Source organism: Flavobacterium rakeshii (assembly GCF_009741375.1).
In the GTDB taxonomy this organism is placed as follows: domain Bacteria; phylum Bacteroidota; class Bacteroidia; order Flavobacteriales; family Flavobacteriaceae; genus Flavobacterium; species Flavobacterium rakeshii.
This window is the reverse complement of the sequence record NZ_WOWP01000001.1, coordinates 57,672-114,608: the sequence shown is the minus strand read 5'-3', so window position 1 is coordinate 114,608 and position 56,937 is coordinate 57,672. Positions and strand designations below refer to the sequence as shown.

The window sequence follows — 56,937 nt, the reverse complement described above, 5'->3', positions numbered from 1 at the left end:
ATTAGTATTTTTTATGAGCCTGTCATTGATAGGTATCATTTTAGTACAGCTATCCTGGATCAATTCATCATTTAGAAACGGAGAGATACGATTTAAATCTGATGTTCAGCAGGTGTTGAATATAGTTTCATTAAGGCTGGAAACTGCCGAAAAAGAAAATTTTTACAGGTTATATAGTCATATAAGAGATAGTGTTGGACATCCGCCAAATCAGGCTGATTTTGCCAATTATCTTTATAAGGGAAATATAAGAGAGCGAAACAATATAATATACTCAGACATAGTGGCTCAGAGCTACAAAGAAGAGTTGGAGTTTATTGAAGATGCATCGGTTTTAAATAATAATTCTTTAACAGAAAATTCGGGTGAAAATGGCATGACTATTGATGCTGTTAAGCAGTCAATGAATAATGTAAAAAAGGAGAATGAAAAAAAGGAAAACCTTAAAATTCAGCTGCTTTTTGAGTATTATAATGAGGGCAGGCCTATAGAAAGCCGTATCTCTGAAGAGACTTTGGTACGCACACTTAAAGCCGAGATGGAAGGCAGTGGTATTGATACCTATTTTGAATATGTTGTTTATAAAGATGGGCTTGCAACAAAAATGCATTCCAAAGGATTTAGTTTCAATCAGGATAACTATGGTATAACACTGTTTCCGGGTAGTAGTCGTATTGGAGATAAGCCCGTTTACAGGCTAATGATTTGCTTTCCTAATAAGCAAAAGTTTATTTTAACAGAGCTTTTAGGTATAACATCATTATCAATAGTATTTACGTTCATTATTATTATTGCCTATTTAAGTGCTATTAATCAGCTTATTAAACAAAAGCAGATATCGGAAATTAAAACCGATTTCATTAATAATATGACACACGAGTTCAAAACGCCTATTGCAACAATAAACCTTGCTCTGGATGCGATTAAGAACCCAAAAATTTTAGGCGATACCGAAAAGGTACAACGGTACCTGCAAATGATAAGGGAAGAGAACAAAAGGATGCACTCTCAGGTAGAAAATGTACTTCAAATCTCTAAACTGGACAGAAAAGAATTAGACCTGAGTAAAGATCAGGCCGATATACACGATATAATTGAAGATGCTATAGAGCACGTTCATTTAATTATTGAAGCAAGGGAAGGGCAGTTAACCCGCCATTTCCATGCAACCAGAACAACAGTGTTGTTAAACGATGTGCACTTTACTAATGTAATAGTGAATATTCTAGACAATGCTATTAAATATTCTGAAGGTGTACCCGAAATAGATGTTTACACTGAGAACGTAAAGGATTTTGTTTTAATCAAAATTACCGATAAAGGCTTGGGGATGTCTAAAACCACTCAAAAACGAATTTTTGAGAAGTTTTACAGGGAGCACACAGGAGATTTGCACAATGTGAAAGGACACGGATTAGGATTAGCCTACGTTAAGAGGATAATAGATGATCACAACTGTCACATTTACGTAGAAAGTGAAAAAGGTAAAGGCAGTACTTTTATTATAAAGATGCCGCTAATAAATTAAAAAAAGAGATATGGAAGAAACACACAAAAAAATTCTTTTAGTAGAAGACGACCCAAATTTTGGGGCGGTTTTAAAAGATTATCTGTCAATTAATGATTTTGAAGTTACACTAGCCAAAAACGGTATGGAAGGCTTCGAAAAATTTAAAAAGGACAATTTCGACCTTTGTATCCTTGATGTGATGATGCCTTATAAGGACGGATATACACTTGCCAGAGAAATTAGAGAAAAAAATAAAGAAGTGCCTATTATTTTCCTTACAGCTAAGTCTATGAAGGAAGATGTATTAAAAGGTTACAAAGTTGGGGCAGATGATTACCTTAACAAACCTTTTGACAGTGAGGTGCTTTTAATGAAAATTAAGGCTATCATTCAAAGAAAGGCATCTGAAACTAAAACAGATAATGCTAAGTTTGAGTTCCAGATAGGAAGGTTCCACCTTAACTCAAAACTACGTTTCCTAACGTTTGATAATGAAGAACCAATAAAACTTTCACCAAAAGAAAACGAGCTGCTTAAAATGCTTGCGCTTCATGAAAATGACCTGATGCCAAGAGAGCTTGCACTTACAAAAATTTGGAGAGACGATAACTACTTTACGTCTAGAAGTATGGACGTATATATCGCTAAACTTAGAAAATACCTTAAACCGGATGAGGATGTTGAAATTCTTAACATTCACGGAGAAGGTTTCCGTTTAGTGGTTAAAAACAAAGTAGAAGAAAAATAAAAGCTAAGTAATCCACTTTTGCAGACTGCCTGAAAAATTTATGAATTCGATCTCATACTTGTTTTTCAGGCAGTCTTTTTTTATGCTTTATTTCCAGTTAAGCTCCAGGGCAAAACTAGGTTTATCGTCTTTTTGTACGGTAAAATAAGTTTGATTATCGTGCTGTCCTTTTCTAATTGATATTTTATCTCCCAGCTTAAGTTCCCTCAGGTAGTTCATGTCAAAACTTTTAAGCTGTTGTTTTAGTAAAGGCTTAAAATCTACCGTGTCAAGACACCATTCCAAATATTTTACATTATTGGCATGGAAAACAATATCAAGGTCAGACAATAATACTGTTCTCTCAGTAGCCACTTCACTTTCTCTTGTAATTTCCACCTTTTTAAACGGCTCCTGTGTAGGCATCCTGTCGGGATACTTTTCAAAATGCTCATGGGGTAAAACCAAAGCTTCGGCCTTACGTAGTTTGGTATTTATAACCGCCCAGTAGGTTAGGGCTCCCGCTACTTTTTTATCCCCTATATACATTTCCAGTGCCCTTACAGATCGTGATCCCTGCAGGTCCAAAATCCATGTTTTTATAGTAACCGTATCACGCCATTTAGGTAGTTCATCCACTTCAACCCTCATACGGCTAAGTACCCATGCCTGGTCGTGTACCTGCATATCGGTAAAGCTCATACCACCCAGTTCGGCATGTGCACCGGCAGTAAGCTGCATAAGGTTGCACAGTTCGGTATGTTTTAAGTGTCCGCTGGGCAGGCACTGTAAAAAATTAATTTCCCAGTTTTGTGTAAAAACCGATGTGAATTGTGGTGATATTGGCATTATAGTGAGTTTTCTATGTAATTAATAATTTCTTGCGGATTAGTATTGAAATCAAACCAATGTACGCTTTCGGTACGCTTAAACCATGTCATTTGCCTTTTGGCAAAGCGTCGTGTATTCTTTTTTATTTCCTCTATGGCAAATTCTTTGGTAAAATCGCCGTCAAAGTAACTAAATAATTCGCGGTATCCCACAGTTTGTAAAGCATTTAACTTTTTGTGGGGATAGAGTGCTTTTGCCTCTTCAATAAGTCCGTTGTTTACCATGATGTCCACACGGCGGTTAATGCGGTCGTACATCACTTCTCTCTCGGCATCCAGTCCAATAACAATAGGAGTAAAGCGTCTTGAATTCTTTTTGATATTTAAGAAAGAGGAGTAGGGTTTCCCCGAACTGATACACACCTCAAGGGCGCGCATCATGCGTTGCGGATTCTCTTTGGCTACATTGGCATAATGTACAGGGTCTCTTTTTTCCAGTTCCTGCTGTAGCCATGTAATTCCGTTTTCCTCATAGCTGTTTATTATTTCCTGTCTCACAGCAGTGTCTACATCCGGGAAATCGTCAAAACCTTTTAAAACAGCATCTATGTACAGTCCTGAACCTCCTACCAATACAGCAAAATCATTTTGCGTGTACAGTTCGTCGAGTTTATTTATGGCATCGCGCTCAAAGTCGCCTACATTATATTCGTCGAAAACACTAATGTTCTGTATAAAATGGTGTGGTGCTGCGGCGAGTTCCTCTTCACTTGGAACAGCAGTACCAATATTCATTTCCTTAAAAAACTGTCTGCTGTCTGCCGAAAGTATCTCGCATTTAAAATACCTGGCAAGCTCAATAGCCATAGCTGTTTTGCCTATGGCTGTAGGACCTATAACGGTAATAAGATATTTTTTATCTGTACTATTCATGTATTAATTATGTAAATGATGCCCGCAGTTATAGCAATAGTTGGCATTATCCTTATGATGGTCTGCATTACAGTTAGGGCATACCTGTGTATTACTGTTTTCGCTACGTTCCTGTATAAACTGTGCGGTAACCAGCCCTGTAGGTACGGCTATAATACCATAACCCATAATCATGATTATAACCGATACAAACTGCCCCAAAGGAGTAACGGGTGTAATATCGCCAAAACCAACGGTAGTAAGGGTTACTATAGTCCAGTAAATACTAACTGGTATATTGGTAAAGCCACTCTCGGGGCCTTCAATTATAAACATAAGTGTACCTAAAATGATACAGAGTATAACGACCGTAAACAAAAATACGGCAATTTTTACACGGCTCTTTTGGAGTGCTGTTAATAATTGGTTTGATGCCCCTACAAACTGACTCAGTTTTAAAATCCTGAAAACCCTTAACAGTCTCAGTGCCCTTATAGATATTAGGAAGCCTAACCCAGGGAATAAAACATCAATGTATTTAGGCAGGGTAGAGAGTAAGTCGATTATACCATAAAAGCTAAAAATGTAGTTTAAAGGCTTTTTGAGTGCAACAATACGTGCAATATATTCAAGCGTAAAAAGTATGGTTATAATCCACTCGGTAACGGCAAGTTCCTTACCATGAAGCAGTCTTATAGATGTTACGCTTTCCAGCATTACAGCCACTATACTTATAATGATAACAAACAGCAGGGCAAGGTCAAAAAAACGACCCGCCGGAGTGTCGGCCTCGTAAATTATAACGTGTAGTTTTTTCCTGAAATCGTCGCTGATAATGCCTTTTTTCAATGCAGTAGGGTTTGATTCCTATCAAAATTACTAAAACTCTTATAGACGCACTATTTTTAAAGCCTTCTTTTTCCTTATGTAGCTTTTAATAATGTTTTTGGCATCCCTGTTATTATCCATAGGGATAAGGATGTTTTTTAAAATATCGGGTTTAGTAATCTGGTAGTTAAGGTTGTAAAAGGCATAGCCTTTGTATTCGCCTTTTTCAATAAGTACGGCACTGCGTTCCTCTACGGTACGCCCACGGTCTATAATAATCATGCTTTGATTATAAAAGCTGTTATTATCTACAAATTCCTGTACGCGTTTGTTGTACTCTTCGACAGATTCATTACCTACACAGGCACCGTTACAGGTATTGAGTTCAAGACCAAAGCAACTCGGTTTCGACGGACTCTCAAGTCCGTTTATTTTTTTACACAGGTTATACTGCTCCACAATTCTGTGCAGGGCATTTTTACCATCGGTAGCACTTGAAAACGAAATGATTTCCTTTTTACGTCCGTCGGTTTTTTGCAGGCTAAGGCACAGGTAACCCTCACTGTTTTTTTCAACGTACACAGACCACGGGAAAACTGTTTTCTTCTGGGCACGATTGTACACGGGTTTATTCACCTTAATTTCCTGGCACTCTTTAAGCAGGGCAATAAGTTCGCTTCCGGTTTCTTCATACTTAACAGCATAGGTATCTCGCTGAATACGTTTTGATTTGCCCGATGTTGCTGTAAAATGCTGGTGCAGCCTTTTCTTTATGTTTCGGCTCTTGCCGATGTATATCAGGTCGCCGTTTTCTTTATATATGTAATAAAGTCCTGTAACCGCAGGGATGCCTTCCAGTATATCAAACAACTTAGGCGGAATTCCTTTTTTCTGATCGGTTTTAATAAGGCTTTTTACAATTTCCTTAGTAGTGTCTTTAGACAGTAATAATTTGAACAAATGCACGGTTGCCATAGCATCTCCGGTTGCACGGTGCCTGTCGCTCATAGGGATTCCCAGTGCACGAACCAGCTTGCCCAGGCTGTGTGATTTTTGTTCGGGTAACAGTTTTTGTGAAAGCTCTACAGTACATAGTGACTGGCGCTCGTAGTTATATCCCAGTCGGTTAAACTCAGTGCGCAGTACCCTGTAATCAAACTGGGAGTTGTGTGCCACTATAATACAGCCTTCGGTAATTTCAATAATACGCTTGGCAACCTCATAAAACTTAGGCGCGCTGCGAAGCATGGCATTATTAATACCGGTAAGTTTTACCACAAAAGGCTGAATGGGTTTCTCGGGGTTTACAAGACTGATAAACTGGTCTACTACCTCATGCCCGTCGTATTTATATATGGCAATCTCGGTTATTCCTTCCTCATTATACTGACCTCCGGTCGTCTCTATGTCAAGTATTGCGTACAAAAAGTGTGTTTATCTATTTAAAGTTTTAAAGATGCAAATTTCGGATAAAATTCCCAAAATTTAATGTCTTGAGCCAAAAATACTACTACCCACGCGAATCATGGTACTTCCGCCGGAAATAGCCAGCTTATAGTCACCACTCATGCCCATGGAAAGTGTTTCGGGTTTGAAGTTAGATCTTTCAGGATGTTCCTGTAGCCTGTCGAATATACCTTTAAGGTAGCCAAACTCCTTTTCAATTTGGTGTTCGCTATCGGTAAAAGTAGCCATACCCATAAGCCCGGTAACTTTTATGTTTTCCATTTGCTGAAACTCGCCAGACTCCAGTATCTCGTTAAGCTCGGCTTCATACAGCCCGAATTTGGTATCCTCTTCGGCTATGTGCATTTGCAACAGGCAGTTTATAACTCGGTCGTTTTTTTTAGCCTGTTTGTTTATTTCTTTAAGCAGTTTAAGGCTGTCCACACCATGCACAAGGTTAACAAACGGAGCCATGTATTTTACCTTATTGGTTTGTACGTGGCCTATCATGTGCCATTCAATGTCCTTAGGCATTTGCTCATGCTTATCGGTCATTTCCTGTATTTTGTTTTCGCCAAAAATACGCTGTCCGGAATTATAAGCCTCCATAAGGTCGCTAACAGGCTTGGTTTTGCTTACTGCCACAAGGGTTACATGTGATGGCAGTGCCTCTTTTATGGAAAGTAAATTTTCTTTTATCGACATTTTTTCAATTGTGGTATTTAGGGCTGACTTTAGGCATCGTCCCGAATAACAAATTTAATACTATTTGCTAAGAAAAAGTACTGTTTGTGTTATATGAAGATATGAAATTTAAATTTCATACACTACAAGTCCGCTCCTGAATTTTGGTTCAATATACGTACTCTTAGGTGGCATAATAAGGTTGTTGTCTGCCAGCTCCTTAATCTCGTTTATAGAGGCAGGGTAGAGCATAAAGCCCACTTCAAAATCACCACCGTCTACCATTTCCTTAATGGCGGTAACAGGTTTACTGCCCGGTATGTAGGCAATGCGCTCATCGTTACGCAAATCACCAATTCCCAGTAAAGGGTTAAGTACTTTGGTGTAAAGAATTTGAGCATCCAGCGACTCCATAACCGAATTAAAGTTAGTGTTTTTTAATGTAAGCGCATAAAAATCACCGTCCAGATACATACCAAACTGATATTTTTGTTTTGGTTTCCATAACTCCTGGTCTTTGTTCACTATCGTGAAATCTTTTTCAAGAGCTTTAAGGAAAGCATGTTTTGTAAGTCCGTTAAGGTCGTTAACTATACGGTTGTATTCGTATATTTTTAAATTAGTTTCGCATATCAGGAAGCTCATAAAATGGTTCAGGTTTGCGTTACCCGAATCTTTGTCCTGATCGTACAGCATTTCTGCCGAAGCCGAACGGTGATGCCCGTCGGCAATGTACAGGTTACCCATTTTTTCAAACTGTTCCTGTACCCACTGTATTTCCTCATCTTCCTTAATACGCCAAATGGTATGCTTGTCTTTATTAAGGGAAGAGAACAGGTATAACGGCCTTTTCTGTTTACGTTTGTCTATCCATTGCTGGAGTTCGTTGTTTTGTGGATAGGTAATAAGCACCGGTTCGGTATTAAAGCCCGTTTGGTGTAGGTAATCCTTAAACAGTTCCACGCGGTAGGCAAGGGTGTCCTCGTGTTTTTTTATCACATTGTTCTTGTAATCTTCTATAGATGTACCTGCAATAATACCTGTAAAGGTGTTGTTTTTGCTGTGTATTTCATATAGGAAGAATATAGGATTAAGTTCCTTTTTAAAAACATCTTCTTCCTTAAATTCCTGATACTTTAACTGCACCCCCTTAAACCTTGTAGCGGTAGATATTTTGTGCAGGTTTACATAAGCAGGATTAAGTATATGTAAAAATGAAAAAGGGTTATAATCAAGCTGTGATGCCAGTTCGGCAGGAGTATACTCTTCGTATGAGCGCGATGTAACCAAACTCACCTTGTCGCGCGTAGGGCGCACAGCTTTAAATGGAACTATTTTTGCCAATTGTGTAAAGTTTAATTTTTACCAAAACGCTTTTTCAGTTCGCGTTCGGTTTTAATAAAAAATAATAATACTGAAAGCAGTAGGAGTGGGATGCTTAATAAGACATCAGTTTTGTGACTGATAGAAAGTAAAGATATGATAACTCCCAGCGGAACCAAAACAACTCCGCTTATAATAAGTAACACCGAAGAGTATTTTTGTGAAAAATCCCATCGCTCCTGTGATGCCATTGATCTTGGGGTACGGTAACCATAAAAATGGTTAATTTTTTTGGGAGGAAAAATATACATTATTGCTCCCACTAAAATGAATACAAGCCCCGACATGCCCAATACCAAAAGCGACTGGCTATCCCAATTAATTTCCATGACTTAAAGAGTTAAAAAAGACGGGCTGAAAAACCCGTCTTTTAATATATTACTTTGCAAACATTTTTGCCACTTTCTCGGCTTTTCTGCTTTCGGAATAATCGTAGAAACCTTCACCCGATTTAACGCCCAGTTTACCGGCGCGTACCATGTTAACCAATAATGGACATGGTGCATATTTAGGGTTTTTAAATCCGTCGTACATTACGTTAAGGATAGAAAGGCATACATCAAGACCAATAAAATCGGCTAGTTGTAACGGCCCCATTGGGTGAGCCATACCCAGTTTCATTACCGTGTCAATTTCATATACACCCGCAACACCGTTGTAAAGTGTTTCGATAGCTTCGTTAATCATTGGCATAAGTATACGGTTTGCCACAAAGCCAGGGTAATCGTTAACTTCTACAGGTACTTTACTTAGTTTAACCGAAAGGTCCATAATGGTTTTGGTAACTTCATCAGAAGTATTGTAACCACGAATAATTTCTACCAGTTTCATAATTGGCACCGGGTTCATAAAGTGCATACCAATTACTTTGTCCTGTCTTGTTGTAACAGCTGCAATTTGAGTAATAGAGATAGACGACGTATTTGTTGCCAAAATTGTGTTTTCCTCACAGTACTCGTTAAGCTGTTTGAATATGTTTAGTTTAAGGTCTACGTTTTCGGTAGCGGCTTCAACCACAAGGTCAACCCCTACAACACCGTCTTTAATATCGGTATAGGTAATAATGTTACCTATTGTTTTAGCTTTATCCTCTTCGGTAATAGTGCCTTTTGCAATCATCCTGTCCAGGTTACCGGCTATGGTAGCCATACCTTTATCCAGTGATTTTTCTGATATATCAATAAGTTTTACTGTAAATCCGCTTTGTGCAAAGGTGTGGGCAATACCGTTACCCATTGTTCCTGCACCTATTACTGCTATGTTTTTCATTATAAAGTCTGTTTGTTTAAAGTTTGCCGAATTTATGAAAATTTGACGGTAAAATTAGCAACAATAATGGCAAATTTGCAACAGAAAACGTTTTTGTAATGAATTTCTTTTCAAATTCGTAATAATAAATGGTTATACAGGCTAATATGATAGTTTTATAAGGTTAATACTCCAGTGAATCTATTATTTGCTGCTCCTTATCGGTTAGTGGTAATACATTGCCTGTTTCCCAGTATTTTTCGCTGTAGTTTTGCCCCATTTCATAAATAGATCTTTTATCCATTTTGATTCCGCTTTCAAAAACCGATTCATCTTTACCGGTTTTAGTTACCACAAGGTCGTTTTTAAATACATAGGTGTTATCATATCCGTTTTTCTTCCATATCCTAGCCGCAACGTGAAGTGAAGCATAATACAGTCGGTACTCGTTATCCTGTGTTGTAAATATGCTTTTGTAATAAAAATCAACCATTTGTATACGGGCTATTAGCATGTTGTAGGAGTGTGCTTCCTTGTCTGAAAGGAACCTCCTTGCTTCCATGCTTAGTATAAGGTTGGTTTCGGGGTTGTATACTATTGTCCCTTCCACATAGTCGTCGCCATCGTCTTCTTTCGGAGTGAACGATATGGTGTTTAAGGTTTGCCCTTCGCTATCCTGTTGTGTTTTGATACTGAAACTGTATTTTTTATAGGTATTGCCCTTAAGTAGTTCGGTAGTGATAAGGTCAAACTCACATCGGTTAGCTGCCGATTTCCTTACGTCTTCAGGGCGAAGGTACATCATCCCTTCCTTATAGTCTTTTAAATGTAATGCTCTGCTTTGTTTTATAAAAACATCGGTTTTTATCTTGTTTTTGTTCCCTTTTTTACGAAGCCTGTAGTCTACAATACCATCGGCAAACTGAACGTACTCATTATTAAAATTTACAAACTCCCTGTAGTAGGTATTGAGCACCAGTGGTGAAGTTAACCTGGCTTTAGATTCTTTTATTAACTGTTCCAGCAGTTCGTTAATAGGGGTATTGGTTATAACTACTTCCTCTAAATCAAAACTCTTTGGTTCAAGAAAATACACACCGTCTTTAGGGAGGTCGTTAAGGGGGATTTCATAATCAAAATACCCTAAATAGCTCAGTTTTATTTTTTTGGTTTGCGGCCCGTAATAGAGCCTAAAGTTACCTTCGCTATTGGATATTGTACCATACCTTCCGTCATCGGTAGTAATGTTTACAAGGGAGAGAGTGAGCCCGGTAGAGACATCTTTAATAATTCCTTTAACGGGAGTTTGGGCTAACGCTGCAGTAACGCCTGCTGCCATTAAAAAAAGAGTAAGGAGTTTTTTCATGGCATATAAACGGATTTGTTAATCTGTTTATTTTACATCCTTTAGCGAACTGATAATCTCTTCTTCTTCGGTAGTTAAAAGTATGGAGTTGTTTTTCTTCCAAAACTCCTCGGTATAATTTGTTCCCGCCTGATATAGATCTTTATCTCTGTATTTTTCTTTTTTGTTGAAAGAACTCAGGTCACTCGTGAAGTTGGTTACGATAAGGTCGCTTTTAAATATGATATTATCGTCAAACCTTTTTTTGTTTTTGATGTAAATATCACCATATACACAGGAGTAAGATAGCATGTAATTATCATTAGTAAGCTTAAACAGGCATTTATAGCCTACGTTTTCCAGTCTTGCTTTGATAATCAGAAAATTTCTCAGCTTAGAATACTGTCTGTGTGACGGAGCCATGTAAAGCTCCATGGCAAGTATAAGGTTCTTGGCAGGGTCATAAGTAACACTACCGGCATATAACGGTTCTTCTATCTCTGGTAATGGCTCGTAGTAAATGGTTTGAACATCATTACCGTTTGCATCTTTTTGTGACTTAACAATAAAAGAATATTTTTTAAATTCCTTTTTGCCAAAAACATGGTCCAGTACCCCAAAATTGCAGTCTCTTGAAACTGCTTTACGCAGGTCTAGTGGAGAGGTCATTTCGGCAGCAAGCATACTTTCCTCATCGGTATTAAGTTTAAAGGCACGGCTTTGTTTTACTACTACATTACTTTTAATCTCTTTACGGCTTTTGTCTACGTTGTAATCTATGAGTCCGTCTGAAAATTTACTGTAAGTATCGTTTATTTTTACAAACTCCCTGTAATAGGTACTTAACAGGAACGGAGCATTTAAATGGTTGTATGAGTTTTTAACCAACTGTTCTACAAACTCGTTAAGTGGTGTACTGATAACTACTATTTCCTCAAGTTCAAAATCTGTTGGTTCAAGATAAAAAATGTTATCCTGTGGCAGGTTTGTAAGATTCACCTCCAGTGGAGCATATCCCAAATAGGTAAGTACTATGGTTTGAGTACCATCGGGGTAACTTAACTGAAAGTTCCCTTCGGTGTTTGATATAGTGTTGTTTTGCTGATCCTTTGTACTAACCGTAACCAGTTCCATGTTTTCCTGTGTGGAGAGGTCTTTCACGGTGCCTTTTAAAAGGTTTTGTGCAATACCACTTGTAGTAACAACTAATAACAGAAGTAAAAACAGTTTTTTCATGGTTGGTAAGGGTTTGGTTAGAATTTTACTGCATCTTTTATCTCGGATAATAAACCGGGTTTTTTATGTCCCAAATGTAATAAGTGTTTTTGTGTGAAGTTAGCTATTTCTCTGTAATTTTTATGATACTGTTGAGATATTCGAGCAACAATTTTTCCGTTTTGTACAAGTAGTAGGTATTTGTATTCGTCTATTGTGTAAACAAACCCTTTTTTTCTCCTTACCTTTCTTGTATAATTATAAAAACCTTCAATATCCTTTAATCTATATTTTTTTTCTTTGAGCAGCCCCCAACCTTTCTTTACAAGTATTTCATGGTTGTTTATTTTTATTGAATTGATTTTAAGAATCCCTTCGAGGAAAAATATATTGAATCCCATTGTTAAGGAGAACAGAAACATAGGGAGTAATACTATAAGCTCATAAAATTGATTAAAGGAGTAGGTTGGGACTAATAGTAAAAGAATGAAAAATGAAATATAAAAAACATTTGCTATCAGAACAAAATATACCGAAATATAAAACTTAGATTTTACCGACATATATTAAAAACTTAGTGCATCTTTTATCTCTGAAAAAATGTTAGGCTTTTTATACCCAAGATAGGTTAAATGCTCTTTAGTAAACTCGGCCATTTCATTATAGTTACTGTGGTAGAGGTTAGAAATTCTTGCTACAATTCTCCCTTTATACATTAAATGGATAAAATCATATTCAATGATTTCACTTCTAAAACCATTCTTTTTTCTTGTTTTTCTGGTAAAGGTATGAAAGCCTTCCAGGTCTTTGAGTCGGTATTTTTTTTCTGCTCCTAATCCGAAAAATTTTCTAACAAGAACTTCCCTTGAATTAAGTTCTACTTTAATTATCCTTAAACGTACTTCATACAGTAAAGCAGAAAGTAATATCCATGCCGATGATATTATAAAAAATATTAGAGCCTCAATAGGGATGTTTTCCTTTCCTACAGTAACATTTATACTAATTATTAAACCTATTGGTAATAATACCAGAAACGGAAAATAAATGTAAGATGTGAACTTCGACCTGATTACCATAACTATTTATTTTCAAAACAGTCTATAATGCGGTAAGCTATCCTTAAGGCTTCGGTACCGTCTTCCAACGTTACTATTGGTGTAGTATTGTTGTTTATGGCATCGGCAAAAGTTTCCAGTTCATCCAGTATGGCATTGTTTGCCACAATTTCAGGATTCTCAAAGTAAATTTGCTTTTTAAGACCTTCGGCATTTTGCAGTATCATATCAAAATCGCCCGGTTCTTCGGGAGCATCTTTCATTTTTACCACTTCACACATCTTATCTAAAAAGTCAACCGATATATAAGCATCCTTTTGGAAGAAACGCGACTTACGCATGTTTTTAAGCGATATACGGCTTGCTGTAAGGTTTGCCACACATCCGTTTTCAAACTCAATACGGGCATTGGCAATATCGGGCGTATCACTAATAACCGAAACACCGCTGGCCTTTACATCCTTAACCTTACTTTTTACCACGCTAAGTATAACATCTATGTCGTGTATCATTAAATCCAGCACTACAGGCACATCTGTACCGCGAGGGTTAAACTCGGCAAGGCGATGGGTTTCAATAAACATAGGGTTAGCAATTTTCTCGCGGGTAGCCATAAAGGCAGGGTTAAAACGCTCTACGTGTCCTACCTGTCCTTTTACGTTATATTGTTTGGCAAGGGTTATAATCTCCTCGGCTTCTTCAACCGTGTTAGATATAGGTTTTTCAACAAAAACATGTTTGCCGGCAGTAATGGCCTCTTTGGCACAATCGTGATGTGAAAGGGTAGGGGTTACAATATCTACCACATCCACAGCATTTATAAGTTCTTCTATAGAGTCAAATTTACGGTAGCCGTGTTCTTTTGCCACTTTATCGGCATTGGCGCTGTTAGGGTCATAAAACCCTACCAGTTCATATTTTTGGGATTGGTTGAGTAAACGCAGGTGGATTTTCCCTAAATGGCCTGCGCCCAATACTCCTACTTTAAGCATAAAGAAAAATTTTTAACAAAAATAAAACTATTTCGCTGTAAAACGCAAGAACACAGTACTAAAAATAATGTATGTTTTTTACGAATATTGCATTGTTAATATGATAGTGAATTTACTATTGCACCCTATGTGAAATGTTTTCTATTTTTACAAAATAAACATTTTGCAGCATTGAGAGATACAGGAAAACATCAGGGACTTCGTAATCAGTTGGTAAGCGTTTTGGAACAAAAAGGCATTACAGATAAAAATGTACTTGCGGCCATTAAAAAGATACCGCGACACCTTTTTTTAGATTCCAGCTTTGAAGATTATGCCTATCAGGATAAGGCTTTCCCTATTGGGGCAGGTCAAACTATATCTCAACCTTATACCGTAGCATTCCAATCACAATTACTGGAAGTAGAGCCCGAACATAAAATACTTGAAATAGGCACGGGGTCTGGCTATCAAACCGCTGTATTATGTACTATGGGGGCAAAAGTATACAGTGTGGAAAGACAAAGGGAACTTTTTAAAACCACATCGCTGTTGTTGCCTAAACTGGGTATACGACCTAAACACCTTTCGTTTGGCGACGGCTACAAAGGGCTGCCTAATTTTGCTCCGTTTGACAGTGTTATTGTTACTGCCGGTGCTCCGTTTATACCTAAGCCTTTAATGGCGCAGTTAAAAATAGGAGGCAGGCTTATTATTCCTGTTGATAACGAGCAGGGTGTACAGATAATGACAATGCTGATAAGAAAAAACGAAACCCAGTTTGAAAAACATGAATTTGGCGAATTTAGGTTTGTACCATTGTTGGAAAATAAAAACTAACGTATAAAAAAAGGGTTGACTTAATGTCAACCCTTTTTTTATTTGTATACTTTTTTGATTCTGTCCAGATCGCGCTTTACATCACGATCTTTAATGGTATCACGCTTGTCATAATTCTTTTTACCGCGTGCCAGCCCAATTTCCAGTTTGGCAAGTCCTTTTTCGTTTGTAAACAGCCTAAGCGGAACAATAGTCAAACCTTTGTTCTGTACACTTTTTAAAAGACCTTTAAGTTCCCTTTTGTTAAGCAGTAGTTTACGTTCACTTTTTGGAGCATGGCTAAAGCTTCTGCTATAAGTGTATTCTTCTATATTGGTGTTTATGGCAAACAGCTCATGACCGTGAAATTCACAGAAACTTTCGGCAATAGAAGCCTTGCCCAAACGAATGGATTTAATTTCAGATCCTGCCAAAACGATACCGGCTGTATAACGCTCCAGTATCTCATAATCAAAGCGGGCTCTTTTGTTTAATATGTTAACCGTTTTTTGCATAAGGATTGCAAAGGTAAGTACAATAGTTTAATGCGGCAAGGGGTTAGCCCGGCCTGTAATAATTATATTTTATGGGTAATATGTTGGTAATTATGCTTCAATGTGGTAATAAAAATACTAACTATATTTACACTATGGAAACAAAACGCTCAAACGACCCTTTACACGGCATAACCTTAAAAAAGATAGTAGAAGACCTTGTGGCTTTTTATGGCTTTGATACCCTTGGCGAACTGATAAAAATAAAATGTTTTAACGAGAATCCAAGTGTAAAGTCGAGCCTTACTTTTTTAAGAAAAACCGACTGGGCACGTAAAAAGGTGGAAAACCTGTATATACGTACTCTGCCAAAAATGCAGCAGGACTAAGCCTCTGCAATACCTTTCCATTTTTTTATAAGTTTTGTAAACGGATACATGTATAGTAATATAAACGCCATGTTTATATAAAAAAATTCAAGGGCGTTATCATGTATAATTTTTTCTAATCCGGTTCTTTCATATATACGACTTCCGTTAATATCTCTTATTTCTGTGGCATCATAGTATGTGTATAAATAGAAATATACTATTACCAAACTAAATGGCAATATCCATAAAAGGATGTTTGCTACTATACCCGATAGTTTTTTTGATGTTTTTTGCCTGTTAATATATACAAAGTATATAAGGCATACTATTAGTATTACAGCCCATATCGTAATAAAGGTGACTGATTGACTGCTATCGTAATATCCTGTTAAACTATAAGTTATTATAAACGAAAAAATAAAGGTAATAAGCCCCATTATACCCAATGAAATAACTGAAATAAACCAGTTTTTAACTGAAGATATCCTGAAAGAAAAAATAACAAGTGATGCTATAAAGGCAAAATAAATAATGCCAAGAATGTCCGTGAAATCAATAGGTGAAACGTAGGCTCCCGAAATTCTGTCGTATGCATTTTCCATACGCTTAAGCGGTACATAATATTTGGCTAATACAAAGGGTGTATTTTCACTTTTTTCTAAGCGGTTATTTTCTAAGTCGTTTCTGGTTTTATATTCCTTATTGTTGCGTGATTTTCTTTCATCATTTATTACATTAAATTCATCATTTCCTACTATCTGGTAATCATTATAATCATTTGGTTTATAAACAAAATCAAACCACTGTTTTGAGGTTATATTGGCTTGTAAGTTATGTTCGTTAACTAAAACAAAAAAATCATCTAACAGTTTTTTAATAGAGTCTTTTTCCCTGTTTAGCATCCAGGTTTTTACTTTCCATTCATTAATAGAATCATGTATATTTTCCTGAATACTGAATTTTAAATTTTGTTTGTTAACTAAAGAAGTAATAGGGTATTGGTTCCCAAAATAACATACTGTATCCCATTCTGGGTTGTATAATTCCTTTCCTTTATTCCTTTTATTTCCTCCATTATACACTTCAGGTACAGGTTCAATTTCCGGAATCACTACCACCTCTTCATCATACTCCTTATATTCATACCTGAGATTGTTATTTTCTAATGAATCGAGAAGCTCGTTATACTGTGTTCTGTCAAAACGACCCCAGTGATAAAACGACCCGTCTACAAATATTGATGCTCTGCTCAATAAGTTTGTTCTCTTTATTACTTCTTCTTTACTGTAGTAATTCCTTGCCCTTAAATCAAAGGCATATTCATATATCGCAGTATTGCTGAAGTTTAACAAACATACAGTTAATATAATAAGCCACTCTTTATACAGGGAGTTGTTTTTTTTAGGATAAAACGATTTAAAACCATTGTTCCTAAAGTAAAAAGTAAGCCATAGTATAATAACCAGTAAACTAATAATCAGGTTTAGAAATATAGTCATTGGCTCATAATGACTGTATTCATCAAGGCTATGCGGATCATTAAAATCTACAGCTCCTGTAAGGTAACCGCCGGCAAAAAATAAAATATTAATGATAAGGGTTATTATTATTACAGGGATAAACTTTGTATTCCACAGCAAAGGGTGGTGAAGCAGTAAATAGTTTTGTATTTTTTTAAACATGGCTGGTGTGGTTTTTAGGAAACAAAAAAGCGTCTGGTTGAGTTAGAGATATCACGTATATAAACCACCGGTATATTTTGGTCTATAACTGCTTTCATAAAATGATTTATGGTAACACTACCGTTAAATGTGGCGATATAAGTACCTCCGTTAAACTGTAGGCTCACCAAGCCTGTACTTAACAGGTAATCGTTTAATTTACTTTGTGACCAGGGACTTTCAAACTCTATTACTAAATGTTTTTCAGTATCGTTAGCCTCATTGTTTTCTTTCAGGTTTTTTTGTATTCCCTGTTTCAGGAATATAACCTCATCAGATGTTTTTTCTACCTCATACAGTTGCTGCGAACTCAGTATTATTCCTATTGGCCTAAAGGCCGATTTAGCTATGGCCTTAAAATCTTCCAGTACGGTTTGTTGTGCCAGTATATCTAAATTGGCAAGGGGTTCGTCTATAAGCAGCACTTTAGGTTTTCGTAACAGCATACGCGCCAGTTCAAACCTCATTTTATAACCGGAAGAAAGATCTTTCTATTTATGTTTCCTGAATTTTCTAAGTCCCAGCCTGGCAACTACCAGTTCTACCACAAGCGGAGATTCTTGTGGGGAAAAGCCGTAGCTTGTGGCTGTAAACAGCAGGTTATCCATCATGGAACCATACCAGGTATCTGTTCGCTGCGGTATGTAAACCAACTTGGTACGCAGGTCATACAAATCTTCATGCTTAAAGTTATAGCTAATGTGTCCGCTGGTAGGGTGAAGCTCACCACACAGGGAGCGTAAAAGGGTTGTTTTACCATTACCGTTTTCACCTACAAGCCCTATAATATCTCCTTCATTAAGCGATAGGTTAACCGGACCAAGGGTAAAGCCCGAGTATTTTTTTGTAAGCTCACTGGCTTCAAGTATGTTTTGCCTTATTTGTTGCGGTCGCTTTACTAATGCCGAATGTAGTTCTGCCAATAGTTCCTGTAGCTTTTCCTTTTTGGAGTTGTCATCAGGGTTATTGTCAAGCCAGTTAAGCAGGTTGCATGTTTTTGTGTAAAAGCCTATTTCCTGAGTATCGAGGGTAAAGTCAATAATACGTTTAACGGCAAGCGGATAGTCTTCAAACTTCAGGAAGTCTAAAATTTCCTGATATTGTTTTTCAAATTCGTTCATAAGTAAAGCGTGTAAACTTCAAATATATCAAAAATCAAAGTGATATTTAACAAAAAAGCCCTGCAATTGCAGGGCCATACATCAATATAAATAAACTAAAATTATTTTAGATTACTCAGGGTCACTTACCGTAATGGTTTTATAAATATAAGTATAAGCCGTTCCTTCCTCATTTACACCATTGGCAAATTTTAATTCATATTCACCCGGCTCATCTTCAGAAAAGACAAAACCTTCGGTAGTTATGTGTTGGTTACCGGTACAGTTACAGCCTTCATACTGTACAGCCGGATATACACTTTTTGGGTAAACACCATTTTGTTGAAATCCTATAAAAGTACCACACCCATCTACAATAGTAAACGATACATTTATGGTTATTTCCTCGCCGGTTAACACAGTATCAGGACCGGTAACCTGAGTTGCAAACGGATTAACTGTTTGAGAACAGTAATTTTCATCATCACTCAAACATCCGCTAAGAGTTGTCATTGCTAAAAATAGTGCTAAAAACTTAAGGTACTTCATAGTGCTTCTTCGTTGTTTTTGTTTATTAGATGCAACTGTATTAAAAAGGTTGCTGGTAAACTGCAAATTTTAACTAAATTTTATAGTTATGCAATTATTGTTTCTCTGTTGTATTTGTTTCTGTATTCAACAGGAGAGAGTCCGGTTAGTTTTTTAAAGAGGTTTCTAAAGGTTTTGGTATCATTATAACCTACTTCATACATTATTTCGTTAATATTTTTATTGCTGGTTTCCAGTTGCTTTTTTGCAGCTTCAATTTTAACGCGCTGTATGTATTCGCCTGCTGTATTGTTTGTAGCCTTTTTAAAACGTCGGTCAAAATGCCTTCGCCCTATGGCAAACTTATCGGCAAGTTCATCTATAGATATTTTTTCGGCAATGTTTTGCTCTATAAACTCCTGAGCCTTGCGTATAGGCTCATCATCATGATTTTTTTGCCCGTTAAACATGATGAATGGTGACTGACTCTTACGGTCAATTTCTAAAGCAAATACTTTAGAGGCGACAATGGCAATATCACGACCGGCATGTTTTTCAACCAAATGTAGCAGCAGGCTCCAATATGAGGTAGCACCACCACTGGAGTAAAGTCCCTGTTGTTCGGTAACAATGCGTCCGTCTACAAGTGTTACATCGGGGAACATTTGCCTAAACTCGTTTGCCGTTTGCCAGTGGCTGGAACATTCTTTACCGTCAAGCAGTCCGGTAGATGCCAGTAAAAACGAACCTATACAAAGGCTCGCTACTTCACTACCGTTATTGTAGTGTTTTATTATCCACGGAATAAAATCCCTGTTAATATCTATAGCCCTTTCCAGTTGCCCGCTAATAGCAGGTATAATAATCAGGTCGGTTTTTTTAATGTCTTTCAGCAGGGCATCAGTACGCACGGCAAAAAGTCCTTCGTGATATTCCACCTCGCGTGACAGTCCTACAAACTGAATATTAAAAACAGGGGAGTGCCCGGCAGCTTCAAGAAAATTGTTTGCTCCAGTAAAAATGGTTCGGGGATCTACTATGCTTGCCATTATAGCCTCGTTTGGCACCAGTATCGATACATGTATCATAATTCCTTTTTCTATTTAGTAAAACGTAAAGGTGGTAGCGATAAACATGAAAACAAAGGCTAAGGTAATAAAATTATTTATGTCGGTAACCGCCCCTTAAAATGTCTGTACCTGCACCGTGAGGGGCTGTTACTGTGCTATATCTTTGTTAATCACCTTAAACCGCTATGTTACACACAAATAAAGAAACACAAAGTAAGCGAAAGCTTATACTCTCCATGAATGTAACCAGTGACGGTTACCTTTCGGGACCGCACTGCGAACTCGACTGGCATTTTAATACCTGGACTACCGAGATGGCTGAGTGCCTTGCTGATGAACTTAATAAGGCCGATACCATTCTCTTCGGAAGGATTACCTTCAATGCCATGTCGGCCTACTGGTCCAATAAGGGAGTTGATTTATCTTCTCCTGTTGAAGACCGTGCCTTTGCACAAATGATTAACACTTATACCAAAGTGGTATTTTCTAAAACGCTAACTCATAGTGCCTGGAATAACAGTATTATGGTAAATGATGATCCTGCCAATTATATAAAGAATTTAAAAGAGCAGGAGGGTGACGCTATTATGATATATGGCAGTGCACAACTGGTTTGGTATTTAATAGACAGTCAGCTTATAGATGAGTTTCAGTTATGGGTGCATCCTGTAAAACTGGGCAGGGGGAAACTGTTGTTCAAATCGATGGCTCCACATTTTTTGGAACTGGTAGCCACAAAAGAGTTCCGTAACGGAGTCATGCTGTTTTACTACAGACGTAAGTAGTAGATAAAATATAGATAATTAAAAAAGGGAAATTAAAATACAATTTCCCTTTTTTCTGCCAGTTCCTTTATTTTTTGTGAAGCTGTTTTTTCAAAGTCCACACTGGTATCATAGTATTTATCGCCTTCGGCAAGTATGGCAAAGTCGCCTATTTCCACACCCAGCCATGTGTTCCCGTCATCATCTACGGTTAGGGTATAAGTGTAACCAATATTGGTAACGCGCTCTTCCCATGTAGGTACATATAGTTCGTATCGTAGCCTTTGGTTAGGGATAAATTCAATTACCGATAGTCTTGAATATCCCGGCCATTCTATCACAGTGGCAGGGTCAATGTCATAATCGCCAAAGTCTTCGGGAAGCTGGTCCCACAGGCGAATGTATCTGGGTTTTGTAAGCACCTCCCACACACGGCTAAGGGGTGCATTTATCCTAATGTTGTTTTTTACAATAAGTGATTTACTCATAGCTTTTTAGTTTGATTTTACCTTAAAATTAATCAAAGCAAAATGTACCGGTAAGCTATTTAACGCTCTTTAACTTCGCTTTATAAATTGGTTTTGAGTTCAATAATCTCTGATTTGAAAAAATCGAACAGAAAAACCCTATCGTATCCGCTTTCAAACGGAAGGTATAAAACCTCATCCTTAATAAAGAAATGATCACACTTACTCTGGTAATTATCCAGTGTAAGTATAAGCCATTTTTTATTGGTTCCGCTGGCTTTTATCTCCTCCTTTTTTAATACTTTTATTACATCTTCGCGGGCAATTTCTTTAACCTTTAGGTTAGCATTTATTTTATGGTAAAGGGCTTGTGTGCGGTTAAATTCCTTCACATAGCAATAGTGTACCATTTCACCTTCGCTGCACAGTATAAGTTCTTCCTGAAGTTCCAGTAACCCGTTTGTGGTAAAGTTGTTTATATGCTTGTAGAGCGTAAGCGTATAAAACCCCTGTTTTTGATTGTGGAGCAGGTTAAGTTCGGTTTCCTGTAGTGTTTGTTCTAAAACATCACTGTAGCCCGATTGTATAAGGTTGAGGTCGGCCACAACTGTGTTAATCTCTTCGTTATTATACTTCAGTCCAAAGTCACCGTTAATAGTAACAAACTCCCTGCTTGTGGAAACAAACTTCCATAAAGTGGATAGCTCCTGTAACTTCTTTTCCTTTTTTTGTGTGCTAACAGAAAGATTTTCAATAGCATCTGTCCATTGCCCCATTGTATATAAATCCATTAGTAACTAGTTTTATTCAAATGTAAATTACATATAAGTACAGGGTAATTATTTTATACAAACAGCCCGTTATATTATACAAACCCAATATTTGGTATTACTTAAATCTTAATTAGTAAGTTTGGTATAATTAATTAGCGGTTTTGTATAAAATTGATGCGTTAAAGTGCTAATTTGCATTATTTCGCAGTGTAAAATTTATGGGTTTGGATAACTTTTGTTTCAATAATAAGAGCTGGTTTGTTGAGTTTTTTATAGGTAAGAGGTACAGGGTGTACAGGCATTTGCTCATTCTTACTTATTTACTTTTAGTAATGTATGACCCAAACGGGGTTAAGGAATATTCGGGACCATATAATTATTACAACAAAACGATATGGTTTGGCTATTTCCTGCTAATGGTATACATAAACATGTATGTGCTTATACCGCGTTTCCTGCTTAAAAGCCGTTTTGTAACCTACCTTATTTCGCTTATAGCTATGGTAGTATGCAGTTATGCAATGATTAGAATTGTAAGGACCACCTATATAGAACCCTACAGGGTATTGCCCGATAAAATGCATCATTTGGGCATATACAGGGAAATACTTAATGTGAGTAATATATTGATAATGCTGGTGTTCTCCTCTACAGCCATAAAGCTTTTTCAGGAGTGGGTATATAATACTAACCGTATTAACGAACTGGAACGTAACTCACTGGAAATAGAGCTTAAAGAATTAAAAAATCAGGTTAATCCTCACTTTTTGTTCAATATGCTTAACAATGTAAGCGTACTGGTTAAAAAGGATACCGATAAAGCTTCTCAAGTCATTATGAAACTATCGGGCTTCCTGAGGCATTTACTTTATCAGAACAGGAGGGACGCAGTAGCTTTGGTTACAGAAATTCAGTTCCTTAATGACTTTTTGGAACTGGAAAACATAAGACGTGATGATTTTAGCTTTACCATTGATATGGTTTGCGAAAATGAGATTAAGATGATTATGTTACCGCCTAACCTGTTTGTAACCTTTGTTGAAAATGCCGTGAAGCACAGTGTGGATTTAGATAATCCTTCGCATATTGATATAGGTTTTGGTGTTGTAGATCATAAACTGGTATTTTCGTGCGTGAATACAAAACCCGAAGAACCTACAGCCGTGAACAATGAGGGCGGACTGGGGTTAATAAATATAAAAAGGCAGTTAGAACTGCTGTATGGCGAGACTTTTGAACTCGATATTAATGAAACTGATACTCAGTTTATGGTTAAATTAACGTTACTGGTATGAACTGTATAATTGTAGACGATGAACCGCTGGCCCGCGAAGGTATGCTGTTGCTTTTGCAGGATATTGGCAGTGTAACGGTTAAAGGATGTTTTAACGGGGTAAAAAAAGCACGCGAGTTTTTAAATGAAAACGATGTAGACCTTATTTTTCTGGATATAGAGATGCCGGGTATAAACGGACTTGATTTTGCCTCATCGGTACCAAGGGAAACACTAATCATATTTACTACGGCTTATTCGCAGTATGCCCTAAAAAGCTATGAGGTAGAAGCCATAGACTATTTGGTAAAACCCATAGAAAAAGACAGGTTACAAACCGCCATAGAAAAAGCATTAACCTACCATAACCTGCTTAAAGGAAAGGGAGGGGAAATGGAAGGTGTTGAAAACGAATACATGCTTGTAAAAAGTGACCGTAGGTACCATAAAATACTTTTTACCGATATACGATACATAGAAGGATTAAAGGACTATGTGGTAATCCATCTTGACGAGAGTAAAATGGTAACCGCCATGAACCTTAAAACCATACACGGTAACCTTAACACTAAGCAGTTTGTGAGGGTAAGCAAGTCGTATGTGGTAAACCTAAGCCATATCGATTCGTTTGACAATCATACCGTATATATAAAAACAGCAGAGATACCTGTAGGCGATGTATATCGCAAAGACTTTTTCGAACTCTATTTAGGCCGCAGCCAGCCTGATAAGCTATAGGAGTTTAATCATCAATCAAAAATCATTATTCCATGAAAAAAAGCCTGCTTTTATTTTCATCGGCATTCTTATGCCTTTTTGCAAACGCTCAGGAACAGGACGAAATCAAAAAAGGTTTCCAGAGGGAACTGGCAGACAGGTTTCCGTCGTTTCGTATAATCGACCTGCAATACCAGCAGTACCTGCCGTCTGATTTTGATTCTGAGCTTTACAAACAGGACTACCAGGAAGGGACACTGCAAAACCACAGCAGGCTGAAACTTGCCGTTAACCTTCCTGTAATAAGAAAGCCGAAATGGAATATTACCACATCGCTTAATTATACTTACGAGAGCCTTACAGTAAACAATCTTACCAATACAGGTACTTATAACGGACCCGTTAACAACAATACCAGTGATTTTCATTATCTGGCAGGAGCATTAAGTTTTACTTACTTTTCTAAAATGTTCAATAAGCCGTTTATTTATAACGCTAGTGTTTTTGTCGATGGGTCAGAACAGTCTGCAGAAAGGATAAAAGGTTTTGTAGGAGGGACAATCGTGCTGAAACGCAATGCCCGTACTACCATTAGTACGGGACTGCTTGTTTTTATAGATCCGGCATCGCCTGTACCCGTTGCACCTGTATTCACACTGGAACATAAGTTTGAAAACTCGCAATGGGTGTTTGACTGTTTCCTGCCAAACAGGCTCTTGTTTAGACATCCGCTATTTAAAAACAGCAGGATACTGCTGGGTAGCGAACTTACCTCAAACGGATTTTATGCCTACCCCAACCGCGCTGGTTTTGCAGATGTATACGATTACCGCCAGCTTGAAATAAAAACAGGCTTTACTTATGAAACCATACTAAACCATCAGTTTATAGCCTATTTTAAAGGCGGGTTAAGCAATGTGTTTAATTCCCGTTTTACCGAAAGGGGAGAGGTTACCTCAAAGTATATACTCTCTACACAACAAAATGCAACAGGCTATTTTAATGTGGGTGTTTCGTTTAATCCGTTTGCCAAAAAACCGGAGAAAAGGGACTAATCTTTTTTTAGTTTTTATTTAACAGATAAACAACTGTTTAAAAGTTTTTTACACTTCCCTTTGTTTGTGGGATATACCGTAAAACGGTGTGGGTTTTTACCTGCTAAATATTTCTTAAACAAAAGTTATATACTCATAAAGTGCTGGTATGTAAGTATATAAATTTAGAAATTGCAGTATCAAAATCAACCAAAAACAAAATCATGAAACTGCTTTACTATTTTCTACTATTGTTTGTAGTACTGTTAGGTGGATACCTGTTTATTAACAATTTTAGCTTTGATAACGAAAGCTTTAGCGGTTTCCTCTTAAATACCCTTTTTATATTCTTGTTGGCATGTGTTGCAATACTTACAGTAGTGTTGCTGGTACTTGCCATTAAAAGAAAAAGCGTACACAAGGGTATTATGACAATACAGGAGTACTACCGATACAAGGAGTATAATGCAGACTAAGAAAAAAGGAGTTTAGTTAATCGATAATTATAGAAGGTGTGTTAATTCGAAAAGCCGGGAAAAACCATACGTTTTCCGGCTTTTTTGTTGTTATTCCTCATCGAGATTTTCGTTAAATACTGTAGGCAGCATTTTAGGTATAAACTTAATAAGCACCGGTAACAGCAGGCTACCACCCGGTAGCAGGAAAATAGTAAGAGACGGTACTGTTTTACAAATTTCAAGCAATTGTTTCTTAACCTTTTTCTTTTCGCCTTCATCTAGGCTGCGGTGAGTAGAGTGGGTAAGCAGCAACATAAGTTCGCCATTATTGGAAATCTCCTTGATAAGGCGTTTTTTGTTACGGGTAATAAGCAGCGAAACAGTTTTTGCCGCATGTCCGTAAAAATGCTTTATAGGGTTGGAGTATTTAAAGTACGGAATCTCATTTTTATATTCTTCAATAAAAAGGTCAAACGACTCTATACTCTGTTTGGCAATATCCCTGCTAAGTTTAAGCTGACCGGCTAGGTTGTACAAAAACTCAATTTCGGTTTGTTCCTCAACGGCATCGCTCCATACCGCCATTCCTGCCATATCCAACAGGTAATTTTTTTCCAGTTCCGATTCTGCAAAATCCAGTTCGGGCATGGTAATACTGCCGTTGTTTATTTTAGACAGTTTAGTATAACGTACAGACGATTCAAACAGTTTAAGGATAAGGTCGTCATAGTACGATTTTTCGGTTTTCTCGGTAAGCGCAATAGCAACAATACCCATAACTGTTTCCTCGAGCCTGCGCAGGTATTTCTCAGGCAGCTCATGGTACAACAGGTATTGGCGAAAAGCCAGCACATCCATAAACAGTAAAGCATTGGTAAGTATATGCGAAAAGTTACGGCTTATAATATTGTCGTTTGTTTTAATACGCTGCTCCAGTATAGCTTCCAGCTGATGGCTTGGTTCTCCTGCCGGCAATACTATTTTAAGCGGATTAAACCCTTCGGGAGTCATTTCCCTGTAAAAGGCAATTGCCTGATTAATAAAGTCGGTTTTATTTTCCTTCTGGTTTACCAGTCTGTATAAGGCATACAAAGTGTTAAGCAGTGCCGCCTTTGTAGTCTCTTCCGATGTCCATCCTTTGGTCTCGGCATCATCAAGGTCGTTAAAGCTCACCACATGTCCATATACAAACCCGGTTTCCCTTACGCGAAGGTAAAACTCACGGGAACTGTTATTTATGTGTGGATTATCTTTAAGCTTGGCAAAAAACTTATCGATCCATCCGCTGGCAGAAGGGTTAATCATACTGTGTTAATTGTATTGCAAAACTATGACTTTTTATAAATTAAAAAACCAATTTAACAAGAGTTAAATAAATCCTATAATTGGGCTAACACTTCCGTTACAAATGTAATATGCTATAACTTTATAAGTAAAACCTTAATTAATAAGTATATGACCCTTAAAGCAGGCTATCCGTTCTGGTTGGTAAAAAACGGACTACCATTTACATTCCCTAAGTTAGATCATGATGTGGAAACCGATGTTGTTATTATAGGTGCAGGTATATCGGGAGCGTTGGTTAGATATTATCTGGTAAATGCAGGTATACAATGTACTACTATAGATGCCCGTACTATTGGGCTGGGCAGTACCAGTGCCAGTACCGCACTGCTTCAGTATGAAATAGATGTCCCTTTGTATAAGCTCACCGAAATGATAGGTAAGGAAAATGCCCAGAGAGCCTATCAGTTATGCGGAGAAGCGATAGATACCCTTGAGGAGATTACCAAAGGTTTTAAGCCCGACGGATTTAAAAAACGTAAAAGCCTGTACTATGCGGCTTATAAAAAAGATGTAAGCTGGCTTAAAAAGGAATATGAAGCAAGAAAGGAAGCAGGGTTTAAAGTACGCTGGCTAACTGAGGAGGAACTGAAAGACGAGTATGGTTTTAAGGGTTATGGCGCTATAGTATCAAGCAAGGCTGCCGAGGTAGATGCCTATATGCTTACGCACTGCCTGTTACAGCACCGTAAGAAAGGGGAGGAATTAAATGTTTTTGACCGTAGTCCTGTTACCGATATTAAACACAACAAAAACGGAGTGGTACTTAAAACCGAATCGGGGCACACTATCAAAGCCAATAAACTGATATATGCCACAGGCTATGAGGTGGTAAATTTTATTGATAAGGATATTGTTAACCTGTTGTCTACTTATGCGGTGGTGAGTGAACAGTATAACGACAGGCCTTTTTGGAAAGATGAGGTACTTATATGGAACACTGCCGACCCATATCTGTACGTTCGCACAACTCCCGATAACAGGGTGCTGGTAGGGGGCAGGGATGAAAATTTCTCTAATCCGGCAAAGCGTGATAAACTGATAGACAGGAAAACCAAACAGCTTACTAACGACATAAATAAGATGTTTCCTAACCTTAACTTTAAGCCCGAATTCAGTTGGACAGGTACTTTTGGCTCCACAAAAGACGGACTCCCATACATTGGGCCGTATAAAAAATTACCAAACGGATATTTTTCTTTGGGTTTTGGCGGAAACGGCATTACCTTTAGCGTGGTGGGAGCACAAATACTGTGTGACCTGCTGCAGGGCAAAAAGAATAACGATTTGTCCCTGTTTTCGTTTGACCGATAAAATTACCTGTTACAACCATGAGCATAAAGCATAAAGGCCTTACAGTATGGACGCTTTTAAAGACTACGTTTACCGAATTTTTTTCAGATAATGCCATCAAACTGGCGGCATCACTGTCGTATTATACCATATTCTCCATTGCGCCGCTTTCCATTATAATTATATCGGTTTGCGGACTCTTCTTTGGGGAAGATGCCGTTAAAGGGGAGTTTTACGGACAAATAAACGAGTTTGTAGGTCCTAAGGCTGCAGCACAAATTCAGGAAATTATTACCAATACAAAACTATCGGGCGATAGTGTACTGGGGCTTGTTATAGGTATTGTGGTACTGTTTGTGGGAGCATCGGGGGTATTTGTGGAGATACAAAGTTCCATTAACTATATATGGGGGCTAAAAGCAAAGCCCGATAAGAGTATTAAAAAGTTTATTAAAAACAGACTTATGTCGTTTTCCATGATTGGGGCTATAGGCTTTTTACTATTAGTGAGCTTACTGGCTAATACCGTGCTTGATTTACTGCGTAGTCAGTTAAAAGAACTCCTGCCCGAAACTACAGTGTACCTGGTGTATGTGTTGAACTTCGGACTTCTGTTTTGTATTATCACTTTATTGTTCTCAATAGTTTTCCGTACCCTTCCCGACGGACATGTAACCTGGAGGGATACCCTTGTAGGATCGGGTACTACGGCAATACTTTTTATGCTGGGGAAATTTGGTATCAGTATCTACCTAACTAATTCAGATGTTGCTTCGGCTTTCGGGGCGGCGGGTTCGGTTATCATCATACTTTTATGGGTATATTATTCGGCTATCATACTCTACTTCGGTGCCGAATTTACTAAGGTCTATGCACGCCTTCACGGCAAAAAAATCACCCCGAGCGCCTATGCTGTTAAGATTAGAAAAGACGTTATAGACGAATAAATTACATTTAGTATTTCCCTAACACTAATTGTGAATCCCTTAATATTTTAGTCATACTTTATGTGTTAATTTTGACATTGTAAACATGAAGTAACCAAATAATCTAAATAACAAGTGACTATGAAAAGGAGATCAATATTAGGAAAAATGCTGCTTGGCGCAGCAGTTATCACCATTACATTAGGGGCTACTTCGTGCAAGGATAATAAGGAAACAGATCCTACCGAAGTTGCCGAGGAGCAAAACGAAGCCAAGTTTGAAGATACTAATGAGGCTAAAGAAGATGATGCCGAATATTTTGTTTTTGCTGCCGATGTGAACAGGAAAGAAATTGAACTGGCTAAACTGGCACAGCAAAAAAGTACTAATGCCGAAGTAAGGGCTTTTGCCGAAATACTTTTTAACGACCATACTAAGGCAATGGCTGACCTTGAGAAAAATGCAGAATTAAAAAATATATCGCTGCCCACAGCTTTAAGTGAAGACGGGAAAAAGGCTTATGATAAACTAAGCAAAGAGAAAACAGAGGACTTTGACAAAAAGTATGTGGATATGATGGTGGATGGTCATGAAGAGGCAATTAAGAAGATGGAGAAGGCCAGTGAGGAAGCTAATGACGAAGAAATAAGAATGTGGGCTGCCGATATGTTACCTACGCTTAAAACACACCACAATGAGGCTGTAAGACTACAGGACCTTATTAAGGAAATGAAATAAACAGGAAGGGAAAAATTGCTATGAAAAATCTGTTGTTTATAATCGCTATTGTGTTAGTTATACTATGGGCGCTGGGAAGTTTTGTAATTCATGTAGGCGGTGCCTTAATACACCTGTTACTGGTGGTGGCACTTATCGCTATACTGGTTAATGTGTTTAGAGGAAAAAAGCCCCTCAGTTAAATACGATATGCTATTTAAAAGCCGCTGCGATACATTCGCAGCGGCTTTTTTTATACTTAAAAATAAATAGGATTGTTTTTCGTTACTATATCAAAATCAACCACACCATGAAAAGAAAACTTCTGTGTACACTATTTGTATTGGTTACGTTTTACTGTAACGCGCAATATACTGTACAAACCACTCTAAACGGTACCGTTAAAAATGCCAATGGCGAAATAGTAACCCTTATTTACAGGCCGTTTTTAAGAGGCTCGCTTAACCCTTTAGGTTTTACCAGTATGGGGACCCAAATTAGCAAAGAGGGTAAGTTTACGCTTAAATCAGATAAAATACTGGATGGTAGTGAGTACTACATTATTTTTAATGACAAGAATATTACAGGTCTTGTATTGTTTGAGGGTGATAACATAAACCTCAACTTTGATATCAATAAACCGGGTGAAACACTTTTTGCTACCGGTAAAGGGGCAGGGAAAATTAACATGATGCACCTGCCGCAGTTTGATGATGAGTTTATGGAGGATATGACTCCGTCAGAATATGCAGCTTATCTCGATAGCTTATCATCTGCTAAGATGGCATTGCTTAATGCGGTATACAAAAAAGAGAAAACCAACAAGGCTATTACCGATGCAGAAAACAGGGAGGTTTTAGAACGTATTATAAATGAGTCTCCGTTAAGTGAGAAGGAATATGATTTTTTAAAGTCGATTATAGAGTTGCAAAAATTTGAAATTGGTGCTTTTTTAGAATATAAGTCGGAAGAAATGGAAGGAAAACGAATCGATTTTTCTGATCCGGTTTATAAATCTTTTAATGCTAGTGAGTATAAAAAAATTACTAGCGTAAATAACTGCTATTCTGCCTATATAGTTTACCTTATTTTAAGGGTTGAGTATTTAAAGAGCCTAAAGGATAAGGAACTGTACTATGAAAACTGGTATGAGTATGTAAGCGAAGAGGATTTTATTAATTGGGAAGAGAAATTCCTCAATGAAAACTTTACTCCCGAAGTGCGCGACAGGTATTATTCCGAAGTTTTTTCGTGGTTAGTAAGTATGGGTCAACCTTATGATAAGTACAGCAAACAGTTGGATTACCTTCAAAACAATGCAAATAGTAAATCCTATCAAAAGTCGGTCGATTTTATAAAGCTTATGGAGACAGGCCTTATAGATAAAAAGTATAATCTGGGAGGCGATACTAAACAACTGGATAAGAAAAAGCTGGATATTGTACTTAAAAAATACAGTAACAAAAAAAATGTACTGCTGGTATTTTGGTCGGTAGAGTTTGCAGGGAGTAGTATCCTGAACCAAATCCCTTCACTACAGCATCTTCAAAAGGAAAAAGACCTTCAAATTGTGTACATAGGAATTGATAGAGCTGAGCTTAAAAATCTTTGGGCAGCCAGGATTATAGATAACAACTGGAAAGGGGAGCATTACTTTATGCCTATTGAGGGGAATGAAGACAGCCTTAAAAAATTTAGTAGTGACGATATTTATGCGTTTTGCGATGGTGGAGCAACCTTTAGTATTATAACCAAAAACAACACGGTGCTTAATAAGGTTGAAAACTCACATCAGCTGGCAGCAGGGAAAATCAAAAAGTATTTGTAATAATTCGTTATATATAAAATATGTCTATATCTAAAATGGTTGATTATTTAGTTAATAACTGTTTTTTATGTAACGATCTGTTTTGTAGTTTTTTATGTAGTTTTATGGTGAACCCATAAATATTTATAAAAATGACAGTTGTAGAAAAAGAAGCGATAGCGTATTCAAACAAAATCATGAATGTGGTTATTAATGTTACTAATGTTAAAAATCAATTAGATTCAAAGCTTTATAGCTTTACTAGAGATAGAGACAAACTTTATTTTCTGAGAGTGTTACAAGAAACAATCAGGCAAAAAAAAGTAAATCATGAAAAAGTTTGTAAAGGTAATGGTTGTACAGAAGTTGAAGACTATGAGACTATACTTTTTGTAATTGAACAGGAACATGAAAGTATCAATAGATATTTTGAGCCTGAAATTAAAAGGGAAGATGATTTTTCTGTAGATGAACAAATAAACTTGCATAACAAGATAAATGAAGTTCTAGACCATCTTTCATCTCTTAAGATGGGGCAAGAAATAATTTTTGATGAAATAGATACTTTAAGACAGCATTTTAATCTTGGCAAAAAGAATTGGTTTCAATTATTAGCAGGAAAACTTTTTACATTAATGACTGATAAATTAATTGATGAAACAGTTGTAAAAGATATTTATCAACAATTATCTGACGGAGTAACCGCAGTAACAATTAATTTAAATACATAAGTTATGTTTGAATATGAATTACATTTACCTGATTCGAAAAATTATTTATTAAGAAAGGTAAAGCGACTTATTTATGAATATGACGCTGATTTTGAGATTACTATTTCTACTAAAGATTTAGAAGTGTATTTGGTTAAATTTAAATCTGAAATAGCTTTAGAAAATTTCGAGAAAGATATTGATAATCTTTTCTTGGACTAAAATAAAAATCCCGCCAACAGGCGGGATTTTTCGAATAAACTAAACTAAAAACGGAAATTAGTGATTACTAGTGGTATTAGTATACATATGCGTTTTCGTCTACCAGTTTTGTTGCAATAGTTTCCTTTAGGGCTACTACGTTTGGCATATTGGTATATTTAGTGAATCGTTTAAGGCCCATAAGCATCATGCGTTGTTCGTCACCTTCAGCAAATGATGCAATACCTTCTTTACCTTTAATGTTAACGGTATCTACCGCTCTGTAAAGGTATAGCTGAGCCATTGCAATTTGCTCTTTTACGTTTTCTTCGCCTTTGCTTTTTGCCAGTTTCTCTGTTCTCAGTATAACCGACTCGGCCATGTATATTTCAATAAGGATATCAGAAGCGGCCATAAGCAGTTGCTGGTGTTGGTCAAGGTCCGGTCCGTATTTTTGTACGGCACTACCTGCCACCATTAAAAATGCTTTTTTAAGCTTCCCGATAAGCTCTTTCTCTTCAGCAAATAATACCGAATAATCAGGTGTATCAAACGATGGTATAGCCATAAGCTCTTCGGCAACTTTCATTGCAGGACCTAAAAGATCTACGTGACCTTTCATTGCTTTTTTAACAAGCATACCTACCGACAGCATACGGTTAATTTCGTTTGTACCTTCATAAATACGGGCAATCCTTGCATCTCTCCATGCGCTTTCCATTGGGGTATCTTCAGAGAAGCCCATACCGCCAAAAATCTGGATACCTTCGTCACTACAGTTCTGAATATCTTCAGATACCGCTACTTTAAGGATAGAACACTCAATAGCAAATTCCTCTACACCTTTAAGCTCAGCATCCTGATGCGATTCTCCGGCAGCAACACGAGCCTCAATACGGTCTTCAATGCTTTTTGCAGCACGGTAGCACGCACTTTCTCCGGCATAGGCACTTGCAGCCATTTCTGCCAGTTTGGAACGTATAGCACCAAAGCTGGAGATAGGAGTGTTAAACTGAATTCTTTCATTAGAATATTTAACAGCGCCAGAGATGGTTCTTCTTTGTGCATCAAGACAGGCGGCTGCCAGTTTAATACGACCTACGTTAAGGGCGTTCATGGCAATTTTGAAACCGTTACCTCTTTCAGAAAGCATGTTCTCTACAGGTACTTTAGTTTCGTTAAAAAATACCTGACGGGTAGAGGAGGCGCGGATACCCAGTTTATGCTCCTCTTCATTCATAGAGATACCATTGCTTGGATCGTTCTCTACAATGAATCCGGTAATGTTTTTATCGTCTTCAATACGGGCAAATACAATAAACAGACTACAGAATCCCGCATTGGAAATCCACATTTTTTGTCCCGTTATCTTGTAATGCGTACCGTCTTCACTAAGCACAGCCTTTGTTTTCCCCGAGTTGGCATCACTACCTGCACCCGGTTCAGTAAGGCAGTAAGCGCCAAACCACTCTCCGCTGGCAAGCTTAGGTACATATTTCTTTTTCTGTTCTTCAGTTCCGTAAAGGGTAATTGGCATAGTACCAATACCGGTATGTGCACCAAATGCTGTTGAGAACGAACCTGTAGCCCCCGATATATAGTCACAAACCAACATGGTTGAAACAAATCCCATACCCAGTCCGCCATACTCTTCCGGTACCGCTACACCAAGAAAGCCAAGCTCTCCGGCTTTCTCCATACACTCTTTAGTGTAGGCATAATCTTTATGTTCAAAACGGTCTTTGTGCGGCCATAATTCACGGTCTACAAATTCTTTAACCGTGTCGCGCATCATAACCTGCTCTTCCGAAAAATCTTCGGGTGTGAATACATCTTCACACTTGGTTTCTTTTACAAGGAACTGACCTCCTCTTGTTATATTGTTTACCTCTGACATAGTATATTCTTTAGTTTTATTTTAAATTTTGAATTCTAAATTTTAAATTTTTGAAACGCTTTCCTGTGATGTCTTTATTATCTTGGTTATGATATTGATTATATGCTCAATATCTGTAAGATAACTAGCTACAGGAATTTGTGTTAAATCTGATTTATCAAGCAGGCGAAGCCAATATTTAGTTTCTCTTGCTTCTTTTGAAGCAATGGCCATTTTGCTTATAAAATCTTTTTTAGACTGAGCAGCTATGGCTTCCTCAACATTAGCACCTATGCTTGTACCGCATCTCAATAATTGTTTTGAAATGATGAATTCATTTTCTTTTTTTAACTGTGTATAAAGGTTAATAATGCTTAATGAAAACTCAAAGGTCTTTACGGCTATTATGTTATCCTTCATACATTCAAAATTTAAAATTCATCATTTAAAATAATAATTACATTAGTTCATAAACTCCGGCAGCTCCCTGTCCGGTACCTACACACATGGTAACCATACCGTACTTGCTTCCGCGGTTTTTCATTTCGTCGAATAACTGAACAGACAGCTTAGCACCTGTACATCCCAGTGGGTGACCTAGTGCAATGGCACCACCATTCACGTTTACAATATCCTTATTAAGCCCAAGCTCGCGTATTACGGCAAGCGACTGAGAAGCAAATGCCTCATTAAGCTCAATAAGTTCTATATCATTAAGGTTTAAGCCTGCCATTTGTACCGCTTTCGGGATGGCTTTTACAGGGCCTATACCCATAATCCTTGGTTCAACACCGGCAGCAGCATAGCTAACCAGACGGGCAATAGGCTCAAGGTTAAGTTCCTTAACCATTTCTTCGCTCATTACCATAACAAAGGCAGCACCGTCACTCATTTGGGAAGATGTACCCGCAGTTACGCTACCATCGGCAGCAAATACAGGACGTAGTCTTCCAAGGGCTTCAACCGATGTATCGGCACGCGGACCTTCATCTTTAGTAACGGTATAGCTTTTAGTGGCTTTTTTACCATTTTCGTCTACATATACCTGCTCTACAGTGATTGGCACAATCTGTTTGTCAAATTTACCTTCCGCCTGAGCTTTAAGTGCTTTTTGGTGTGACTGGTAACCAAATTCATCCTGATCTTCACGGCTAACGTTGAACTGCTTTGCAACCGCTTCGGCAGTAAGTCCCATTCCCCAGTAATAATCTTCGTGACCGTTTTTAGCCAGTTTATAATCAGGTACAGGTTTGTAACCACCCATAGGGATGTAGCTCATACTTTCGGCACCACCTGCAATAATACAACTAGCCATTCCGCTTTGTATTTTGGCTGTAGCCATAGCGATGGTTTCCAGTCCCGATGCACAGTAACGGTTTACTGTAACTCCCGGAACATCTTCAACCTTAAGTCCCATAAGGGAAATAAGGCGGGCAAAGTTTAATCCCTGTTCTGCCTCCGGCATGGCATTACCTACCATTACGTCGTCAATTCTTGATTTGTCCAGCTGCGGAAGCTCATTCATAATATGCTGAATGGTTTCGGCGGCCAGTTCGTCAGGCCTTTTAAAGCGGAAAACCCCTTTTGGTGCTTTCCCCACAGCCGTTCTGTATGCCTTTACTATATATGCTGTTTTCATTTTATTTTAGATTTTAGATTCTGAATTTGCCGAATCATTTTAAAATTTATAATTCAGCATTCAAAATAATTAGTTGCGTAGCGGCTTTCCTTTGGTTAACATGAACTGTATTCTCTCCAGTGTTTTTCTCTCACCACAAAGTGACAGGAATGCTTCCCTTTCAAGATCAAGAAGGTACTGCTCTGTAACCAGTGTAGGTTCACTAAGGTCACCACCAGCCATAACATAAGCCAGTTTGTTTGCAATTTTCTTGTCGTGTTCAGAGATGTAATGTCCGGCTTCCATACTGTCTGTCCCTACAAGGAACATACCCAGTGCCTGTTTACCCAGTACTTTTACATCTTTACGTTTAACCGGCTGGGTGTAACCCGCTTCGGCAAGTAACTTGGCATGTTTTTTAGCTTCGGCAATCTGCCTGTCTTTATTAACCACAATAACGTCTTTACCATGCTGAAGTATACCAAGGTCAAACGCCTCATAGGCCGATGTTGACACCTTAGCCATACCAATGGTTAGGAAATACTCCTGAAGTACGTTAAGTTCTACGTCGTTTTTACGGAAGGTATCGGCAGCACGCAGCGCCATCTCTTTCGATCCGCCACCGCCAGGGATAACCCCAACGCCAAATTCCACAAGTCCGATATACGTTTCGGCAGCAGCCACAACCTTATCGGCATGCATGCTCATTTCACAGCCACCGCCCAGTGTCATACCATGTGGTGCAACCACTACCGGTATAGACGAGTAGCGCACGCGCATCATAGTATCCTGGAACATTTTGATAGCCATGTTAAGCTCATCATATTCCTGCTCTACAGCCATCATGAATATCATACCAATATTAGCACCAACCGAGAAGTTTGCCGCCTGGTTACCAATAACCAGTCCGTCATACTCTTTTTCAGCAAGGTCTATGGCTTTGTTTATGCCCTGTAGCACACCACCGCCAATGGTATTCATTTTAGACTGGAACTCAAGGTTAAGGATACCGTCGCCAAGGTCCTGTATAATGGCCTCGCTGTTGCTCCATACCTTTTTGCTCTCGCGAATGTTGTTAAGTATAATAAAGGCATCCTGACCCGGAACTTTTTTCTGGGATTTAGATGCAATGTTATAATAGTAAGTAGCCCCCTCTTTTACAGTATAGAAGCTTTTGTTGCCCGATGCCAGCATTTCGTTAACCCATGCTGCAGGCTCAAGCCCTTCGGCTTTCATTAGTTCGATACCTTTTTCAACACCTACGGCATCCCATATTTCAAACGGACCGTTTTCCCAGCCAAATCCGGCTTTCATGGCGTCGTCTATTTTATAAAGGTCATCGGTAATTTCAGGTATACGGTTTGACACATAGGCAAACATACCCGAGAAGTTTTTACGATAAAACTCTCCCGCCTTATCTGTACCTTTTACAAGTACTTTAAAACGGTTAATAGGCTTGTCTATAGTTTTGGTAAGTTCCAGTGTAGCAAACGATGCTTTTTTCTGCGGACGGTATTCCAGCGTATCTAAATCAAGCGCAAGGATATCTTTGTCTACTTTTTTGTAAAAGCCCTGTTTTGTTTTGCTCCCCAGCCATTTGTTTTCCATCATGGTGTCGATGAATCCCGGAACTTTAAACAGTTCGTGAACCTCATCGTTAGGGCAGTTTTCATAAATACCGTTTGCAACGTGTACAAGGGTATCAAGCCCCACTACATCTACCGTACGGAAGGTAGCCGACTTAGGGCGACCTATTACAGGGCCGGTAAGTTTATCAACTTCCTCTATGGTTAAGCCCATTTCCTTAACCTGATGGAAAAGGCTCATAATGCCATAAATACCAATACGGTTACCTATAAAGGCAGGGGTATCTTTTGCAACTACCGATGTTTTACCAAGGAATTGCTCACCATAGTTATTTAAAAAGTCCAGTACCTCCTGTGAAGTTTGAGGACCCGGTATAATTTCGAAAAGTTTTAAGTATCGTGGCGGATTAAAGAAGTGTGTTCCGCAAAAATGTTTCTGGAAGTCCTCACTACGGCCTTCGCTCATAAAGTGGATAGGTATACCCGATGTGTTTGATGTGATAAGTGTACCCGGTTTGCGGTACTTTTCAATTTGTTCAAACACTTTTTGTTTAATATCAAGCCTTTCAACAACTACTTCAATTACCCAGTCGCAGTCGGCAATTTTAGGAAGATCATCATCTATATTACCGGTAGCTATTCTTGAAGCAAATTTCTGGTGGTAAATAGGGGAGGGTTTAGACTTAAGGGAGTTGGCAAGGTGTTCGTTTACAATTCTGTTTCTAACTACCTTATCCTCCAGTGTAAGCCCCTTTTTCTTTTCGGCTTCCGTAAGTTCTCTTGGGGCTATATCCAGCAAAAGAACCTCAACACCTATATTGGCAAAATGGCAGGCAATTGCCGATCCCATTATACCGGAGCCTATTACGGCCGCCTTCTTAATAGTGCGTTTCATTTTTTATAGTTGTATTTTTAGTTGTTTGTTAAATGAAACAGCCCGCGAAGGCAGTTTCACCTGTTATTATTTTGCTTTGTTTTCAATCTCTGCTTCGGGCTGTTCGGTTGCAAAAATTTGTTTTTCGGCAATCAGCTCGTTTATAACTTCGGCCACTTCCACAAAATGATCCATTTTTTGCTGGGATACACGTTGCTTTACAGCCTCATTGAATTTTAAAACTACTTCTTTTGAAAGATCTCTTTTTTCCCTGCCCAGTTTAGTAAGGTGTATAATTACACCACGACCGTCTACAGGGTTTTTTTTACGGACAATAAGTCCTTTTTCTTCCATTGATTTTAATGTGCGTGTTAGGCTTGTGGCCTCCATTCCCATTTGTGGACCCAGTGCTGTAGACGAGATGCCTTTCTCCTTGTCAATAGAAAGCAAAGCAAATCCAATAGACATTGTTGCTCCATACTTTCCGGCTTCTTCGTTGTACATTCTTGCCACTGCCTGCCAGGTTGCCCTGAGAATGTAATCTATAGTTTTATCTTTCATAAATAATGGTTTCTCAAAGGTAATAAAAATTTATTATGCATGCATATTAAATTTAAAATAATTTTATCTAAAATTAAAAAACTCTCCACATAAGGAGAGTTAAATATACGCATTACTGCGGTATTGTTAATTATTATGCATGAATATTATCAGTTAAGTAAATGTTATTTTTGCAAAAATATTTGGCAGTTAGGAGTGTAGTGATGTTTTAAGATGTAAATCGTAAAAGTAAAGTTATGCCCTTTTTATATAAGGAATAGTTTTATGGCTTTTAATTAAAGGCCACGATCGTGTAAAACCTGTTATAGGGAAACATACTGTAGTACTTTGCAAGAAATCAATATCGCTAAAGGTGAAGGACGATATAATTATTTGTTCCCCGTTTTTTAATGTGAATACTGTATAGAATATTTCATGCCAGGGTAATTGTTTCTTTCTTTTTTGGTAGGCATGTGTACTATGTACTACCTCAGCTTTTTCTATGTCGTCATCGGTAAAAGTTATTTCTATGTTGTTGTTAGTATAGTTATATATGCCTTCTTTTCCCTGATTTATTATGTGAAATATGCTATGCCTGTTGTGCTTGCTGTGATTATAGTAAATGATTAAAAAAGGTAACAGAAATATCAACAGGCTTAATGTTCCGTAAAGGGCGACAGCATAAAATACAGGTTTTAATAAACCCGTTAAGCAATATACAAATAGCCCTGTACCAAAAGGAATTGCAAGTGCCGGTACAACAGTTTTCCAAACATACCTTTTTTTGTTTGTGGTGAAGTCAAATTTGGTTTCACTCATTAAACATAGGTTTTAGTGCACTTCTCCATTCATGCTCTATATTTTGCATTAGCAGTGCATTGTCAAACTGTATAGAACCATTAGGGAAGAGATTGGTGTCGTTAAAATAAGATGATTCTACTTTTGTAACCTCAAGGGGTTTTATCTCCCAATTATAGGTGTGTAGTATTATGCTGTCTAAACCCGAATTACAAGGGGTAAAACCAACACTTCCGTTTTTAAAAAAAACTGATGCCGTTTCCATATTACCAAAAACTGAATTTGAGTTAAATACATCGGCTTCACTGGCTTCTATATTCATAAAAGTAGTATCGTTTGTTGTATAACTGATGGCGTAATGACCACTGGATTCGTGTACGTTAAATTTTGCCTTGTAATGTTTACCGGGAAATACCCTTCCGCCTGCAAGTGCGTTTATAAATGATGATGTATCTCTTCGGGGTATATAAACTCCTTCTTTAGTTTTACCATTTTCATCCCATTCTACAGCAAAGCGATGGGCAGCATTTTCAGAATTTACCCCAATAAACTGTGACAAGCCTTTAGGGCGAATGTTTTTTAACCTTATTAGACAAATACCCACAATGGCTTTACCATTTTGGAGTTTAGGTCTTAAAGGGTAGGGTAATAGTTTTTGAACTACAAAAGGATCAGCAATATAGTTTATTAAAATACGCCTGTCTATAATACCGTGAAGCGTTGGTATTTTCATGGTAAGGTTTTTACTTTTATAAAAGTATTAAAAAAAGCCTATTTTAATTGTTTATACTTCTTAAATACTTAGCGGGTACATTATCTGTTAGCCATACTTTATTGTCTGACAGGTAAAAAGCAAAACCGTCGTTATGCATTTGTAGTGCCAAAATTTCCAATACAACGGGTTTGCCGTGGCGACTGCCTACGTTTACTGCAGTTTCTTTATCAGAACTTAGGTGTACATGTAACCTGTTTGCCTTGTTTAGTCCGTTTGCGAGTATGGAATCAAAATTTTTTATTGCAGTACCATGGTATAATACTTCAGGTGGTTGCTGCGGTTCATACCCACTGTTTATTATAACCGAATGTCCCTGACTGGCTCTTATAAGGGTGCAGTCGTCATTAAATGCAAAGCGTTTTTTATTATTGGTATCTACAATGTGCTTTAGTTCGTTAAAGTTGAAGTTAACTCCTGCCTTACCCGATAGGATAATTAAGTCTTCAACATTTACCCATCCGTTTTCATTAAGTTTTATACCTATTTGTTCGGGCTTGTGTCGCAGTACAAGACTGAGAAATTTACTGATATGGGTATTTTCTTTTTCTGAAAGCATTACTTCGTCTCGGTAAAAGTTTTACTTTCAGAAAGTAGTCCCTGTGCATTTTTGTTGTAAGCCCTGTAGTAAACAAACTTTTGACTATAATCTATTTTGTATTTTTTTTGAATTTCTTTTTTTACTACTTCAAACTCATCGTTTAGTGATGTTTCATCGTTTGGTGCTATTTGGCTCTCATAGCTTATAAGCGGGAAAACACCTTCGGCATTTTGTATAATGTTAAAATTCAGTATAACAGGCTTGCTTTGAATTTGGGAAAGCGTATCCGGTAACGGGTAAGTTCTGTTAATCTCATTGGCTAATTTTTCGATAAAATCATCAATATCTTTTGCAAAACTATACTTAATAAGGTTTTTAGCAGGCTCAAGATATCCATTTGCAATACTAGCATGATGCAGGGCATCTATATCATAACCGTTATTATGGAAGCCTTTTGCATCACTAAAAAGGTTGTTAGCATCTTTATTAAATGCGCCAAGTGCTCCCATAGTTATGTGAGTTATTTTCCATTTGTTATCTATTTTGGCATAAATAACGGTTACAAGATAATCGGTAACATCCCTATAGGTGCTTTTTAAGAGCGAAACATAGGTTTCATAATTTTGGTTTATAAACTGTAGCTTGTAGTTATGTTGTGATGACAGTATAGTAGCCTCATGGTTTACTTTGGTGTGTTTACTGTAAAACTCCTCATACACTTCATGATCTGTTTCCAGCATTCCTTTTCTAAAAGGCCAAATTACATCGCTTAGGTTTGCCGTTAGATTTTCGTTAAACCTGTCAGATCCCAATACGCTAAATACTTTTGTACTACTGTTAGAAAGGGCTTCAAAAAGGCTGTCGTTTTTAGCTTTTATAACTTCCCTTAGTTTTGGGTCTATATCGTTGTTTGAAACGGTTTCCGGTTTAGTGTCGCAGCTTTGTAGTGCGATTGCAAACAGGAATAGTGCGAATAATGCTTTTTTCATTTTAAGCGGTGTGGATTGGTTTTCTCTTTGGGCTAGCGAAAATAACAAATATTCTGCAAAATACAATTTACTCTTTATCAGGAGTTGCTTCGGTAAAAAGGGTAACAAGGTTTTTTTTAAGTAGTAATGAATTATTGTAATAACTCCATACAGATATGATAAATACTAATATCGATGAGCCTATAGCAAGATAAATGTCGGTTAATGTGTCGTTCCTGTAGTTAAGATAAATAAACCAACCTGCAACCAAAAGCGGTAGTAGTATAAGACCTGAAGAGAGTTTAATTTTAAACTCAATAACTGTATGATTGCCCATTGGTGTTACCGTGCCCTCTACAACAGACTTTTTTGTAGCCCCCGATGTTTCCATTATCTTAAAGCTGTTTTTTTGAACCACGCCTGTAAAATGCTTTTGCTTTTTATGCGGAAAGATTTTCCATAAATTTTCACTTTGCGTAAGGCGGTTAAGCCTATTCATAATTTCGTCAAAGCTTAATTGTGATTGTATGGTGTAGCGTTTGTAAGGTATCATTTTTTGTTATACTAATTTTGACCAGTATTTTTAGTAGTAATGTTGATACGGGCAACTTTACCTGTTTTGTCAATATTCACGGCAGCTATCGCATTATTTTCAAGATAGTAGGTTTCAGGCTTTTCAATAAGATTGTCGTTTACCACAATAACAGCATTTGTCCCGTCTTTATTAATTTCTTTTAAAATATCTGCAAGGCATACCAGTTCGGTTTGTTCTTTGCGGGTAATGCGAACTTCTTTGTTAGTTTTATCTGTACGTATGTTAGCTACATTAGCCGGATCTATAAAATAATGGGTAATATCTATCTGTTTATTGTCCAGGTAAGTTTTGTAACCGTTAACCGTAGGTGTCTCCTGTGCTGTTGTAGCAAAGGGTAGGAGTAATAATATATAAAGTAGTTTTTTCATGATAGTATATACTAAAAGCAATCCCAGTAAAAGTAAGCTTTACTAAAGTCTTTTTTCATCAGATTCTCTTTATTTATAAAAATATGAGCTATACCGCCATCACCAAACATAATATGTTTGTCTGTATCGATTTGTAGTAACTGAATGTCATTTGCTGTTTCAGCCGACATCTCTCTTCTGTCATATTGAGTAAATGAAGCGTAACCGCCAATTTTATGTCCGGCAGAATTAAAATAGTTGTACATTTTTTCACCATCTGTTCCGTTTAGCCTTTCCATAAAATCAAAAAAATCCATTCCGTCAAATGAGTAGTCAAACTGTGTATCTACATCACTACCTTTATCTTTAAAAGCTTCAAATGATAGGTAGTGGGGTTTGTTGATAGGTATATCCTTATAATCTTTATTACTTAGAAAAGAAAAGTCTTTTATAGGTTGAAGTTCTAAATCTTCTTTTTTATGATAAATTATTTTTGGCTCCTCACTATACCATCCGTTAGTAGAGAAAAACAGCTGTAAAATACCATCTTTAGGAAAGTTATCGGTATGCGGTACTTCTTCAAAATTAATCTGTACAGCCATAACCATAGGTTTACCGTTTTCACCCGTAGGGTATAACATGCTTTCAGGAAAAAAAGGAAAACCTAAAAACTTACTGTTTTTCAATTCCAGCTTATCCTGTAACGGACTTGTGTTAATAGGAGTGGCGTTAATTTTAACAGCATTCCTCTCGTACTTGCTCAGTTTGTATTTGTTATCTTCAAGATATTTGTCAAAATCTATAACAGGTTTTTCCGTTTTAAAAAAAAGCTGCTTTAAAGCAGCTTTAATCTTACCTGTCACCTTCGGTGCGGTATATTTTGTCATACAGTTTTTGGTACTTTTCTTTAACGGCTTTACGCTTCAGTTTAAGGGTAGGAGTCATCTCTCCGCCGTCAACCGACCATATCTCCGGAGTAAGCTCAAATCGTTTAACCTGTTCCCAGTGCCCGAATTTTTTATTGATGTCGCTTACTTCTTCCTGTATCCTGTCGTGTATTTCCTTGCTGTTGGCAATATCTTCGTTAGAGCTAATTTTAATGCCCTTGCGGGAAGCCCATTCTTTTACAAACTCAAAGTCAGGCTGTATAAACGCGGCAGGCATTTTCTCCCCTTCGCCTATAACCATAATCTGCTCTATAAAGCGCGACTGTTTCATGGCATTTTCTATAAGCTGCGGAGCAACATATTTACCTCCCGATGTTTTAAACATCTCTTTCTTCCTATCGGTAATTTTAAGGAAACCATCTTTGTCAATCTCCCCAATATCTCCGGTATGGAAATACCCGTCGGTCATAACCTCATTGGTTTTTGCATCATCCTTGTAATAGCCCATCATTACGTTAGGGCCTTTACATAGAATTTCACCGTCTTCGGCAATCTTAACTTCAAGTCCGTTAAGTGGTTTACCTACAGTACCAATTTTAAACCCACCGTTACGCTGATCGTTCACTGCAATAACAGGAGAAGTTTCTGTAAGTCCGTAACCCTCCATTACCGGAATCTCGGCTGCGGCAAACACACGGGCTAACCTTGGTTGAATGGCAGCACTACCACTTACCATAAGTCCAAGCCTGCCGCCAAGCCCGGCTTTCCATTTACTGAAAATCAGTTTACGGGCAATAGCCAGCTTAAAATCATACCAGGCACCGTTTGCGCCATAAGGTTCGTACTCAAGGCCCACCTCAACTGCCCAAAAAAACAGTTTACGTTTAATACCTGTAAGCTCACTGCCTTTGGCAATAATTTTATCATATACCTTTTCAAGAAGCCTTGGTACAGCCGTAATAACATCGGGTGTAGCCTCTTTAATATTATCGCTTACCTTTTCAATAGACTCGGCAAAGTAAGTACTCACACCATAGTATTGGTAAAGGTAAAGTATCATTCGTTCATAAATATGGCAAATAGGGAGGAAGCTAAGCCCCCTGTATTTACCTGCCTCAAACGGAACCCTTTCGGCACTCATTAAAACATCAGATACAATGTTTTTGTGCGAAAGCATTACACCCTTGGGTCTTCCTGTAGTACCCGATGTATAAATTATAGTGGCAAGGTCGTTTTCGGTAATGATGTTTTTAATATCCTCAACTTCCTGTTGGTTACTGTCGTCTTTACCCAGTTCCAGTATTTCGTTCCAGCTTTTACAGCCCGGTATGTCGTTAAAGGAATAAACCTCCTTTAGTTGGGTTTTGTCTTTAATAGACATTACCTTATCATACAGTTCCTGATCTGAAACAATACAGTGTGTAGCACCCGAGTGGTTTAATATATACTCCTGGTCTTCTTCACTAATGGTAGGGTAAATAGGTACGTTTTGAGCACCGGTTTGCAATATACCTATATCGGCAATATGCCACTCGGTTCTGTTGTTAGAGGAGATAACAGCTATCTTGTCGTCTTTTTTTATTCCTAACCTTAATAGCCCGCGGGAAAAAGCATTGGCTTTATCTACATATTCCTGTGTTGATGTTTTTACCCACTCGTTACCGTATTTAGTAACAAGCGCATCGGGTAAATTATACTTTTCCAACTGGTAATAAGGAAAATCGAATAAACGGGTGATAGTGTTCATGTGTATGGTTAAAAATTGCTTAATGCAAATTATGAAAATATATAATAAAAAGCAATTTTTTTGAGATTATGCTAAGTTTAATAAGTAACCTTTTGAAAACTATATAAATAGGTTGGTTTAATGCTGCATTTTTTTGATTTTAAATTCACCAAAAGTCACGTTTGGTTTTACATTATCTGCTTTTTATATGCGTGCATATTAAAATATATGCATTTTTTTAACCCAAATATTTTCTTCTCTTAAATGGTAGTTAATCTCCTTTTGGAAATACTAAGCCTATATTTGTGCCGTTTATCAGAAAGACTTTACATAAATCATCTGTCATGCTGCGATACTTCGCTATTATTCCTTTGTTTTTGTTCTCTAATCTGGTTTTGGGTCAGGCGAAAGCCGATACCTCCTATGTAGCCGAATATCCGCAAAGGATAATGCTTACCGGCTTTTTAACGCAAAACAGTATTCAGTTGAGTACCGATGATAAAGAGTATATGCCCAACAATCCTTTAAAAGTAGGGGCAGGTATAGCAATAAAGAACACGGTAATCAACCTGAGCTATAACTTTGGTCTTGCGCCTCTAGCCGATAAAAGGCAGGGTGATACTAAAGCTGTAGATATACAATTACACCAGTATGGCAGGTATTTTGTACTGGATTTATTTTATCAGAAATACAAAGGGTTTTATACCGATAATGATGACGATATTCAACTGTTTCCCGATATGTCTGTTAGAAATATAGGAGCCGAATTTGCCTATGTTTTTAAAGGAGATAAGTTCTCTACTAAGGCAGCGTTTCAGCAAAGTGAAATACAACTGAAGTCGGCAGGAAGTTTTATACTTGGCGGTGGCGCTTATCTTTTCAGGATTAATCCGGGGGGCGAACTTTGGGAGAATGATCCCAATCATTTAGATAACCTTCAGTTTGGTGTGAATGCCGGCTACGCCTACACTTGGGTTATTAACGAACGTTGGCTGCTTACGGGTATACTTACTGCCGGAGTGAATGTGGGTAACGACCCCGATATGCTTAAGGACTGGAAAGTGGAAGCTTACCCAACAGCTTTAGGAAGATGGTCTGGCGTGTATCATAAAAATGATTGGGCTCTTGCAGCAACCGTACTGGTTAATAATAAAGTAGTATACCCTGATGGCGAAAATGACCTAAACTTTACCGGAATTAATTTCCAGATGTCATTTGTAAAGCATATTGATTTTTAGGAGTATTTAATTATAAGTTTTAGATACTTAAAGGTCAAGCCTTACATTAGTAATACACCTATTTCATTTAGTGCTATGAATAGTACAAAAAGGCAAACTATATTTTGTATTATAAATAGCCTTTTTTGGTTTTTAATTAAGTAGGTTAAAGCAATATCCAGTAAATAAAAGAAAGTTGTAAAACCTAACGGAATTAAAATTAATGAATAAGTATAATCCTGTATGGCAGTAAATATTGAGAAAGCTATAGAGATAAATATGAATAAATAAAGTAAATGGCACATCTCTCTTAAGGGAGACCATTTTACAGTATTAAAGTTCTTGATTTTATTATAATACCTAATCAAAAATCCAATTAAGGCAATTGTAAAAAGTATAAAAATAATTATCATATTTTTCTGGATTTTAGTGTGTTTTAAGTTCAAAGTTATATGCCATACACATTAGCACGAAAAACAATAAGTTGGTAGTAAATTTCATGTGGTGATTTGTTTTTTGGTTGTGCTGTAAAGTAAAGTAAAAAAACGCTAAACTTTCTTACTACCAGCCTGTAGCGAGTAAACTTTTTGCAGCTTTTACACTACACTTTTGGTACTTGCTGTAAGCGGCGGCGGCTCGCTGTTGTATTTGTATATTGTTTTCACCATTAATATAACCTGTAATGGCGTCATGTAGGGTATAGGTTTCCGGGCACATAAGCCCTGTAGTCCATACTAAAGGGTTTACATTGGCTTTTTTTAAATGTTTACCAAAATAGCTCTTACTGTAACAGGCCAGTATAATAACATCACGTTTTTTACCATCGGTATTGGTATAATCGTCATACAGGTTAAAATCCATTAGTCCGTCATGACCTGTGTAGGTAATAAGTTTGGAGTTTCCTGCAATGCCCAGTGTTGTTCCGTTTACATTGAGAGTATCTTTAAGTTTACCAGCGCTACTGTTTAAAAAATCTTTGGTACACTGTTTTATGTATTTACCATTGTAAGCATCGGCTATCAGGTAATAGTTTTTAGAGGTGTGTTTAAATACCAGTCGCTCCATTATTATAGTGTCCTTTTTCTCTTTTTTAAGAAGCTTCCATTCGGTACTCTTTTTAAAAAACGTCCTTACACCATAACCACAGCCCCAGTACAGGTTATTATCGGGATCCTGACCGTTACCTATAGCTTTTGGTACAGGTACTATACCCTGATATTTATTGTCGCACAGTGCCACATAAACATGAATGGTTTTTGCTGTTGTATCAAAAACTATATTATTTACTGGCGGACTTGTTTTAGTCGTATCGGTTAAGGCTGTTTCATGACTAACTACGGGCTCTTCCTTTTTTTTACCACAGCTCACAAAAGTTAGGCTAAGGGTTATAAAGAGAATAGTAAAGTGTTTGGTTATCATTATTTTACAGTGTTGGTGTTTAGCTATAATAACTGTAAGCGTATGTAAAATAGTATAAAGAGTAGTTTAAAAGATAAACAATAGTGATGTTTAATGATTGGTTAACTTGATACTTTTAAAAAAGTAACATATAAAAAAATCCCCCTAATATAGGGGGATTTACATTTATTAGGTATTAAAATTTAAGAGCAAACTCTGTAGCAAATTCTTCCAGTTTTATTTTGCCGTTTGCAGTGCCTGTGGTAGCCAGGAAATGTTCCTGTATACTACCGTCGCTTAAACCACGACCCATATCGGTATACATTTCGGCAATATCGGCAGGTAGCCCAGCCTGTGTCATTCCTTCAATAAGCTGTTCATCTGTAAAAGGTACCCAAGGTAGTTCTGGTTTTCCTATAGCATTACCCAGTGCTTTTGCCACTTCCTGAGTGGTGCGCACATCACTAATAGCATAACGAATACTGCTTTCTCCGTTTAGGTTTACCAGTTCTTCAGCGGCTACAGCTGCAATGTCTTTAGGGTGTACTAATGGTAGGACAGTGCTTGCTGAATAGTTAGAGCCCAGTATACCTGCATTTTTAATAAGCGGAATATCGTTGAAGTAGTTATAGTAAAAGAAACCTGCCCTCACAAAAGTGAACTTAACATTTGGTATCTGGTTATAAAAACCTTCAATGCGGTGTAGGGCTGCAATGGGTCCGTTACCGCTAGGTTTATCAGCTCCTATACTGCTTAGCATTACCACTCTTTTTACCCCCGATTTTTCTATGGCTTCCGCCAAAGTTTTACCGGCATTGGTTGTGTTCTCCACCACATTACCACCACCAAGGTTAGGAGGGGTCATGGCAAAAACGGCATCGGCACCTGTAAAGGCATCGGTTAAAAAGGCAGCATCGTTAATACCGCCTATAAGAGCTTTAGCACCAAGTTTTTCAATATCCTGTTTTCTTTCGGCACTGCTGCTAACTATGCTAACATCGTGACCGTTTGCAATAAGTGTTTCTGCAATATGTTTTGCTACGTTACCTATTGATCCTGTTACTGTTATTTTCATGATTTTTACTTTTTTATTTGTTGAAACAAAGTTACATTTGTACTTACTTTTATACAAGTACTTACCCTAAAGTATGTATGATATGACCGCGATTAAAGAAACTTCGGTAATACAGGAAAACAAACAGTACGCGCTCGAAACGTGCCCTGTAACTTATGTAATGGAAAAAATAGGTAACTATTGGAAGCCTATTATAATTTATCATCTTTCGCAGGGGCCTAAGCGCTACAGCGAACTAAGAAAGGCTATACCTGCTATAACAGAGAAGGTGCTTATACAGCATTTAAAACAACTGGAAGGTGACGGACTCGTAATCAGGAAGGCTAAGCCTGTGGTTCCGCCATATGTAACCTATAGCCTTAGTAAAACCGGTAAAGGGCTCATGCCTGTTATTGATGCTATGGCACTGTGGGCACAAAAGGAAAGGTCTAACGGGTTTTAAATCGGTTTTGTAAAATACTTTTTAAAAAAGAAGTACTTTTATGGTGATACCTGCATCACTTTTGGCACATATAGATAAACACCATGTAGTATGGCTATAAATAATACAACAATATCGCGTACAGAATTACTGGAGGCTTTATATATAAAAGCATTCCCCGCCGTGGCACGCTATGTGGCAAAAAGGGGAGCGACACCAAGTGAGGCTAAAGATGTTTTTCATGATGCCCTTGTTATTTATATGGAGCACATTCAAAACGGGAGGGAAGTCCCTAACAACGAACAGGCTTATATAATGGGGATCTCAAAACATTTGTGGTGTAAACGCTTTGATGAGGTGACCAAAATGTACAACGGGGATATCTCTTTTATCGATACGGAGGCTGATTATACGGAGGCTGCCACTCCAAAACTGATGCACCTGCTTAGTACAACCGGTAAAAAATGTATGGATTTGCTATCGGCTTTTTATTATGAAAAACTGGATGCCGAAAGACTGGCGCAAAGATTTGGTTTTTCAGGAGGTAGATCGGCTACAGTACAAAAGCACAAATGCCTGGAAAAAGTAAAGGAAACCGTAAAACAAAAATCGCTGCAGTATGAAGACTTCATGGAATAATAAGGTTATAACCGACAGTTACCTCAACGGTGAATGTAGCGGAGAAGAGAAAGTACTGTTTGAAGCACGCCTGCTGCTTGAACCCGATTTAAAAGAAAACCTGCACTGGCAAAAAACAACCCGTGCCATAGTACAGCAGTATGGCAGGCAACAGCTTAAAGCCGAAGTAGAACAGGTAGCCCATCATGTTTTTACTGCTCCTAAATATGTTTCCTTTAGGGAGAAGGTATTTAGCTTCTTTAAATAATCAAATACAAAATACAATCACAATCAGTAACACCCTGTGCTATAGCGGTGGCAGGATAGTTATTCTTTAATCAAATCAAAAAACGAACAGTTATGAACGCAAAAGAATTTCGCAATTACGCCGTAAAACACCACAGGGTAAACAGCCTGTATGTAGACAAATACATTAGCAATACACAGCGCTATGCCAGCCCTACGGCGCTAACACCCTATATTATGGAAGAACGCCAGCTTAATATTACCCAGCTTGATGTTTTTTCAAGGCTTATGATGGACAGGATTATTTTTTTAGGCGAGCAGGTGGAAGAACGCAATGCCAATATTATACAGGCACAGTTACTCTTTTTACAGTCACTGGATGCTAAAAAGGACATACAGTTGTATATCAACTCCCCGGGCGGATCGGTATATGCGGGTTTCGGGATTTATGACACCATGCAGTACATAACGCCAGATGTGGCTACTATTTGTACCGGAGTGGCACTCTCAATGGGGTCGGTACTGTTGTGTGCAGGAGCCGAAGGTAAACGATCGGCACTACAGCATGCCAGAGTCATGATACACCAAACATCGGGTGGGGCACAGGGTACGGCAGCCGATATGGATATAAGCGTACGTCAGGTATTAAAAGTGCAGGAAGACCTGTACAGTATAATTGCCCGCCATAGCGGTAAAGATTTTGATACCATTAATAAAAGTGCCGAACGTGATTACTGGATGACCGCCGAGGAAGCCAAAGCCTTCGGGATGATTGATGAGGTATTGACCAGATAGTGGTTTTAAGTTTAAATTTCCATCTTTTGGGCGTAGCTTTTAAAGATGAAGGTTGTCATTACGAGCGCAATGAAATGGAGCATGGTAATCTATATAATTATTGAGATTGCTTCGTTGTATCTTCTCGAAATGGTAATATGGTTTTCTTAAAATTAGTGTAATATTTTAAGGTTATGTACTAAAAAAAAGCTAATTACAAATCAGGATTCATTCATGCAAAATATTCTTGTTAAATTAGAGAAACATTAAAAACCAAAAGATTATGAATGTATCAAAAGTAATAGGTATTATACTGATTGTGATAAGCTTGGGAGTAGGGTATATTGGTGTGAATAAAGTAGCCGACAGTACTAAAGCGGTAAAGTTTTTAGGAATTGAAATTGATGCCTCAAACGAATCAGGACAAATGCAGGGCTTTATATATTTAGGAGCAGCAATACTGCTTTTTGCTGGAGGGTTATATGCCGCAAGGAAATCCGGCAATTAATATAGTTACAACCTTCGGAACCACAATCCGACGCTCTAAAGAATAAAAAATCCCCACCACAGGCGGGGATTTTTGTTGTGTTTTTATGGTAATACAATTAGGCTTTTAATGAAGCCATATCAATTACAAAACGGTAACGTACATCGCTTTTTATCATACGCTCATACGCTTCGTTGATTTCCTGCATTTTGATCACCTCAATTTCCGATGTGATGTTGTGCTTACCACAAAAATCAAGCATCTCCTGAGTTTCGGCAATACCACCAATAACCGATCCGGCTACGGCTTTCCTTCCTAAAATCATAGGTACAGTATTAAGTAACGGCTCAAGTCCGCCCAGGTAACCTACAACTACCAGAGTACCGTTAATGGCAAGTGTACCCACATATGGGTTAAGGTCATGTACATAAGGCACAGTATCGATAATAACATCAAACTTACCTGCTACATTTTTCATTTGCTGGGCATCGGTAGAGATAACCACCTCGTGTGCACCAAGGTCAAGCGCATCCTGAGTTTTTCCCGGAGTTCTTGAAAACAGGGTTACATTAGCCCCAAGAGCATTAGCCAGTTTAATAGCCATGTGGCCTAATCCGCCAAGACCTACAACTGCTACTTTACTCCCCGGACCTACATTCCAGTGGCGTAATGGTGACCATGTAGTGATACCTGCACACAGTAACGGAGCAGTCCCTGCAAGGTCAAGATTTTCGGGCACTTTAAGTACAAAGTGCTCATCTACCACTACCTTTTCAGAATATCCTCCATAGGTATGTCCGCCCAGGTGAGTGTCTTTACCATTATAAGTACCGGTAAAGCCAGGCACACAATATTGCTCTAAGTCCTGTTTACAGCTAGGGCACTCACCACAGGAGTCTACCATACAACCTACGGCTGCAAGGTCGCCTACTTTAAACTTGCTTACTTCGCTACCCACGCGGGTTACACGGCCTACAATTTCGTGTCCCGGTACGGCTGGGTACATACTTCCGCCCCAGTCGTTACGTGCTGTATGCAGGTCAGAGTGGCATACACCGCAGTATAAAATGTCAATCTCAACATCTTTAGTAGTTGGTTCCCTGCGGTCAATATTAAGTTGTTTTAAGTCGGCATCGGCAGCTGGTGCACCATAAGCCTTTACGTTTGTTACACTCATAATCTATTTGTTTTTTGGTAATCTTTAAAGTTAGACATTTTTGAAGGTAAAACCTGTTGAACAAGTTTTAATATTTTGCTAATTTTTAAGATAAGTATCAGTAAATCAAAAGCCAATAAGCTTTCCTTTTAATTTACGGATGCCTGCCTTAAAGCCATGTAAATTTAGATAAGGGTAAACGGGTAAACTTGCAAAATTCAAACAATAAATTACGTTTTTCAAACATTGTTTTTTGGTTCAGTAAGTCAATCTGCAAAAAGTATTAGACCCTCTGCAAAATGATTAAATCCCACTAGAGTAACTGCTCTAATTTTGTCTTGTACAATTTTAAAAACGAACAGAAAATGAAAAAAACAGTTTTAATTACAGGAGCAAGTGCAGGTATAGGTAAAGCCACTGCAAAATACTTTAATGAACAGGGGTGGAACGTTGTGGCAACCATGAGAACCCCACAAAATGAAACCGAACTTAACCAACTGGATAATGTAGTGGTGGAAAGACTTGATGTACTAGAATTAGACTCCATTAAAACAGCGGTAGCCAATACCATTGCAAAATTTGGTAAAATAGATGTTGTGGTAAACAATGCCGGTTATGGTGCTTATGGTCCGCTGGAGGCGTTTGACCGCGAGAGTATAGCAAGGCAGTTTAATACTAATGTTATAGGCCTGCTGGATGTTACAAAAGCAGTACTGCCTCACTTTAGGGAAAACCACGATGGTATGTTTATCAATATATCATCTATAGGAGGGAAAATTACCTTCCCGCTGGGGTCGTTGTATCATGGTACTAAGTTTGCCGTAGAGGGTATATCTGAATCCCTGAGCTACGAGCTTGAAAACATTGGTGCTAAAGTAAAAATTGTTGAGCCGGGTGCTATTGCGACCGACTTTGCCGGGCGTTCATTCGACTTTAAAAGTGGGGGAGACGAACTACCACAATACAAGCAATATGTAGATACCATTATGCAGGCTGTAGAGAGAATGATGGGCGAATCGTCTCCGGCATCTGTAGTGGCTCAGGTTATTTATGAAGCTGCAACTGACGGAACCGACAGGCTGCGTTACACCGCCGGACCGGATGCGATACAGTATGTAAACTCCCGAAAAGAGCTTAGTGACGATGAGCTTAAAGCTAATATGAAACAGGCTTTAGGGCTGTAACATAAAGTATTTATAGTTATTTTTACAGTATAAACTACAAGGTTGTGAGCAGCGAAATTATCCATGTTAAATCAGTAGCCGATTATCATCGACTGGCGGGGCTTGAGAGCCCTAGGCATCCGTTGGTATCCATAAGCTATCATAAGGACACCAGGGCAACTATGGATTTTGAAGGGAAGCGTTTTGCTTTTGGCTTCTATTATATATCCTATAAAAATGCCAAATATGATATGCGCTATGGTCGCAACTCATATGATTTTGATGATGGGACTCTTATGTTTATGAGTCCGGGGCAAATAATTATGCCGGGTAACAGTTCGCATGACGAGGATGACGGAGGGTGGTCGTTGGCATTTCATCCTGATTTGATTAGAAAGTCACCCCTGGGTAAAAAGATACACGATTATTCGTTTTTCTCCTATGATGTGCATGAGGCGCTACACATATCGGAAACCGAAGTGAAATTACTTACCGGACTGGCCGAAAAAATTGATATGGAATACCGCCAAAATATCGATCAGCATACGCAAAACCTTATCGTTAGCAATATTGAGCTGTTACTGGATTACTGTAACCGCTATTACGACAGGCAGTTTTACACCCGTACCAACTTAAATAAGGACTATGTAACCCGTTTTGAACAGTTGCTGCAGGATTATTATACATCAGGGCAATTAGCCGAAAAAGGGATACCTACCGTAAACTATTTTGGTGAGCAGTTAAACATGTCGGGTCATTACCTTAGCGACATGCTTAAAAAGGAAACAGGTAAGAGCCTCAAAAAGTACATAAACGATTTTCTTATTAATAATGCTAAAACTATGCTGTTAGGCAGTGCCTCACCCGTTAGCCAGATAGCTTACAGTTTAGGGTTTGAGTATCCGCAACATTTCAGTAAACTTTTTAAGCAAAAAACAGGAATGAGCCCTGTAGAATACAGGAGTTTAAACTGATTTAAATTTATATTTTCAAAAAGTCCTGCTATTAGCGGGACTTTTTTGTTTATTAAGTTAAAAAAAGGACGCTTTTCTTTAAATTATGCTAAAATAGGGGTAATGAGTGTTTTAGGTGTAGATTAATAAATTTAAAAGGTGTAAATTTATATTTCCGTATTAAACTCAAAGAATAATAAGTTACTTCAATCCCTCAACTGTATGGAACAAAAACTGTGTGAACAGCTATTGTTAGCTAAAGGCATTCTTACGAAAGCCAGTCTCAAAAAAAATGATGTAAGTGTTAATCCGACTGATTTAGAGATTAGCCAAATTATAAGTGTATATAAAATAAGAGAAACTATAGAAAAAGATAAAAAGGAGCTTACTGCCCTTAAGGAACTTCTCAAAAACCTTAAAAAGGAAAGCGGATATAAAAAACTCAGGATAGTAAAAATAACAGGAACGCTTAACCAAATAGTATTTATTGACGCAGGTATTACAAAAGTATATGGTGCTTTAAGTTTGTAGTTTTGTTTATTTTTTAGGGTTTTATGTTTTATTTAACATAAACATGGTTTTTTATATCTAAAATTGTTAAATTAATTTTAGAAACTATCTATATGAAAAAACTAGCCTTACCCTTTATTTTTTGTGTTTCGACATTATTTTATTTTTCCTGTTCTTCAGATATTGATAATGCAACAGATAATCAGCAACCCGAATCTGTTTCGTTTCAGCTTAAATCAATGCCTACAGATAGTATCAATAAAGCAGCAAGAATGTATGTGTTAATGACACAAACGCAGGATTATATTGGCTTTAAATCATCTATAAGTGCTTTTAACAGTAAAGTTGCGCCTAACAGGGTCAGCTTTTCCAGTAAGTCAGAATGGATGAATTGGATATCGGGAAATATCTCTAAAACAGGTTTTACAACAGTAACTCAGTTTGAAAATATGTATGATGATTTTGTAACAAAATTTGATTTATTAATGCAAAATAACGACGAGCTTTTTAAACTTATTGAGTTAGCAGCTAACGATACAACTACATTATTGCAAATTTTTCAGCCCGAGTTAATGCCTCAGCCTGAGCCACTAGGTGATGTAGAGGCATGTAAAGAGGCATGTATGGATGCAACCAGCACAGCAATTGATGTAGAAAATCATGGTTTTGTTCAGCAACTCTTCTTGGCAGTTTATTATTTAAGAGATTATGAGTTTGCATCATCGGCCATACAAGATCACGAAATGGCTATTAATCACTACATACCTATGGACTTAAATATATGTATGCATGATTGTGAACGAAATGGCGGAAGTGAGTAAACGTAGAGTATTTTACCTATAAAAAGATAAAAGAAGTAATTAGTTGAACTACTGATTACTTCTTTTTCTTTTATTATATTATCATTTTTAATGAGTAACTTTTCAAGTTTTAACTGATGGGCTCTGGTTCTGTTTAATTTTTATTATGTTAAAATGCTTAGTAAGCAAAGAATATTAAATCGAGACTATAAATTTAGGGATATAAGCTTTTAGATGTTTATATTTA

Annotated in this window: 62 protein-coding genes and 1 pseudogene (1 of these 63 cut by a window edge); 26 read left to right on the top strand and 37 right to left on the bottom strand. The window is 37.7% G+C overall.

Going from position 1 to position 56,937, the window contains the following annotated elements; all coding sequences use genetic code 11:
• Positions 1 to 1,528 carry the 3' portion of a sensor histidine kinase gene (locus GN157_RS00605; RefSeq protein ID WP_157481280.1) on the top strand. Its footprint begins 23 nt before the window's first position, so 1,528 of the gene's 1,551 nt are visible here — the last part of the coding sequence; its start codon lies beyond the left edge, outside the window; the stop codon is at positions 1,526 to 1,528.
• Positions 1,529 to 1,538: 10 nt separating this feature from the next.
• On the top strand, positions 1,539 to 2,258 hold the full coding sequence (locus GN157_RS00600; protein ID WP_129750162.1) for a response regulator transcription factor: 720 nt from the start codon (positions 1,539 to 1,541) through the stop codon (positions 2,256 to 2,258).
• A gap of 87 nt (positions 2,259 to 2,345) precedes the next feature.
• Here GN157_RS00600 and GN157_RS00595 read toward each other — a convergent pair whose 3' ends face one another.
• The 13 genes from GN157_RS00595 to GN157_RS00535 all read right to left on the bottom strand — a co-directional run bounded on the left by GN157_RS00595 (position 2,346) and on the right by GN157_RS00535 (position 14,178).
• Positions 2,346 to 3,086 carry an acyl-[acyl-carrier-protein] thioesterase gene (locus tag GN157_RS00595; protein ID WP_157481204.1) on the bottom strand — a complete coding sequence of 247 codons (741 nt, stop codon included), beginning with the start codon at positions 3,084 to 3,086 and terminating at the stop codon, positions 2,346 to 2,348.
• Entirely contained in the window at positions 3,086 to 4,000 is a 915-nt protein-coding gene (gene miaA, locus GN157_RS00590) for a tRNA (adenosine(37)-N6)-dimethylallyltransferase MiaA (protein ID WP_157481202.1), read from the bottom strand. Before miaA ends, GN157_RS00595 begins: the two co-directional genes overlap by 1 nt.
• A gap of 3 nt (positions 4,001 to 4,003) precedes the next feature.
• Positions 4,004 to 4,828 carry an ion transporter gene (locus tag GN157_RS00585; RefSeq protein ID WP_157481200.1) on the bottom strand — a complete coding sequence of 275 codons (825 nt, stop codon included), beginning with the start codon at positions 4,826 to 4,828 and terminating at the stop codon, positions 4,004 to 4,006.
• Between the two features lie 39 nt (positions 4,829 to 4,867).
• On the bottom strand, positions 4,868 to 6,232 hold the full coding sequence (locus GN157_RS00580; RefSeq protein ID WP_157481198.1) for an exonuclease domain-containing protein: 1,365 nt from the start codon (positions 6,230 to 6,232) through the stop codon (positions 4,868 to 4,870).
• Between the two features lie 60 nt (positions 6,233 to 6,292).
• Complete coding sequence (locus GN157_RS00575; protein ID WP_157481196.1) at positions 6,293 to 6,958, bottom strand: YggS family pyridoxal phosphate-dependent enzyme; 666 nt, start codon at positions 6,956 to 6,958, stop codon at positions 6,293 to 6,295.
• Between the two features lie 108 nt (positions 6,959 to 7,066).
• Entirely contained in the window at positions 7,067 to 8,281 is a 1,215-nt protein-coding gene (locus GN157_RS00570; protein WP_157481194.1) for a DUF1015 domain-containing protein, read from the bottom strand.
• A gap of 11 nt (positions 8,282 to 8,292) precedes the next feature.
• Positions 8,293 to 8,649 (bottom strand): SdpI family protein, encoded by a 357-nt coding sequence (locus GN157_RS00565; protein WP_157481192.1) that lies wholly within the window; start codon positions 8,647 to 8,649, stop codon positions 8,293 to 8,295.
• A gap of 49 nt (positions 8,650 to 8,698) precedes the next feature.
• On the bottom strand, positions 8,699 to 9,589 hold the full coding sequence (locus GN157_RS00560) for a 3-hydroxybutyryl-CoA dehydrogenase (protein ID WP_157481191.1): 891 nt from the start codon (positions 9,587 to 9,589) through the stop codon (positions 8,699 to 8,701).
• Between the two features lie 163 nt (positions 9,590 to 9,752).
• The gene (locus tag GN157_RS00555) at positions 9,753 to 10,934 is read right to left on the bottom strand and encodes a carboxypeptidase-like regulatory domain-containing protein (RefSeq protein ID WP_157481189.1); all 1,182 of its coding nucleotides are present in this window, start codon (positions 10,932 to 10,934) and stop codon (positions 9,753 to 9,755) included.
• Positions 10,935 to 10,961: 27 nt separating this feature from the next.
• Positions 10,962 to 12,149 (bottom strand): carboxypeptidase-like regulatory domain-containing protein, encoded by a 1,188-nt coding sequence (locus tag GN157_RS00550; RefSeq protein ID WP_157481187.1) that lies wholly within the window; start codon positions 12,147 to 12,149, stop codon positions 10,962 to 10,964.
• Between the two features lie 17 nt (positions 12,150 to 12,166).
• Positions 12,167 to 12,529: a hypothetical protein gene (locus GN157_RS00545; RefSeq protein ID WP_157481185.1), complete on the bottom strand. Its 363-nt coding sequence runs from the start codon at positions 12,527 to 12,529 to the stop codon at positions 12,167 to 12,169.
• 165 nt (positions 12,530 to 12,694) lie between these two features.
• The gene (locus tag GN157_RS00540; protein WP_157481183.1) at positions 12,695 to 13,207 is read right to left on the bottom strand and encodes a hypothetical protein; all 513 of its coding nucleotides are present in this window, start codon (positions 13,205 to 13,207) and stop codon (positions 12,695 to 12,697) included.
• Positions 13,208 to 13,209: 2 nt separating this feature from the next.
• Positions 13,210 to 14,178, bottom strand: a complete 969-nt coding sequence (locus GN157_RS00535; protein WP_157481182.1) for a Gfo/Idh/MocA family protein — start codon at positions 14,176 to 14,178, stop codon at positions 13,210 to 13,212.
• A 171-nt stretch (positions 14,179 to 14,349) separates the two neighbouring features.
• On the opposite strand from GN157_RS00535, the gene GN157_RS00530 reads away from it, so the two are divergent.
• A complete protein-coding gene (locus GN157_RS00530; protein ID WP_035132823.1) occupies positions 14,350 to 14,997 on the top strand; it encodes a protein-L-isoaspartate(D-aspartate) O-methyltransferase in 648 nt (215 codons plus the stop codon).
• A gap of 38 nt (positions 14,998 to 15,035) precedes the next feature.
• On the opposite strand, the gene smpB is transcribed toward GN157_RS00530, so the two are convergent.
• Positions 15,036 to 15,491: an SsrA-binding protein SmpB gene (gene smpB, locus GN157_RS00525; RefSeq protein WP_157481181.1), complete on the bottom strand. Its 456-nt coding sequence runs from the start codon at positions 15,489 to 15,491 to the stop codon at positions 15,036 to 15,038.
• Positions 15,492 to 15,625: 134 nt separating this feature from the next.
• On the opposite strand from smpB, the gene GN157_RS00520 reads away from it, so the two are divergent.
• Entirely contained in the window at positions 15,626 to 15,859 is a 234-nt protein-coding gene (locus GN157_RS00520; protein ID WP_157481180.1) for a VF530 family protein, read from the top strand.
• On the opposite strand, the gene GN157_RS00515 is transcribed toward GN157_RS00520, so the two are convergent.
• The 4 genes and pseudogenes from GN157_RS00515 to GN157_RS00500 all read right to left on the bottom strand — a co-directional run bounded on the left by GN157_RS00515 (position 15,856) and on the right by GN157_RS00500 (position 20,278).
• A complete protein-coding gene (locus tag GN157_RS00515; RefSeq protein WP_157481179.1) occupies positions 15,856 to 17,523 on the bottom strand; it encodes a hypothetical protein in 1,668 nt (555 codons plus the stop codon). The genes GN157_RS00520 and GN157_RS00515 overlap by 4 nt on opposite strands.
• Positions 17,524 to 17,537: 14 nt before the next feature.
• Positions 17,538 to 18,683: pseudogene (locus tag GN157_RS00510) on the bottom strand (ABC transporter ATP-binding protein).
• A gap of 111 nt (positions 18,684 to 18,794) precedes the next feature.
• A complete protein-coding gene (locus tag GN157_RS00505; RefSeq protein WP_157481178.1) occupies positions 18,795 to 19,211 on the bottom strand; it encodes a hypothetical protein in 417 nt (138 codons plus the stop codon).
• 86 nt (positions 19,212 to 19,297) lie between these two features.
• On the bottom strand, positions 19,298 to 20,278 hold the full coding sequence (locus tag GN157_RS00500) for a GlxA family transcriptional regulator (protein ID WP_157481177.1): 981 nt from the start codon (positions 20,276 to 20,278) through the stop codon (positions 19,298 to 19,300).
• Positions 20,279 to 20,445: 167 nt separating this feature from the next.
• Here GN157_RS00500 and GN157_RS00495 point away from each other — a divergent pair, with 167 nt between their 5' ends.
• Entirely contained in the window at positions 20,446 to 21,045 is a 600-nt protein-coding gene (locus GN157_RS00495; protein WP_157481176.1) for a dihydrofolate reductase family protein, read from the top strand.
• A 32-nt stretch (positions 21,046 to 21,077) separates the two neighbouring features.
• On the opposite strand, the gene GN157_RS00490 is transcribed toward GN157_RS00495, so the two are convergent.
• A complete protein-coding gene (locus GN157_RS00490; RefSeq protein ID WP_157481175.1) occupies positions 21,078 to 21,512 on the bottom strand; it encodes an SRPBCC family protein in 435 nt (144 codons plus the stop codon).
• Positions 21,513 to 21,592: 80 nt separating this feature from the next.
• Positions 21,593 to 22,282, bottom strand: a complete 690-nt coding sequence (locus GN157_RS00485; RefSeq protein WP_157481173.1) for a hypothetical protein — start codon at positions 22,280 to 22,282, stop codon at positions 21,593 to 21,595.
• Between the two features lie 206 nt (positions 22,283 to 22,488).
• Here GN157_RS00485 and GN157_RS00480 point away from each other — a divergent pair, with 206 nt between their 5' ends.
• The 4 genes from GN157_RS00480 (at position 22,489) to GN157_RS00465 (ending at position 25,764) form a co-directional block, all read left to right on the top strand.
• Positions 22,489 to 23,559 (top strand): sensor histidine kinase, encoded by a 1,071-nt coding sequence (locus tag GN157_RS00480; RefSeq protein ID WP_197429373.1) that lies wholly within the window; start codon positions 22,489 to 22,491, stop codon positions 23,557 to 23,559.
• Complete coding sequence (locus GN157_RS00475) at positions 23,556 to 24,275, top strand: LytR/AlgR family response regulator transcription factor (RefSeq protein WP_157481170.1); 720 nt, start codon at positions 23,556 to 23,558, stop codon at positions 24,273 to 24,275. The genes GN157_RS00480 and GN157_RS00475 overlap by 4 nt, the downstream gene beginning before the upstream one ends.
• Before the next feature lie 32 nt (positions 24,276 to 24,307).
• Complete coding sequence (locus GN157_RS00470; protein ID WP_157481168.1) at positions 24,308 to 25,309, top strand: hypothetical protein; 1,002 nt, start codon at positions 24,308 to 24,310, stop codon at positions 25,307 to 25,309.
• A 203-nt stretch (positions 25,310 to 25,512) separates the two neighbouring features.
• Complete coding sequence (locus GN157_RS00465; RefSeq protein WP_157481166.1) at positions 25,513 to 25,764, top strand: hypothetical protein; 252 nt, start codon at positions 25,513 to 25,515, stop codon at positions 25,762 to 25,764.
• A gap of 90 nt (positions 25,765 to 25,854) precedes the next feature.
• Here GN157_RS00465 and GN157_RS00460 read toward each other — a convergent pair whose 3' ends face one another.
• A complete protein-coding gene (locus tag GN157_RS00460; RefSeq protein WP_157481164.1) occupies positions 25,855 to 27,051 on the bottom strand; it encodes an LETM1-related biofilm-associated protein in 1,197 nt (398 codons plus the stop codon).
• A gap of 150 nt (positions 27,052 to 27,201) precedes the next feature.
• Here GN157_RS00460 and GN157_RS00455 point away from each other — a divergent pair, with 150 nt between their 5' ends.
• The 7 genes from GN157_RS00455 to GN157_RS00425 all read left to right on the top strand — a co-directional run bounded on the left by GN157_RS00455 (position 27,202) and on the right by GN157_RS00425 (position 32,765).
• On the top strand, positions 27,202 to 28,404 hold the full coding sequence (locus GN157_RS00455) for an NAD(P)/FAD-dependent oxidoreductase (protein WP_157481162.1): 1,203 nt from the start codon (positions 27,202 to 27,204) through the stop codon (positions 28,402 to 28,404).
• A 17-nt stretch (positions 28,405 to 28,421) separates the two neighbouring features.
• Positions 28,422 to 29,330 (top strand): YihY/virulence factor BrkB family protein, encoded by a 909-nt coding sequence (locus GN157_RS00450; protein WP_157481160.1) that lies wholly within the window; start codon positions 28,422 to 28,424, stop codon positions 29,328 to 29,330.
• Positions 29,331 to 29,450: 120 nt separating this feature from the next.
• A complete protein-coding gene (locus GN157_RS00445; RefSeq protein ID WP_157481158.1) occupies positions 29,451 to 30,047 on the top strand; it encodes a DUF4142 domain-containing protein in 597 nt (198 codons plus the stop codon).
• A 20-nt stretch (positions 30,048 to 30,067) separates the two neighbouring features.
• Complete coding sequence (locus tag GN157_RS00440) at positions 30,068 to 30,229, top strand: lmo0937 family membrane protein (protein ID WP_157481156.1); 162 nt, start codon at positions 30,068 to 30,070, stop codon at positions 30,227 to 30,229.
• Between the two features lie 107 nt (positions 30,230 to 30,336).
• Positions 30,337 to 31,854 (top strand): hypothetical protein, encoded by a 1,518-nt coding sequence (locus GN157_RS00435; protein ID WP_157481154.1) that lies wholly within the window; start codon positions 30,337 to 30,339, stop codon positions 31,852 to 31,854.
• A 131-nt stretch (positions 31,855 to 31,985) separates the two neighbouring features.
• Entirely contained in the window at positions 31,986 to 32,564 is a 579-nt protein-coding gene (locus GN157_RS00430; RefSeq protein ID WP_157481152.1) for a hypothetical protein, read from the top strand.
• Between the two features lie 3 nt (positions 32,565 to 32,567).
• Positions 32,568 to 32,765, top strand: a complete 198-nt coding sequence (locus GN157_RS00425) for a hypothetical protein (RefSeq protein ID WP_157481150.1) — start codon at positions 32,568 to 32,570, stop codon at positions 32,763 to 32,765.
• 76 nt (positions 32,766 to 32,841) lie between these two features.
• On the opposite strand, the gene GN157_RS00420 is transcribed toward GN157_RS00425, so the two are convergent.
• The 13 genes from GN157_RS00420 to GN157_RS00360 all read right to left on the bottom strand — a co-directional run bounded on the left by GN157_RS00420 (position 32,842) and on the right by GN157_RS00360 (position 45,893).
• On the bottom strand, positions 32,842 to 34,641 hold the full coding sequence (locus GN157_RS00420; RefSeq protein ID WP_157481149.1) for an acyl-CoA dehydrogenase family protein: 1,800 nt from the start codon (positions 34,639 to 34,641) through the stop codon (positions 32,842 to 32,844).
• A 42-nt stretch (positions 34,642 to 34,683) separates the two neighbouring features.
• The gene (locus GN157_RS00415) at positions 34,684 to 35,040 is read right to left on the bottom strand and encodes a four helix bundle protein (RefSeq protein WP_157481147.1); all 357 of its coding nucleotides are present in this window, start codon (positions 35,038 to 35,040) and stop codon (positions 34,684 to 34,686) included.
• 37 nt (positions 35,041 to 35,077) lie between these two features.
• On the bottom strand, positions 35,078 to 36,259 hold the full coding sequence (locus GN157_RS00410) for an acetyl-CoA C-acyltransferase (RefSeq protein ID WP_157481145.1): 1,182 nt from the start codon (positions 36,257 to 36,259) through the stop codon (positions 35,078 to 35,080).
• A 69-nt stretch (positions 36,260 to 36,328) separates the two neighbouring features.
• Positions 36,329 to 38,719, bottom strand: a complete 2,391-nt coding sequence (locus GN157_RS00405) for a 3-hydroxyacyl-CoA dehydrogenase/enoyl-CoA hydratase family protein (RefSeq protein WP_157481143.1) — start codon at positions 38,717 to 38,719, stop codon at positions 36,329 to 36,331.
• A 66-nt stretch (positions 38,720 to 38,785) separates the two neighbouring features.
• Entirely contained in the window at positions 38,786 to 39,259 is a 474-nt protein-coding gene (locus GN157_RS00400; protein ID WP_035132783.1) for a MarR family winged helix-turn-helix transcriptional regulator, read from the bottom strand.
• Positions 39,260 to 39,493: 234 nt separating this feature from the next.
• Positions 39,494 to 40,057 carry a hypothetical protein gene (locus GN157_RS00395; protein WP_157481142.1) on the bottom strand — a complete coding sequence of 188 codons (564 nt, stop codon included), beginning with the start codon at positions 40,055 to 40,057 and terminating at the stop codon, positions 39,494 to 39,496.
• On the bottom strand, positions 40,050 to 40,769 hold the full coding sequence (locus tag GN157_RS00390) for a DUF2071 domain-containing protein (protein ID WP_157481141.1): 720 nt from the start codon (positions 40,767 to 40,769) through the stop codon (positions 40,050 to 40,052). Before GN157_RS00390 ends, GN157_RS00395 begins: the two co-directional genes overlap by 8 nt.
• A 43-nt stretch (positions 40,770 to 40,812) precedes the next feature.
• Positions 40,813 to 41,367, bottom strand: a complete 555-nt coding sequence (locus GN157_RS00385; protein ID WP_157481139.1) for an RNA 2'-phosphotransferase — start codon at positions 41,365 to 41,367, stop codon at positions 40,813 to 40,815.
• Positions 41,367 to 42,338, bottom strand: coding sequence for a hypothetical protein (locus tag GN157_RS00380; RefSeq protein ID WP_157481137.1), 972 nt, complete (start codon positions 42,336 to 42,338; stop codon positions 41,367 to 41,369). The genes GN157_RS00385 and GN157_RS00380 overlap by 1 nt, the downstream gene beginning before the upstream one ends.
• Before the next feature lie 67 nt (positions 42,339 to 42,405).
• Entirely contained in the window at positions 42,406 to 42,870 is a 465-nt protein-coding gene (locus tag GN157_RS00375) for a hypothetical protein (protein ID WP_157481136.1), read from the bottom strand.
• 11 nt (positions 42,871 to 42,881) lie between these two features.
• The gene (locus GN157_RS00370; RefSeq protein WP_157481134.1) at positions 42,882 to 43,280 is read right to left on the bottom strand and encodes a hypothetical protein; all 399 of its coding nucleotides are present in this window, start codon (positions 43,278 to 43,280) and stop codon (positions 42,882 to 42,884) included.
• An 11-nt stretch (positions 43,281 to 43,291) separates the two neighbouring features.
• The gene (locus GN157_RS00365) at positions 43,292 to 44,146 is read right to left on the bottom strand and encodes a YwqG family protein (protein WP_157481132.1); all 855 of its coding nucleotides are present in this window, start codon (positions 44,144 to 44,146) and stop codon (positions 43,292 to 43,294) included.
• Positions 44,112 to 45,893, bottom strand: a complete 1,782-nt coding sequence (locus GN157_RS00360; RefSeq protein ID WP_157481130.1) for an AMP-dependent synthetase/ligase — start codon at positions 45,891 to 45,893, stop codon at positions 44,112 to 44,114. Before GN157_RS00360 ends, GN157_RS00365 begins: the two co-directional genes overlap by 35 nt.
• Before the next feature lie 323 nt (positions 45,894 to 46,216).
• On the opposite strand from GN157_RS00360, the gene GN157_RS00355 reads away from it, so the two are divergent.
• Positions 46,217 to 47,110, top strand: coding sequence for a DUF4421 family protein (locus GN157_RS00355; protein ID WP_157481128.1), 894 nt, complete (start codon positions 46,217 to 46,219; stop codon positions 47,108 to 47,110).
• A gap of 540 nt (positions 47,111 to 47,650) precedes the next feature.
• On the opposite strand, the gene GN157_RS00350 is transcribed toward GN157_RS00355, so the two are convergent.
• Entirely contained in the window at positions 47,651 to 48,508 is an 858-nt protein-coding gene (locus GN157_RS00350) for a hypothetical protein (protein ID WP_231749017.1), read from the bottom strand.
• 175 nt (positions 48,509 to 48,683) lie between these two features.
• Positions 48,684 to 49,562, bottom strand: coding sequence for an NmrA family NAD(P)-binding protein (locus GN157_RS00345; RefSeq protein ID WP_157481125.1), 879 nt, complete (start codon positions 49,560 to 49,562; stop codon positions 48,684 to 48,686).
• 82 nt (positions 49,563 to 49,644) lie between these two features.
• Between GN157_RS00345 and GN157_RS00340 the strand changes: the two genes are divergently transcribed.
• The 5 genes from GN157_RS00340 to GN157_RS00320 all read left to right on the top strand — a co-directional run bounded on the left by GN157_RS00340 (position 49,645) and on the right by GN157_RS00320 (position 52,129).
• Positions 49,645 to 50,004: a winged helix-turn-helix transcriptional regulator gene (locus tag GN157_RS00340; protein ID WP_157481124.1), complete on the top strand. Its 360-nt coding sequence runs from the start codon at positions 49,645 to 49,647 to the stop codon at positions 50,002 to 50,004.
• A gap of 90 nt (positions 50,005 to 50,094) precedes the next feature.
• Positions 50,095 to 50,622, top strand: a complete 528-nt coding sequence (locus tag GN157_RS00335) for an RNA polymerase sigma factor (RefSeq protein ID WP_157481122.1) — start codon at positions 50,095 to 50,097, stop codon at positions 50,620 to 50,622.
• Entirely contained in the window at positions 50,603 to 50,869 is a 267-nt protein-coding gene (locus tag GN157_RS00330; protein ID WP_157481119.1) for a hypothetical protein, read from the top strand. The genes GN157_RS00335 and GN157_RS00330 overlap by 20 nt, the downstream gene beginning before the upstream one ends.
• A gap of 92 nt (positions 50,870 to 50,961) precedes the next feature.
• The gene (locus GN157_RS00325; protein ID WP_157481117.1) at positions 50,962 to 51,642 is read left to right on the top strand and encodes an ATP-dependent Clp protease proteolytic subunit; all 681 of its coding nucleotides are present in this window, start codon (positions 50,962 to 50,964) and stop codon (positions 51,640 to 51,642) included.
• A 262-nt stretch (positions 51,643 to 51,904) separates the two neighbouring features.
• A complete protein-coding gene (locus tag GN157_RS00320; protein ID WP_157481115.1) occupies positions 51,905 to 52,129 on the top strand; it encodes a hypothetical protein in 225 nt (74 codons plus the stop codon).
• 97 nt (positions 52,130 to 52,226) lie between these two features.
• Here the strand turns inward: GN157_RS00320 and GN157_RS00315 are convergent, their stop codons facing one another.
• Complete coding sequence (locus GN157_RS00315; RefSeq protein WP_157481113.1) at positions 52,227 to 53,285, bottom strand: NAD(P)-dependent alcohol dehydrogenase; 1,059 nt, start codon at positions 53,283 to 53,285, stop codon at positions 52,227 to 52,229.
• A 344-nt stretch (positions 53,286 to 53,629) separates the two neighbouring features.
• Here GN157_RS00315 and GN157_RS00310 point away from each other — a divergent pair, with 344 nt between their 5' ends.
• From GN157_RS00310 to GN157_RS00295, 4 genes are all read left to right on the top strand, one after another.
• Entirely contained in the window at positions 53,630 to 54,448 is an 819-nt protein-coding gene (locus GN157_RS00310) for an SDR family oxidoreductase (RefSeq protein WP_157481111.1), read from the top strand.
• A 44-nt stretch (positions 54,449 to 54,492) separates the two neighbouring features.
• The gene (locus GN157_RS00305; protein WP_317163489.1) at positions 54,493 to 55,401 is read left to right on the top strand and encodes a helix-turn-helix domain-containing protein; all 909 of its coding nucleotides are present in this window, start codon (positions 54,493 to 54,495) and stop codon (positions 55,399 to 55,401) included.
• Between the two features lie 201 nt (positions 55,402 to 55,602).
• Positions 55,603 to 55,911: a hypothetical protein gene (locus GN157_RS00300; protein ID WP_157481106.1), complete on the top strand. Its 309-nt coding sequence runs from the start codon at positions 55,603 to 55,605 to the stop codon at positions 55,909 to 55,911.
• 92 nt (positions 55,912 to 56,003) lie between these two features.
• On the top strand, positions 56,004 to 56,711 hold the full coding sequence (locus tag GN157_RS00295; protein WP_157481104.1) for a hypothetical protein: 708 nt from the start codon (positions 56,004 to 56,006) through the stop codon (positions 56,709 to 56,711).
• The last annotated feature ends 226 nt before the right edge of the window (positions 56,712 to 56,937 follow it).

Coding starts and splice junctions, on each gene's coding strand:
- GN157_RS00465 (WP_157481166.1), top strand. CDS start 25,513: ATGAAACTGCTTTACTATTTTCTACTATTGTTTGTAGTACTGTTAGGT.
- GN157_RS00360 (WP_157481130.1), bottom strand. CDS start 45,893: ATGAACACTATCACCCGTTTATTCGATTTTCCTTATTACCAGTTGGAA.
- GN157_RS00340 (WP_157481124.1), top strand. CDS start 49,645: ATGACCGCGATTAAAGAAACTTCGGTAATACAGGAAAACAAACAGTAC.
- GN157_RS00380 (WP_157481137.1), bottom strand. CDS start 42,338: ATGAAAAAAGCATTATTCGCACTATTCCTGTTTGCAATCGCACTACAA.
- GN157_RS00505 (WP_157481178.1), bottom strand. CDS start 19,211: ATGAAGTACCTTAAGTTTTTAGCACTATTTTTAGCAATGACAACTCTT.
- GN157_RS00475 (WP_157481170.1), top strand. CDS start 23,556: ATGAACTGTATAATTGTAGACGATGAACCGCTGGCCCGCGAAGGTATG.
- GN157_RS00495 (WP_157481176.1), top strand. CDS start 20,446: ATGTTACACACAAATAAAGAAACACAAAGTAAGCGAAAGCTTATACTC.
- GN157_RS00325 (WP_157481117.1), top strand. CDS start 50,962: ATGAACGCAAAAGAATTTCGCAATTACGCCGTAAAACACCACAGGGTA.
- GN157_RS00490 (WP_157481175.1), bottom strand. CDS start 21,512: ATGAGTAAATCACTTATTGTAAAAAACAACATTAGGATAAATGCACCC.
- GN157_RS00320 (WP_157481115.1), top strand. CDS start 51,905: ATGAATGTATCAAAAGTAATAGGTATTATACTGATTGTGATAAGCTTG.
- GN157_RS00310 (WP_157481111.1), top strand. CDS start 53,630: ATGAAAAAAACAGTTTTAATTACAGGAGCAAGTGCAGGTATAGGTAAA.
- GN157_RS00425 (WP_157481150.1), top strand. CDS start 32,568: ATGTTTGAATATGAATTACATTTACCTGATTCGAAAAATTATTTATTA.
- GN157_RS00330 (WP_157481119.1), top strand. CDS start 50,603: ATGAAGACTTCATGGAATAATAAGGTTATAACCGACAGTTACCTCAAC.
- GN157_RS00470 (WP_157481168.1), top strand. CDS start 24,308: ATGAAAAAAAGCCTGCTTTTATTTTCATCGGCATTCTTATGCCTTTTT.
- GN157_RS00445 (WP_157481158.1), top strand. CDS start 29,451: ATGAAAAGGAGATCAATATTAGGAAAAATGCTGCTTGGCGCAGCAGTT.
- GN157_RS00430 (WP_157481152.1), top strand. CDS start 31,986: ATGACAGTTGTAGAAAAAGAAGCGATAGCGTATTCAAACAAAATCATG.
- GN157_RS00500 (WP_157481177.1), bottom strand. CDS start 20,278: ATGATACATGTATCGATACTGGTGCCAAACGAGGCTATAATGGCAAGC.
- GN157_RS00545 (WP_157481185.1), bottom strand. CDS start 12,529: ATGGGATTCAATATATTTTTCCTCGAAGGGATTCTTAAAATCAATTCA.
- GN157_RS00400 (WP_035132783.1), bottom strand. CDS start 39,259: ATGAAAGATAAAACTATAGATTACATTCTCAGGGCAACCTGGCAGGCA.
- GN157_RS00450 (WP_157481160.1), top strand. CDS start 28,422: ATGAGCATAAAGCATAAAGGCCTTACAGTATGGACGCTTTTAAAGACT.
- GN157_RS00390 (WP_157481141.1), bottom strand. CDS start 40,769: ATGAAAATACCAACGCTTCACGGTATTATAGACAGGCGTATTTTAATA.
- GN157_RS00315 (WP_157481113.1), bottom strand. CDS start 53,285: ATGAGTGTAACAAACGTAAAGGCTTATGGTGCACCAGCTGCCGATGCC.
- GN157_RS00550 (WP_157481187.1), bottom strand. CDS start 12,149: ATGAAAAAACTGTTTTTACTTCTGTTATTAGTTGTTACTACAAGTGGT.
- GN157_RS00460 (WP_157481164.1), bottom strand. CDS start 27,051: ATGATTAACCCTTCTGCCAGCGGATGGATCGATAAGTTTTTTGCCAAG.
- GN157_RS00455 (WP_157481162.1), top strand. CDS start 27,202: ATGACCCTTAAAGCAGGCTATCCGTTCTGGTTGGTAAAAAACGGACTA.
- GN157_RS00520 (WP_157481180.1), top strand. CDS start 15,626: ATGGAAACAAAACGCTCAAACGACCCTTTACACGGCATAACCTTAAAA.
- GN157_RS00385 (WP_157481139.1), bottom strand. CDS start 41,367: ATGCTTTCAGAAAAAGAAAATACCCATATCAGTAAATTTCTCAGTCTT.
- GN157_RS00535 (WP_157481182.1), bottom strand. CDS start 14,178: ATGCTTAAAGTAGGAGTATTGGGCGCAGGCCATTTAGGGAAAATCCAC.
- GN157_RS00435 (WP_157481154.1), top strand. CDS start 30,337: ATGAAAAGAAAACTTCTGTGTACACTATTTGTATTGGTTACGTTTTAC.
- GN157_RS00405 (WP_157481143.1), bottom strand. CDS start 38,719: ATGAAACGCACTATTAAGAAGGCGGCCGTAATAGGCTCCGGTATAATG.
- GN157_RS00595 (WP_157481204.1), bottom strand. CDS start 3,086: ATGCCAATATCACCACAATTCACATCGGTTTTTACACAAAACTGGGAA.
- GN157_RS00600 (WP_129750162.1), top strand. CDS start 1,539: ATGGAAGAAACACACAAAAAAATTCTTTTAGTAGAAGACGACCCAAAT.
- GN157_RS00440 (WP_157481156.1), top strand. CDS start 30,068: ATGAAAAATCTGTTGTTTATAATCGCTATTGTGTTAGTTATACTATGG.
- GN157_RS00515 (WP_157481179.1), bottom strand. CDS start 17,523: ATGTTTAAAAAAATACAAAACTATTTACTGCTTCACCACCCTTTGCTG.
- GN157_RS00350 (WP_231749017.1), bottom strand. CDS start 48,508: ATGATAACCAAACACTTTACTATTCTCTTTATAACCCTTAGCCTAACT.
- smpB (WP_157481181.1), bottom strand. CDS start 15,491: ATGCAAAAAACGGTTAACATATTAAACAAAAGAGCCCGCTTTGATTAT.
- GN157_RS00540 (WP_157481183.1), bottom strand. CDS start 13,207: ATGGTAATCAGGTCGAAGTTCACATCTTACATTTATTTTCCGTTTCTG.
- GN157_RS00365 (WP_157481132.1), bottom strand. CDS start 44,146: ATGACAAAATATACCGCACCGAAGGTGACAGGTAAGATTAAAGCTGCT.
- GN157_RS00560 (WP_157481191.1), bottom strand. CDS start 9,589: ATGAAAAACATAGCAGTAATAGGTGCAGGAACAATGGGTAACGGTATT.
- GN157_RS00420 (WP_157481149.1), bottom strand. CDS start 34,641: ATGTCAGAGGTAAACAATATAACAAGAGGAGGTCAGTTCCTTGTAAAA.
- GN157_RS00335 (WP_157481122.1), top strand. CDS start 50,095: ATGGCTATAAATAATACAACAATATCGCGTACAGAATTACTGGAGGCT.
- GN157_RS00415 (WP_157481147.1), bottom strand. CDS start 35,040: ATGAAGGATAACATAATAGCCGTAAAGACCTTTGAGTTTTCATTAAGC.
- GN157_RS00300 (WP_157481106.1), top strand. CDS start 55,603: ATGGAACAAAAACTGTGTGAACAGCTATTGTTAGCTAAAGGCATTCTT.
- GN157_RS00295 (WP_157481104.1), top strand. CDS start 56,004: ATGAAAAAACTAGCCTTACCCTTTATTTTTTGTGTTTCGACATTATTT.
- GN157_RS00395 (WP_157481142.1), bottom strand. CDS start 40,057: ATGAGTGAAACCAAATTTGACTTCACCACAAACAAAAAAAGGTATGTT.
- GN157_RS00565 (WP_157481192.1), bottom strand. CDS start 8,649: ATGGAAATTAATTGGGATAGCCAGTCGCTTTTGGTATTGGGCATGTCG.
- GN157_RS00375 (WP_157481136.1), bottom strand. CDS start 42,870: ATGATACCTTACAAACGCTACACCATACAATCACAATTAAGCTTTGAC.
- GN157_RS00355 (WP_157481128.1), top strand. CDS start 46,217: ATGCTGCGATACTTCGCTATTATTCCTTTGTTTTTGTTCTCTAATCTG.
- GN157_RS00345 (WP_157481125.1), bottom strand. CDS start 49,562: ATGAAAATAACAGTAACAGGATCAATAGGTAACGTAGCAAAACATATT.
- miaA (WP_157481202.1), bottom strand. CDS start 4,000: ATGAATAGTACAGATAAAAAATATCTTATTACCGTTATAGGTCCTACA.
- GN157_RS00410 (WP_157481145.1), bottom strand. CDS start 36,259: ATGAAAACAGCATATATAGTAAAGGCATACAGAACGGCTGTGGGGAAA.
- GN157_RS00370 (WP_157481134.1), bottom strand. CDS start 43,280: ATGAAAAAACTACTTTATATATTATTACTCCTACCCTTTGCTACAACA.
- GN157_RS00555 (WP_157481189.1), bottom strand. CDS start 10,934: ATGAAAAAACTCCTTACTCTTTTTTTAATGGCAGCAGGCGTTACTGCA.
- GN157_RS00485 (WP_157481173.1), bottom strand. CDS start 22,282: ATGGATTTATATACAATGGGGCAATGGACAGATGCTATTGAAAATCTT.
- GN157_RS00575 (WP_157481196.1), bottom strand. CDS start 6,958: ATGTCGATAAAAGAAAATTTACTTTCCATAAAAGAGGCACTGCCATCA.